Annotated in this window: 59 protein-coding genes and 1 pseudogene (2 of these 60 cut by a window edge); 12 read left to right on the top strand and 48 right to left on the bottom strand. The window is 69.1% G+C overall.

Annotated features, from left to right (window positions below):
- Positions 1-313: the 3' portion of a cupredoxin domain-containing protein gene (locus QF035_RS31490; RefSeq protein WP_307523824.1), read on the top strand. Its footprint begins 488 nt before the window's first position; 313 of the gene's 801 nt are visible here — the last part of the coding sequence; its start codon lies beyond the left edge, outside the window; the stop codon is at positions 311-313.
- 7 nt (positions 314-320) lie between these two features.
- Here QF035_RS31490 and QF035_RS31485 read toward each other — a convergent pair whose 3' ends face one another.
- Positions 321-821: a CGNR zinc finger domain-containing protein gene (locus QF035_RS31485; protein WP_307523823.1), complete on the bottom strand. Its 501-nt coding sequence runs from the start codon at positions 819-821 to the stop codon at positions 321-323.
- Positions 822-934: 113 nt separating this feature from the next.
- Between QF035_RS31485 and QF035_RS31480 the strand changes: the two genes are divergently transcribed.
- Complete coding sequence (locus QF035_RS31480; protein ID WP_307523822.1) at positions 935-1,300, top strand: VOC family protein; 366 nt, start codon at positions 935-937, stop codon at positions 1,298-1,300.
- 140 nt (positions 1,301-1,440) lie between these two features.
- On the opposite strand, the gene QF035_RS31475 is transcribed toward QF035_RS31480, so the two are convergent.
- The 9 genes from QF035_RS31475 to QF035_RS31435 all read right to left on the bottom strand — a co-directional run bounded on the left by QF035_RS31475 (position 1,441) and on the right by QF035_RS31435 (position 9,850).
- The gene (locus QF035_RS31475) at positions 1,441-2,601 is read right to left on the bottom strand and encodes a dipeptidase (protein WP_307523821.1); all 1,161 of its coding nucleotides are present in this window, start codon (positions 2,599-2,601) and stop codon (positions 1,441-1,443) included.
- 241 nt (positions 2,602-2,842) lie between these two features.
- Positions 2,843-4,126, bottom strand: a complete 1,284-nt coding sequence (locus QF035_RS31470) for an RNA polymerase sigma factor (protein WP_307523820.1) — start codon at positions 4,124-4,126, stop codon at positions 2,843-2,845.
- Positions 4,127-4,166: 40 nt separating this feature from the next.
- Entirely contained in the window at positions 4,167-4,523 is a 357-nt protein-coding gene (locus QF035_RS31465) for a YciI family protein (protein ID WP_055618818.1), read from the bottom strand.
- 172 nt (positions 4,524-4,695) lie between these two features.
- Complete coding sequence (locus QF035_RS31460) at positions 4,696-5,274, bottom strand: Uma2 family endonuclease (protein WP_307523819.1); 579 nt, start codon at positions 5,272-5,274, stop codon at positions 4,696-4,698.
- A gap of 61 nt (positions 5,275-5,335) precedes the next feature.
- On the bottom strand, positions 5,336-6,142 hold the full coding sequence (locus tag QF035_RS31455; protein WP_307523818.1) for a hypothetical protein: 807 nt from the start codon (positions 6,140-6,142) through the stop codon (positions 5,336-5,338).
- Between the two features lie 292 nt (positions 6,143-6,434).
- Entirely contained in the window at positions 6,435-6,623 is a 189-nt protein-coding gene (locus tag QF035_RS31450) for a DUF397 domain-containing protein (RefSeq protein WP_307531580.1), read from the bottom strand.
- Positions 6,620-7,435, bottom strand: coding sequence for a helix-turn-helix domain-containing protein (locus tag QF035_RS31445; protein WP_307531578.1), 816 nt, complete (start codon positions 7,433-7,435; stop codon positions 6,620-6,622). The genes QF035_RS31450 and QF035_RS31445 overlap by 4 nt, the downstream gene beginning before the upstream one ends.
- Before the next feature lie 104 nt (positions 7,436-7,539).
- Positions 7,540-8,616 carry an LCP family protein gene (locus QF035_RS31440; protein ID WP_373466759.1) on the bottom strand — a complete coding sequence of 359 codons (1,077 nt, stop codon included), beginning with the start codon at positions 8,614-8,616 and terminating at the stop codon, positions 7,540-7,542.
- Between the two features lie 175 nt (positions 8,617-8,791).
- Positions 8,792-9,850, bottom strand: coding sequence for a LacI family DNA-binding transcriptional regulator (locus QF035_RS31435; protein ID WP_307523817.1), 1,059 nt, complete (start codon positions 9,848-9,850; stop codon positions 8,792-8,794).
- Positions 9,851-10,044: 194 nt separating this feature from the next.
- Here QF035_RS31435 and QF035_RS31430 point away from each other — a divergent pair, with 194 nt between their 5' ends.
- From QF035_RS31430 to QF035_RS31415, 4 genes are all read left to right on the top strand, one after another.
- Complete coding sequence (locus tag QF035_RS31430; protein WP_373466993.1) at positions 10,045-11,373, top strand: ABC transporter substrate-binding protein; 1,329 nt, start codon at positions 10,045-10,047, stop codon at positions 11,371-11,373.
- A 292-nt stretch (positions 11,374-11,665) separates the two neighbouring features.
- Positions 11,666-12,481, top strand: coding sequence for a carbohydrate ABC transporter permease (locus QF035_RS31425; RefSeq protein ID WP_307531574.1), 816 nt, complete (start codon positions 11,666-11,668; stop codon positions 12,479-12,481).
- A 4-nt stretch (positions 12,482-12,485) separates the two neighbouring features.
- Positions 12,486-13,391, top strand: coding sequence for a carbohydrate ABC transporter permease (locus QF035_RS31420; protein WP_373466758.1), 906 nt, complete (start codon positions 12,486-12,488; stop codon positions 13,389-13,391).
- A gap of 26 nt (positions 13,392-13,417) precedes the next feature.
- Entirely contained in the window at positions 13,418-15,739 is a 2,322-nt protein-coding gene (locus QF035_RS31415; protein ID WP_307523815.1) for a beta-xylosidase/alpha-l-arabinosidase, read from the top strand.
- 192 nt (positions 15,740-15,931) lie between these two features.
- On the opposite strand, the gene QF035_RS31410 is transcribed toward QF035_RS31415, so the two are convergent.
- Genes QF035_RS31410 through tsaB form a run of 4 tightly spaced genes read right to left on the bottom strand, consistent with a single transcriptional unit; the run spans position 15,932 to position 18,450 of the window.
- Positions 15,932-16,186, bottom strand: a complete 255-nt coding sequence (locus QF035_RS31410) for a hypothetical protein (protein WP_307523814.1) — start codon at positions 16,184-16,186, stop codon at positions 15,932-15,934.
- Positions 16,183-17,292 carry a tRNA (adenosine(37)-N6)-threonylcarbamoyltransferase complex transferase subunit TsaD gene (gene tsaD, locus QF035_RS31405; RefSeq protein WP_307523813.1) on the bottom strand — a complete coding sequence of 370 codons (1,110 nt, stop codon included), beginning with the start codon at positions 17,290-17,292 and terminating at the stop codon, positions 16,183-16,185. The genes QF035_RS31410 and tsaD overlap by 4 nt, the downstream gene beginning before the upstream one ends.
- Positions 17,285-17,773, bottom strand: coding sequence for a ribosomal protein S18-alanine N-acetyltransferase (gene rimI, locus QF035_RS31400; RefSeq protein WP_307531570.1), 489 nt, complete (start codon positions 17,771-17,773; stop codon positions 17,285-17,287). Before rimI ends, tsaD begins: the two co-directional genes overlap by 8 nt.
- Before the next feature lie 20 nt (positions 17,774-17,793).
- A complete protein-coding gene (gene tsaB / locus QF035_RS31395; RefSeq protein WP_307523812.1) occupies positions 17,794-18,450 on the bottom strand; it encodes a tRNA (adenosine(37)-N6)-threonylcarbamoyltransferase complex dimerization subunit type 1 TsaB in 657 nt (218 codons plus the stop codon).
- Between the two features lie 83 nt (positions 18,451-18,533).
- On the opposite strand from tsaB, the gene QF035_RS31390 reads away from it, so the two are divergent.
- A complete protein-coding gene (locus tag QF035_RS31390) occupies positions 18,534-19,115 on the top strand; it encodes a hypothetical protein (protein WP_373466757.1) in 582 nt (193 codons plus the stop codon).
- A gap of 503 nt (positions 19,116-19,618) precedes the next feature.
- Here QF035_RS31390 and tsaE read toward each other — a convergent pair.
- The 9 genes from tsaE to QF035_RS31345 form a co-directional block, all read right to left on the bottom strand.
- The gene (gene tsaE, locus QF035_RS31385; protein ID WP_189845053.1) at positions 19,619-20,170 is read right to left on the bottom strand and encodes a tRNA (adenosine(37)-N6)-threonylcarbamoyltransferase complex ATPase subunit type 1 TsaE; all 552 of its coding nucleotides are present in this window, start codon (positions 20,168-20,170) and stop codon (positions 19,619-19,621) included.
- Positions 20,136-21,386, bottom strand: a complete 1,251-nt coding sequence (locus QF035_RS31380; protein WP_307523811.1) for an alpha/beta fold hydrolase — start codon at positions 21,384-21,386, stop codon at positions 20,136-20,138. Before QF035_RS31380 ends, tsaE begins: the two co-directional genes overlap by 35 nt.
- A 111-nt stretch (positions 21,387-21,497) precedes the next feature.
- Positions 21,498-22,649, bottom strand: coding sequence for an alanine racemase (alr, locus tag QF035_RS31375; RefSeq protein ID WP_307523810.1), 1,152 nt, complete (start codon positions 22,647-22,649; stop codon positions 21,498-21,500).
- Positions 22,650-22,684: 35 nt separating this feature from the next.
- Complete coding sequence (locus QF035_RS31370) at positions 22,685-23,596, bottom strand: L,D-transpeptidase family protein (protein WP_307523809.1); 912 nt, start codon at positions 23,594-23,596, stop codon at positions 22,685-22,687.
- A gap of 179 nt (positions 23,597-23,775) precedes the next feature.
- On the bottom strand, positions 23,776-25,212 hold the full coding sequence (locus QF035_RS31365; RefSeq protein ID WP_307523808.1) for an NAD(P)H-hydrate dehydratase: 1,437 nt from the start codon (positions 25,210-25,212) through the stop codon (positions 23,776-23,778).
- A gap of 202 nt (positions 25,213-25,414) precedes the next feature.
- Complete coding sequence (locus QF035_RS31360; protein ID WP_307523807.1) at positions 25,415-25,786, bottom strand: holo-ACP synthase; 372 nt, start codon at positions 25,784-25,786, stop codon at positions 25,415-25,417.
- Between the two features lie 9 nt (positions 25,787-25,795).
- Entirely contained in the window at positions 25,796-26,212 is a 417-nt protein-coding gene (locus QF035_RS31355; RefSeq protein WP_307523806.1) for a hypothetical protein, read from the bottom strand.
- A 3-nt stretch (positions 26,213-26,215) separates the two neighbouring features.
- Positions 26,216-27,133, bottom strand: a complete 918-nt coding sequence (locus QF035_RS31350) for a hypothetical protein (protein WP_307523805.1) — start codon at positions 27,131-27,133, stop codon at positions 26,216-26,218.
- An 80-nt stretch (positions 27,134-27,213) separates the two neighbouring features.
- On the bottom strand, positions 27,214-27,630 hold the full coding sequence (locus QF035_RS31345) for an ATP-binding protein (RefSeq protein WP_307523804.1): 417 nt from the start codon (positions 27,628-27,630) through the stop codon (positions 27,214-27,216).
- 227 nt (positions 27,631-27,857) lie between these two features.
- Between QF035_RS31345 and QF035_RS31340 the strand changes: the two genes are divergently transcribed.
- Complete coding sequence (locus QF035_RS31340) at positions 27,858-28,694, top strand: helix-turn-helix domain-containing protein (RefSeq protein WP_307523803.1); 837 nt, start codon at positions 27,858-27,860, stop codon at positions 28,692-28,694.
- Between the two features lie 7 nt (positions 28,695-28,701).
- The gene (locus tag QF035_RS31335; protein WP_307523802.1) at positions 28,702-28,917 is read left to right on the top strand and encodes a DUF397 domain-containing protein; all 216 of its coding nucleotides are present in this window, start codon (positions 28,702-28,704) and stop codon (positions 28,915-28,917) included.
- Here QF035_RS31335 and glmS read toward each other — a convergent pair.
- Together glmS and QF035_RS31325 are read right to left on the bottom strand one after the other, a co-directional pair.
- Positions 28,878-30,725 carry a glutamine--fructose-6-phosphate transaminase (isomerizing) gene (glmS, locus tag QF035_RS31330; RefSeq protein ID WP_307523801.1) on the bottom strand — a complete coding sequence of 616 codons (1,848 nt, stop codon included), beginning with the start codon at positions 30,723-30,725 and terminating at the stop codon, positions 28,878-28,880. The genes QF035_RS31335 and glmS overlap by 40 nt on opposite strands.
- Positions 30,726-30,844: 119 nt before the next feature.
- Positions 30,845-31,096: a hypothetical protein gene (locus tag QF035_RS31325; RefSeq protein ID WP_307523800.1), complete on the bottom strand. Its 252-nt coding sequence runs from the start codon at positions 31,094-31,096 to the stop codon at positions 30,845-30,847.
- A 174-nt stretch (positions 31,097-31,270) separates the two neighbouring features.
- On the opposite strand from QF035_RS31325, the gene coaA reads away from it, so the two are divergent.
- Positions 31,271-32,260: a type I pantothenate kinase gene (coaA, locus tag QF035_RS31320; RefSeq protein ID WP_269650774.1), complete on the top strand. Its 990-nt coding sequence runs from the start codon at positions 31,271-31,273 to the stop codon at positions 32,258-32,260.
- Between the two features lie 56 nt (positions 32,261-32,316).
- Positions 32,317-33,237 carry a DUF389 domain-containing protein gene (locus QF035_RS31315; protein WP_307523799.1) on the top strand — a complete coding sequence of 307 codons (921 nt, stop codon included), beginning with the start codon at positions 32,317-32,319 and terminating at the stop codon, positions 33,235-33,237.
- Between the two features lie 294 nt (positions 33,238-33,531).
- On the opposite strand, the gene glmM is transcribed toward QF035_RS31315, so the two are convergent.
- The 4 genes from glmM to QF035_RS31295 form a co-directional block, all read right to left on the bottom strand.
- On the bottom strand, positions 33,532-34,890 hold the full coding sequence (glmM, locus tag QF035_RS31310) for a phosphoglucosamine mutase (protein ID WP_307523798.1): 1,359 nt from the start codon (positions 34,888-34,890) through the stop codon (positions 33,532-33,534).
- Between the two features lie 267 nt (positions 34,891-35,157).
- Complete coding sequence (rpsI, locus tag QF035_RS31305) at positions 35,158-35,694, bottom strand: 30S ribosomal protein S9 (RefSeq protein ID WP_266760132.1); 537 nt, start codon at positions 35,692-35,694, stop codon at positions 35,158-35,160.
- Positions 35,695-35,736: 42 nt separating this feature from the next.
- Positions 35,737-36,180, bottom strand: coding sequence for a 50S ribosomal protein L13 (gene rplM / locus QF035_RS31300; RefSeq protein WP_307523797.1), 444 nt, complete (start codon positions 36,178-36,180; stop codon positions 35,737-35,739).
- 210 nt (positions 36,181-36,390) lie between these two features.
- Positions 36,391-37,596 carry a glycosyltransferase family 87 protein gene (locus QF035_RS31295; RefSeq protein WP_373466756.1) on the bottom strand — a complete coding sequence of 402 codons (1,206 nt, stop codon included), beginning with the start codon at positions 37,594-37,596 and terminating at the stop codon, positions 36,391-36,393.
- 74 nt (positions 37,597-37,670) lie between these two features.
- Here QF035_RS31295 and QF035_RS31290 point away from each other — a divergent pair, with 74 nt between their 5' ends.
- Positions 37,671-38,540, top strand: coding sequence for a hypothetical protein (locus tag QF035_RS31290; protein ID WP_373466755.1), 870 nt, complete (start codon positions 37,671-37,673; stop codon positions 38,538-38,540).
- Between the two features lie 140 nt (positions 38,541-38,680).
- On the opposite strand, the gene QF035_RS31285 is transcribed toward QF035_RS31290, so the two are convergent.
- From QF035_RS31285 to rplR, 19 genes and pseudogenes are all read right to left on the bottom strand, one after another.
- The gene (locus QF035_RS31285) at positions 38,681-39,433 is read right to left on the bottom strand and encodes a polyprenol monophosphomannose synthase (RefSeq protein WP_055614908.1); all 753 of its coding nucleotides are present in this window, start codon (positions 39,431-39,433) and stop codon (positions 38,681-38,683) included.
- A gap of 71 nt (positions 39,434-39,504) precedes the next feature.
- Entirely contained in the window at positions 39,505-41,364 is a 1,860-nt protein-coding gene (locus tag QF035_RS31280; RefSeq protein WP_307523796.1) for a glycosyltransferase family 39 protein, read from the bottom strand.
- Positions 41,361-43,424 carry an ArnT family glycosyltransferase gene (locus tag QF035_RS31275; protein ID WP_307523795.1) on the bottom strand — a complete coding sequence of 688 codons (2,064 nt, stop codon included), beginning with the start codon at positions 43,422-43,424 and terminating at the stop codon, positions 41,361-41,363. Before QF035_RS31275 ends, QF035_RS31280 begins: the two co-directional genes overlap by 4 nt.
- Positions 43,421-44,470, bottom strand: a complete 1,050-nt coding sequence (locus QF035_RS31270; protein ID WP_307523794.1) for a glycoside hydrolase family 26 protein — start codon at positions 44,468-44,470, stop codon at positions 43,421-43,423. The genes QF035_RS31275 and QF035_RS31270 overlap by 4 nt, the downstream gene beginning before the upstream one ends.
- The gene (locus QF035_RS31265) at positions 44,467-46,062 is read right to left on the bottom strand and encodes a glycosyltransferase family 2 protein (RefSeq protein WP_307523793.1); all 1,596 of its coding nucleotides are present in this window, start codon (positions 46,060-46,062) and stop codon (positions 44,467-44,469) included. Before QF035_RS31265 ends, QF035_RS31270 begins: the two co-directional genes overlap by 4 nt.
- Before the next feature lie 211 nt (positions 46,063-46,273).
- On the bottom strand, positions 46,274-47,131 hold the full coding sequence (truA, locus tag QF035_RS31260; protein ID WP_307523792.1) for a tRNA pseudouridine(38-40) synthase TruA: 858 nt from the start codon (positions 47,129-47,131) through the stop codon (positions 46,274-46,276).
- 133 nt (positions 47,132-47,264) lie between these two features.
- Positions 47,265-47,792 (bottom strand): 50S ribosomal protein L17, encoded by a 528-nt coding sequence (gene rplQ / locus QF035_RS31255; protein WP_307523791.1) that lies wholly within the window; start codon positions 47,790-47,792, stop codon positions 47,265-47,267.
- Positions 47,793-47,954: 162 nt separating this feature from the next.
- A complete protein-coding gene (locus QF035_RS31250; RefSeq protein WP_003966937.1) occupies positions 47,955-48,977 on the bottom strand; it encodes a DNA-directed RNA polymerase subunit alpha in 1,023 nt (340 codons plus the stop codon).
- A 148-nt stretch (positions 48,978-49,125) separates the two neighbouring features.
- Positions 49,126-49,530 (bottom strand): 30S ribosomal protein S11, encoded by a 405-nt coding sequence (gene rpsK / locus QF035_RS31245; RefSeq protein ID WP_003956432.1) that lies wholly within the window; start codon positions 49,528-49,530, stop codon positions 49,126-49,128.
- 69 nt (positions 49,531-49,599) lie between these two features.
- The gene (gene rpsM, locus QF035_RS31240) at positions 49,600-49,980 is read right to left on the bottom strand and encodes a 30S ribosomal protein S13 (RefSeq protein ID WP_055513621.1); all 381 of its coding nucleotides are present in this window, start codon (positions 49,978-49,980) and stop codon (positions 49,600-49,602) included.
- 195 nt (positions 49,981-50,175) lie between these two features.
- Positions 50,176-50,289 (bottom strand): 50S ribosomal protein L36, encoded by a 114-nt coding sequence (rpmJ, locus tag QF035_RS31235; RefSeq protein ID WP_003998809.1) that lies wholly within the window; start codon positions 50,287-50,289, stop codon positions 50,176-50,178.
- 59 nt (positions 50,290-50,348) lie between these two features.
- A complete protein-coding gene (gene infA, locus QF035_RS31230) occupies positions 50,349-50,570 on the bottom strand; it encodes a translation initiation factor IF-1 (RefSeq protein WP_003948620.1) in 222 nt (73 codons plus the stop codon).
- Positions 50,571-50,868: 298 nt separating this feature from the next.
- On the bottom strand, positions 50,869-51,705 hold the full coding sequence (gene map / locus QF035_RS31225; RefSeq protein WP_307523790.1) for a type I methionyl aminopeptidase: 837 nt from the start codon (positions 51,703-51,705) through the stop codon (positions 50,869-50,871).
- Positions 51,706-51,806: 101 nt separating this feature from the next.
- Complete coding sequence (locus QF035_RS31220; RefSeq protein WP_307523789.1) at positions 51,807-52,517, bottom strand: adenylate kinase; 711 nt, start codon at positions 52,515-52,517, stop codon at positions 51,807-51,809.
- Positions 52,517-53,836, bottom strand: a complete 1,320-nt coding sequence (gene secY, locus QF035_RS31215) for a preprotein translocase subunit SecY (RefSeq protein ID WP_307523788.1) — start codon at positions 53,834-53,836, stop codon at positions 52,517-52,519. Before secY ends, QF035_RS31220 begins: the two co-directional genes overlap by 1 nt.
- A 248-nt stretch (positions 53,837-54,084) precedes the next feature.
- Positions 54,085-54,541: pseudogene (gene rplO / locus QF035_RS31210) on the bottom strand (50S ribosomal protein L15).
- Positions 54,542-54,543: 2 nt separating this feature from the next.
- A complete protein-coding gene (gene rpmD / locus QF035_RS31205; RefSeq protein ID WP_006376032.1) occupies positions 54,544-54,726 on the bottom strand; it encodes a 50S ribosomal protein L30 in 183 nt (60 codons plus the stop codon).
- Positions 54,726-55,328 carry a 30S ribosomal protein S5 gene (gene rpsE, locus QF035_RS31200; protein ID WP_055513610.1) on the bottom strand — a complete coding sequence of 201 codons (603 nt, stop codon included), beginning with the start codon at positions 55,326-55,328 and terminating at the stop codon, positions 54,726-54,728. The genes rpmD and rpsE overlap by 1 nt, the downstream gene beginning before the upstream one ends.
- 43 nt (positions 55,329-55,371) lie before the next feature.
- Positions 55,372-55,461 carry the end of a 50S ribosomal protein L18 gene (gene rplR, locus QF035_RS31195; protein WP_143642846.1) on the bottom strand. Its footprint extends 291 nt past the window's final position, so the window shows 90 of its 381 coding nt (coding positions 292-381); its start codon lies beyond the right edge, outside the window — the gene reads right to left on this strand; it ends in the stop codon at positions 55,372-55,374.

Genomic DNA, 55,461 nt, shown 5'->3' with positions numbered 1-55,461 from the left:
CGGGACGGGCACCGGGTCCGGGACCGGGCACCACGAGGCACCGACGACTTCGGCAGCCTCTCCGGCGGGGCGTTCCAAGTCGCCGGCTCCCGCCAAGTCCCCGTCCGCGCCGCCGACTTCGGCTCCCGCGGCCGCGGCGGCACCTTCGACAGCAGGTCCGGCGGCGACCCCGCAGGCCATGGAACCGACCGCCTCCGCCCGCCCCCTCGACGGCCTGCTCGTCCTGGCGGGAGTGGTGGCGGGAGTGGCCGTACTGTGCCTGCTGCTGGTGGGTTCGCGCTCGGCGGCGAGGGAGGGCCGGGACTCTCCGTAGCCGGAGGCTACCTGGCTCGGTAGCGGCGCATCTTCGCCCGTGCCCCGCAGACGGACATCGAGCACCAGCGGCCGCGCCCCGCCGGGCTGCGGTCGTAGTACGCCCAGTGGCAGTCCGGCGCCTCGCAGGCCTTGAGGCGGAGCCAGGTACCGGCGGTGAGGGACTCGGCGACGGCCGCGGCGACCCGGGAGGTGAGGGCGGCCGGGTCCGCCGGCCGGAGGGTCGCCGAGCCGTCCGCCGCGGAGACCGTGACGACGAGCGGGGCCGAAGCGAGCAGCTCGTCGAGGGGGCGTACCTCCCGGTGCGCCGGATGCCCCGCGTGCGCGAGACAGACGGCCCGCAGCGACTCACGCAGCTCCCGCGCGGCCTCCACATCGGCCGCCGCCAGGCCCAGCCCCGCGCGCCCCTCCGCCGTGTCCAGGGCATCGGCACCCGACTCGATGTCCAGGGTGTTCACCAGGGACTGGAGCAGGGCCAGCCCGCCGGGTGCGGGCGCGCGGTCATTCATGGTTGCGACGTTACCTCTTATGGGGGAGCATGCAGTAACCGTTACCTGCTGAGCCGCTTTGCAGGTAACGATCGACGCATGGACATCACGCATGGACATCAGAGGAGGAAGTCATGGCTGTCGCCGAACTGGGCACCGTCGTTCTGGACTGTCCCGACCCCCGCGCGCTCGCTTCGTTCTACGCCGGGGTGCTGGGCGGCACCGTCGAGACCGAGGGGGAGGCCGACTGGGTCGACCTGCGGCTGCCCGGCGGACGGACGCTGGCGTTCCAGGCCGCCCCCGGCCACGTACCGCCGAAGTGGCCCGCGCCCGACGGCTCCCAGCAGTTCCATCTGGACCTGACGGTCGAGGACCTGGACTCGGCGGAGAAGGAGGTCCTGGCGCTGGGCGCGACCGTGCTCGAAGCGGGGGATCGGGGGCGGGGGTGGCGGGTGTACGCGGACCCGGCCGGGCACCCGTTCTGCCTCTGCGCCTGCTGAGGCGGAGACGGGGCCGCGGATTCGTGTGATGTGCGGGTGAGTGGGGGCTGGTCGCGCAGTTCTCCGCGCCCCTAAAAGACGCGGCTGCGCCCCTGTCTTTTGTCCCCACCCGCCCGCAGCCGACGAACGACCGCCGGGGGCTACCCGTCCATCTCGGCGATCTTCGCCGTCGACGGCTCCCGGCGGCTGCGGGCCGCGCGAGCCATGAAGTCCGCGCTGCGCAGGACGCGTTGGACGTTGCCCCAGGTGAGCAGGGCGAGGTCGGACTCGGACCAGCCGCGGCCGAGGAGTTCGGCGACGAGGCGCGGATACCCCGAGGCGTCGGACAGGTCCTGGGGGTGCGCGGCCCCGGAGTCGTACGTACCCGAGAGGCCGACGCACTCCGGCCCCGCGAGCGCGCGTACGTGGTCGAGGTGGTCCGCGACGTCCCGTACCGACGGGCCCGTCTGCTCGGCGGTCAGCGGTACGAGGCACAGGCCCTTGGTGATGCCGAGCTCGACGAGCACGTCGTCGGGGAGGTTCGCCGGGTGGAGGCGAAGGGCGCGGGCGGCGGAGCGGGTGAAGACGACCGGGGACTTGGAGATGGTGAGGGCGCGGCGGACGGTCGCGTCGGAGGCGCCGGACAGGTCGACGAGCACGCCGATGCGGTTCGTCTCGCGTACGACCTCCTCCCCGAACCTGGTCAGCCCGTTCTCGCCGGCCCAGGAGGCGCCGGAGAGGGTGAGGACGCGCAGGCCGAGGGCGTGCAGTGCGCGCAGGATGCCCAGCGAGTCGTCCAGCGCGGCGGCGGCCGCGGGGCCGAGCAGCACGGCGACCCGCCCGCAGTTCCTGGCGTCCGTGACCTGGGCCGCGCTGTGGGCCATCCGCAGGCCCTCCGGATGGGCCTCCACCACGGTCCTCACCAGGTCGAGCTGCTCCAGCGTGGCCCCGACCGCCCGCTCGCCGACGAGGCCCTCGGGCAGATGCAGCGACCAGAACAACGCCGCCACGTGCCCTTCCCTCAGCCTGGGCACGTCCGTGTCTATCGTGCTCTCGCCGAGCTCCAGGTCGTACCAGGGCAGGTGCCGCAGCGCCCACGGCAGACCGCTGTAGCCGTCGGCGACGGGGTGGGCGGCGAGAAGGGCGTGCGCGCGGACGAGGGGGTCCTCGGCCGCGTCCCCCTCGTCCGCCTCGGGTCCGGCATCGACTGCGGGACCCCGCTCGTCCTCAAGAACACCCGGCTCGAACTCCCCCTCGACATCGGGGCGATCCAGCTCGCCGGCCTCGGCGGTTGCTTGCAGTTCGTCCTGCAGATCTGCCATGGCGACGCTCCGGGGTCCGGTGGTGGCGACAGGTATCCCCACCGTGACACGGGGGCGGGAGAGGGTCTCGGTGGATGAGCCGTTCGAGCGACGGCACCGGGCGCCCCGTAAGGGGCGCGGGGCTGTGACATTTTGCGGCTCCGCCGCGTGGGCGCGCCCAGCCCCCACAAACCCGCAGACTCCGAACCGCCCGCCGGCGAAGCGAACCGGCGGAGCCAACAGGCGGAGCGAACCGGCGGAGCTACCCGCACTCCTCCGCCCGCCCCAGCAAAAGCCCCCGCTCCCTCTCGTTCCGCGTCAACGATGCCGCCCTCTCGAACTCCCCCCGCGCCTCCTCCACCCGCCCGAGCCGCACCAGCAGATCCCCCCGCACACTGGGCAGCAGGTAATAGCCACGCAACGCCGGTTCGCCGACGAGCGCGTCCACGATGGCGAGCCCCGCCTCGGGCCCCTCGGCCATGGACACGGCCACGGCCCGGTTCAGCTCGACCACCGGAGACGGAGTCCGGGCGGCAAGCAGCCCGTACAACGTGGCGATCCGCGCCCAGTCCGTCTCCTCGTACGTATAGGCGTGGGCGTGGCACGCGGCGATCGCGGCCTGCAGCACATACGGCCCAGGACCGCCACCCGTGGACACGGCCTCCGCACGGGCGAGGGCGGCGAACCCGCGGCGGATGAGGAGCCGGTTCCACCGGGAGCGCTGCTGGTCCTTGAGCAGTACGGGCTCGCCCGACGGACCGGTGCGCGCGACGGACCGGGACGCCTGGATCTCCAACAGCGCGGCCAGCCCGTGCACTTCGGGTTCCTTGGGCATCAACTCGGCGAGTACACGCGCGAGTCGCAGGGCGTCCTCACAGAGTGCGGGACGCAGCAGGTCGTCGCCGGCGGTGGCCGCGTACCCCTCGTTGAAGATCAGGTAGATGACTTCGAGTACGGACCCGAGCCGGGCCTCGCGCTCGGGCCCGTACGGCACCTCGAAGGCGACGGCCTTCGCGGCGAGCGTCCGCTTGGCGCGCACGATGCGCTGGGCGACGGTCGCCTCCGGGACGAGATAGGCACGGGCGATCTCGACGGTGGTCAGCCCGCCGAGCAGCCGCAGGGTGAGGGCGATCCGGGCCTCGGCGGACAGCACGGGATGACAGGCGGTGAAGACGAGTCGCAGCAGGTCGTCGTCGATGTCGTCGGGATCGGCCGGCTCGTCCACGTGCCCGTGCGGCGCGGACGCCTCCAGGTCCCGCCCCATCTCCACGAGCTTGCGCGCGTACCGCTCACGCCGCCGTACGAGATCGATCGCCCGGTGCTTGGCCGTGGCCATGAGCCAGGCCCCGGGGTTGCCGGGCACCCCTTCCCGGGGCCACTGCTCCAACGCGGCGACCAGCGCGTCCTGCGCCAGCTCCTCCGCGATCCCGACGTCCCGCACGATGCGCGCGACCCCGGCGATGATGCGGGGCGACTCGATACGGAAGACGGTTTCGATGGCGTGGGAGGGGGCGTCCGCCGATGGTTCTGATGGTTCTGGTGTCACGCTCCACCATCAGACACCCCCGGAGCCGTACGACCAAGGCTCAGCCCTCGACGATTTCCCGTACCTCGCAGGTCACCGTCCAGTGGGCCTCGTGGATCTGGAGGAACCGCTTGGTCCACTCGACCGCCTCGGCCTTGTCCTTGGCCTGCAGCATCGCGTACCCGCCGACGACCTCCTTGGCCTCGGTGAACGGCCCGTCGGTGACGGACATCTCCCCGCCCTCCCACCGCACCCGCGTCCCCTCCGCGGTCGGCTTCAGCCCGGAGGTGTCCAGCAGCACCCCGGCCTTCGTCATCTCCTCGATCAGCTCCCCCATCCGCGCCATGAGCTCGTCGCTCGGCCCCTCGGCGGGCGCGTTCTGCTCATCGATACGGATCATCGACAGGTAGCGAGGCATGGTGACTCCCTGAGTCTCTCGGTACGGGGGCGGGGCTTGTCCCACCTTCCCTCTCACCCCGTGCGTCGAACGGCGGGCGGCGGGATCGACACGCTCGCCGAATTTCTTCGGAATTTCTTCGAGAAGATCTCCGCCGACACATTTCCGCAGGCCACCGGGCCACCGGCTCACGTCAGTAGGCGAACTCCTTGAGCTCGTCGGTCTCCAGGGTGAAACCGACGGGGCCCGGGAGGTCGATCGCGACACCGAAGGCCCGGCTGGTGACCGAGCGGTACTCCCCCTTCTCCGGATCGGCGTACACGGTGACGCTGTTCGTGTCCCGATCGACGAGAAGGTAGACGGGGATTTCCGCGGCCGCGTAGCCGTGGGGCTTGTCGACGCGGTCGCGCTGGTTCGTGTCCCGATCACGGGAGGTGACCTCGACAGTCATCAGGACACCGTCCGGCTCGGCCCACTCACCCGTACCGACGAAGTGCTTACGGGGAGCCAGAACACCATCGGACTTGGCCCGCCCCTTCCGGTACTCCTCGATCTTGAGTTCCCGCTCGGCGTACAGCCAGAGTTCGGGCCGGTGCTGCCTGCACACCTGCTGAAGCCACACGATGATCTCGCTGTGGTTGCCGTCCCGCACAGGCTTGACCACGACCTTTCCGTTGATGAACTCCAGTTGCACGAGCTCGGGCGCATTGCGGGCGAGCTCCTCGAATTCCTCGACGAGCATCTGGGGCTGATCGGCGGTGCTGGGGGTCATGGCGTCGCCTCCTCCCCTCCACGTCCTGCCCCGGTCACGGGCGGACCGTGCTGCAAGGTCGTCATGCGCGTACTCCTTTCTCTGTACTCTCCGTAGGCCGCCCTGTCCGAAGGGCGGCACGCACCTGCCCAGCACGGGCGCGAACCTGATCGGCGGCGAGGCCGGGCCGCGCACCCCAGCAGCCCCCGCACAGCCCACCTCGCATCCCACTCCCCTCACCCGGCTCGCCACAGCCGGTGCAGACCACCTCGTAAAGAGCCGCCCGCGCCTCGACCCGCTCCGGCGGCAGCTTGCCCAGCAGCCGAGCCCGTACGAACCCGTACGGATGCGCCACCCGCTCCGGAAGCCCCGCGATCACCGCCTGCACGAGCTGCGCCTCGCCCGCACCCCGCGCGAACCACTCGGCGGCCTGCTCCTCCAGGGCCCCGCACTCGGCGGCGGAGAGCGTGAGCCGGGCGTCGATACGACCGAGCCGCGCGAGCACGCCGTACGCGCCAGACCGCGCCGCCCGCGAGGGCTCGGTGACCGGCACCTCCCCGCCGAGAAATGAGCCCCACCAGGCGTCATCGCGTGCCGTCCGCGAGAAGAAGGTGTGCCAGACCCACCGGGGGCAGCCGTCGACGGTGACGGGCCGTCGCACCCGCCGCACATGCCCGGCCGCGGAGAGGTTGTTGAGGGCGGTCCCGATGGCGCACTGCCCGTACGGCAGATGCTTGGCGAGGGTCTTGATGGACATGTCCGCCTCGTCGTCGAGCCGGTCGAGATACCCGGCGATCGACGCTTCACGAGCGGGCAGATGTACGAAGTCCCGTCCGGTACGGGGCTCCTGGTCGGGCGCGGACTTCTTCCCGTACCCCGGATTGGCCATGGGATGGGCGGAGGGGCGCGGGGCAGCACTAGGCTGGGCAGTAGCCACGGATCGACTTTTCCTCGATCTAGATGGTCAGACCCCCGCGCGGTGCTCTAACACCCACGGGGGTCATTTCTTTGGGCGCACGCTACACGCCCGCCACGCTCCGCCGCGACTCGATCACAAAAAGTCATCTCCCCTGGCCCGGGCGCCACTTGAGCCCGGCTCAGCCGGGCACAAGGGAGGGAGGGCGGGTTGAGCCTCCCACCCATTCCTTACAAAAAGGGTCTCGAATCCCGACCCCCGAAGCTCAAGCCCCGACGTACGCGACGAACTCCGCCCACGCGGAGGCGGGGACGGTCAACTCGGGGCCATCACCGATGGGGTTGAGCTTCGAGTCTCGTATGTGGACGGCGCGGGGGCGGAGGGCGACCTCGACGCAGGCGCCTCCCTCAGTGCCGCTGTAACTCGACTTGAACCAGGAGAGTTCGGTGTTCACCACTCGTCAGCCACCTTCCCGATGAACCGTGCCGACTCCTCCGTACTGAGAGCCTGCGTCCGGATCATGCCAAAGCGTTGAGTCAGATTACTGAGATCCTCCGAACCGGAGTGCAGCATGCTGACCGCCTGCCCTTCCTCGTACGCATAGTGCTCGCGCTCGGGCGTCTCGATCAGCACCATGGGGCCATTGAGACCGGCATGCGCACCCCGGTCGGTCGGCAGCACCTGGACGGAGACATTCCGCAACCGCCCCACTTCCAAGAGCCGTTGACACTGCTCCCGCATGGTCGCCGCCCCTCCCACAGGGCGCCGCAGCGCGATCTCCTCGAAAACAAACCCAAAGTACGCCGTCGGCTTGCGGACCAGCAGATGCTGCCGCTCCAGCCTGGCCGCCACCCGGCTCTCGATCGTCTCGTCGTCCAAGGGGGGATAGTGGGCGCCGAGCAGCGCCCGCACATAGGACTCGGCCTGCAGCAGGCCAGGGATCAGCAACGTCTCGTACCACTGCAAGGCGATCGCGTCCGCCTCACAGTCCATGAAGTCCTGCGTGCGCGGCGGAAACTTCTCCGGCTCCAGATACTGCGCCGCCGCCTTCAACTTCCCCCGGGCACCGAACAGTTCGTCCCCGATGGCCAGCAGCCGGGGTGTCGGCCTGCGGGCGCCACGCTCGAACGAGGTGATCGTGTCCGGCGAGTAGTTGGACTCCTTGCCCACGTCCTCGCGGCTGACCCCGGCCTCCTGCCGCCACATCTTGAACTGATGGCCGCAGTACCTCCACGCGATCGGCGACTGCTCACTCAAGAACCCCACCTCCACCTGCGCACACCACGCTGTGTGCATCAATGGTCACTTCGAGGTTACGGCAGGTGAAGGGGATCGGGCAGATCCATTCCTCCCCACCTGCTAAAAGCCCCTCACCGCAGCGACTCCCAAAGCTCGCTAGCCTCCGGCTCGTTCGCCACCACCCTGTTGGGGTCGGACGGGGCCGGGACCACCGGCATCATCACCGTCTCCGTCGTGGCGGAGGAGAGGGAATTCAGGCTCTGGCCGAGGCTCATCAGTTCGGTGAGGGAGTTGAGGCCGGTGTCCGTGGTGAGGCTGTCGGTGAGGGCGTCGGCGACGCGGTAGAGGCGGGTGGGGTTGGTGAGGAGGTTCGTGGTGTCGACCTGGTCGAGGAGGGCCTTCACCAGTTGCTGCTGGAGACCTATGCGGCCGAGGTCGCTCTGGTCGCCTATGCCGTGCCGGGTGCGCGCGAGGGCCAGGGCCTGCGTACCGTCGAGGTGGTGGGTGCCCGCCTCCAGTTCGAGGTGGCTGTCCTCGTCAGAGATGTCCTCGTCCGTGGTCACCGTGACCCCGTCCAGCGCGTCCACCAGATCGGCGAAGCCCGCGAAGTCGATCTCGATGTAGTGGTCCATGCGGACGTTCGTCATGGACTCCACGGTCTTGACCGCGCAGACGGGCCCGCCGACCGAGTACGCGGAGTTGAACATCGCGCCGTACGACACCGAGGTCGAACCGCCGGACTCCCGCGGGCAGGAGGGGCGCGTGACGAGCGTGTCGCGCGGGATGCTCACGACGGTCGCCTTCGTCCGGCCCTCGTCGAGGTGGATGACCATCGCGGTGTCGGAACGGGCCCCGCCGCTGCTGCCGCCGCCAAGTTCCTTGTTCCGCTTGCCGTCCCGCGAGTCGGAGCCGAGGACCAGGATGTTGAGCGCGCCGCTCGGGAGCGGGGAGGGGGAGGCCGCGCCATAGGGGCTCGGCGTCGTCATCGACTTCGCCGGGCGGTCGTCGCCCAGCGCGCTGTCGATGTCGACGCTCTTGATGTTCTGGTTCAGATGCCAGTACGCCCATGCCGCACCGGCCAGCGAGACGACCAGAGCGCAGCCGAGCGCGATTCCCGCCGCCCTGAACAGCCGTGCCCGTCTGGATCGTTGCCGCCCCGCGCCGGGTGTCCCGGCGCCCCCGCCCCCGTGCTCGTCTTCTCCGCTCACAGACAGGAACGTAAGTCCGAATTATTACAACGAGGAACCACTTCTCGCTTTTCCTAGTCAAACTCTAATATTTCGTTGAGTTTTCTCAGCCGGGCACCAGGGGGCGGACGGCACCCGGCGAAAGCATTCGAAAGTTTCGAAGCGCCGACCGGGCCCGGCTTACGGCCCGCTTCGATCACCGCGCCCCGAAGTACGCCTCCCGCCCCTCCCCCGCCGGTGCCGCCGTGCTGCTGCGCACCACCAGGCTCGTGGCCAGTTCCACCCGGGTCGCCGCCGAGGGGCGCTCGCCGCGGCCCAGGTCGAGGACGAGCCGGGCCGCCGCCTCGGCCATCTCCGTGAGCGGCTGGCGGACGGTGGTCAGCGGGGGGCCGACCCAGCGGGCCACCGGCAGGTCGTCGAAGCCGACGATGCTGAGGTCGTCCGGTACGCGCAGACCCAGCTCGCGGGCGGCCTCGTACAGGCCGAGGGCCTGGAGGTCGTTGCCCGCGAAGACGGCCGTCGGACGGTCGGGGAGCTTCAGCAGCTCAAGACCCTCCCGGTAGCCGCTCTCGTGGTGGAAGTCGCCGGTGCGGATGAGCGCGGGGTCGGCCGGCAGCCCGGCCGTGTCGAGCGCCGCGCGGTAGCCGTCGAGCCGGGCGCGGCTGCACATCATCCGCGAGGGCCCGCTGATCACGCCGATGCGCCGGTGGCCGAGGTCGGCGAGGTGACGGGTGGCCGCGAGGCCGCCCTGCCAGTTGGTGGCGCCCACGGACGGCACGTCGTCGCCCGGGTCGCCCGCCGGGTCGACCACCACGAACGGGATCGAGCGGCTGGTGAGCAGCGCCCGCTGGGACTCGTCGAGCCCGTTCAGGACGAGGACGACCCCGTGCGGGCGGCGGGCGGCGACCTGGTCGGCCCAGGTGCGCCCCGGCGTGAGGCGGCCCGCGCTCTCGGAGAGGACCACGCTCAGCCCCTCGTCCCGCGCCACGTTCTCCACGCCCCGGATGACCTCCATCGCCCACGCGCTCTCCAGTTCGTGGAAGACGAGGTCGATCAGCGGCGACCGGGACGCCTCGGCCCGGCGGCGCCGATAGCCGTGGTTGCGCAGCAGTTCCTCGACCCTGGTGCGGGTCGAGGGGGCCACATCGGCACGGCCGTTGAGCACCTTCGAAACAGTCGGAGCGGAGACTCCCGCCTCGCGGGCGATCTCGGCGAGTGTCGCCGACTGGGCTACAGCGGGATTCGGGCGAGTCATGGACCGGATCGTATCCCTGCGCAACCTCTTGACGAAGCCCTTCGGCAGCCATACGTTCCCGGAACATTCGAAGTGCCTTCCGAAACATTCGTGTCGCGAGTACAAAAAGAGGTGCTGTCATGGAGTCGATCAGCGGGCGGTCCAACGGCGGACGGCCCACGGGCGGGCAGCCCACGGGCGAGAGCCCCGGGAGCCTGGACGGCGGGACGTTCAGCAGCAGGACGTTCAGCAGGCGCTGGGTCCTCGGCGCCGGTGCCACCACCCTGCTCACCACTGGTCTGACCGCCTGCGGCTCCGGTGAAGGTTCCGGCGGGGGCGGCGGCACGATCACCGCCATGGTGTACGGGGACGACGCGGTGAAGGTCCAGACGGCGGCCGTCGACCGTTTCAACAAGTCCGCCGCGAGCAAGTCGGCCAAGGGCAAGGTGAAACTGGAGAAGGTCCCGGGCTCGGACTACTCGGCCAAGCTGCGCACGGCGATGGGCTCCCCGAGCGCCCCCGACGTCTTCTTCAACTGGGGCGGCGGCTCCATCAAGGCGTACCAGGAGGCGAAGCAGCTCGTCGATCTGACCGACACCATCGAGGGCGACCCTGTCCTGAAGGGCGGCTTCCTGCCCTCCGTGCTCGCGGCCGGCGGGCTCGGCGGCCGCAACTACGGCATACCGATGCGCGGCATGCAGCCGGTCATCCTCTTCTACAACAAGTCCGTCTTCGCCGAGCACAAGCTCCAACCGCCCACCACCTGGGCCGAGTTGCAGGACATCAACGCCAAGCTGAAGGCCGCGAAGATCACCCCGTTCGCGCTCGGCGGCGCCGACACCTGGACCGAGCTGATGTGGCTGGAGTACCTCGTCGACCGCATCGGCGGCCCCGAGGTCTTCGCGAAGATCCAGGGCGGCGACGCGACCGCCTGGGGCGACCCGGCCGTCCTCAAGGCCGCCGAGACCGTCAAGGAACTCATCGACGACGGCGCGTTCGGCTCGAAGTTCAGCTCGGTGTCGTACGTCAACGGCGGCGCCCCGGCCGTCTTCGCCAAGGGCAAGGCGGCGATGCACCTGATGGGCTCGTGGGAGTACTCGACACAGCTCGGCAAGTTCCCGTCCTTCGCGAAGAACAACCTGGGCTGGTGCGCGTTCCCCACGGTCGAGGGCGGCACGGGCGACATCCGCAACGTCGTCGGCAACCCCACCAACTACTGGTCCGTCAACTCCCGTACGCAGAACAAGGACGCCGCGATCGCCTTCCTGAAGGACTGCGCCTCGGAGGCGTACGCGAAGGCTCTGGTGGCCAACGGCGACATCCCGACGACCGCCAACGCGGCCAAGCTGCTGGAGGCCTCGCCCAACCCGGAGTTCGCGAAGTTCCAGTACGAGATGGTCGAGAAAGCCCCGGCATTCACGCTCTCCTGGGACCAGGCGCTGGGCGCGGACATCGCAACGCCGATGCTCACCGAGATCAACAAGCTGTTCGTCGGGAAGTCCTCGCCGAGCGACTTCGTGTCAGCACTCAAGGAGCTGAATTGAATCCTCCCCCAGCTGAAACAGAGGGATTCCTGGCTCACGCCGCCTACGGGTCAACGACCCGACAGGTCTTCCACGATCAACACCAGCCGGGTTGAAACCAGCCCGGTTTGTACCGCAAAGCTTGGAGGTGCATGTGCTGTCTTGGTTCTCGATCAGCACGGTGTACGCGCTTGGTTCTCGCATCGCACGAGGGTCAACTTACCCGACCGCGGGGTCGGTAGCCGCCGCCTCCACCCCGCCCACGAAGTCTTCCAAGTCCTCCGCCGTCGGCCGCCCGCATGCCGCCTGGGCCCTGCCCGGTGTCCTCTTCTTCGCGTTCTTCGCCGTGGTCCCGATGGGCCTGGCCTTCTACCTCTCCTTCACCAGCTGGGACGGCCTGGGCGACCCGCGGCCCGTCGGCCTCGACAACTGGCGGAAGCTGATCGACGACGACCGGATGGTCCAGTCCCTGTGGCTCACCGTCCTGCTGACGGCGGCGAGCTGGGTCTTCCAGACGGTGATCGCCCTGTTGCTCGGCGTCTGGGCGGCGGGCCGCCAGCGCAACCGGGCGGTCCTCTCCGCGATCTTCTTCGTCCCGTTCCTGCTCTCCTCGACGGCGATCGCGCTGCTCTTCTACGCCCTGCTCGACCCGAACTTCGGCATCATCCGCGAGAACATCCTCGGCTCCTCCAGCGGCGCGTTCCTCGCGATCGTCTTCATCGGCGGCTGGCAGTTCATCCCCTTCCACACCCTGATCTACCAGGGCGGGGCCCGTCAGATACCCGAAGTGCTCTACCAGGCCGCCGCGATCGACGGGGCGGGCCGCTACCGCCAGTTCTTCTCGATCACGCTCCCGCAGCTGCGGCACACCGTCACGACGTCCACCGTCCTGCTGGTCGTCGGCTCGCTCACGTACTTCGAGACCGTGCTGATCCTCACCAAGGGCGGCCCGGGCACCGACACGGCGATCCTGCCGTACCTGATGTACGAGGCGGGCTTCAAGAGCTACGACTTCGGCTACGCGAGCGCCATCGCGTCCTTCCTGGTGGTGGCCGCCACGGGGCTGTCCCTGATCCTCGTGCGGCTGACCGGCTTCGGCAGCATGCGCAGCACCCGCGAAGGGATGTGACGGAGTGTCACACGATACGTTGCCGCGTCCGCGTCCCGCGAAGACCGAGGAGCGTCCCACGCCACCGCCCCCGCAACGCCGCCGCAAGCACTGGACGAAGCGCGGCAACCCCGTCTCGGGCCTCGGTTCGGTCATCTGGCTGGCGATCGTCGTCGTCCCGATCTACGCGATGCTGTCGGCCTCGCTCACCAGTCAGGACAAGGCACTCACCGGCAACCCGCTGAACCCGCCCACGAGTCCGACGCTCGACAACTACAACACCGTGCTGAACAGCGGCTTCGGCCATCTGCTCAGCAACACCGCGATCGTGGCCGTCGCCGTCGTGGCCATCGTCCTCGGCCTGTCCGTCCCGATCGCGTACGTCGCCGTCCGCACCCGCAACCGCTGGTCGGGCCTCGCCTTCCGCCTGTTCCTCCTCGGCGTCGCGATCCCGGCCCAGGCGGTCGTCGTACCCCTCTACCTCCTGATAGCCAAACTCAACCTGTACGACAGCCTGTTGGCGGTCATCCTGCCGACGGCGGCCTTCGCGATGCCGGTCTCGGTCCTCGTCCTCGTCGGCACCCTGCGGGACGTCTCGGAGGACCTGTACGAGGCGATGGCCCTGGACGGAGCGTCCCCCCAGCGGATGCTGTTCCAGCTCGCCATCCCGCTGGCCAAGGGCGGCATCAGCACGGTCGTCATCTTCGCCGCGCTCCAGGCCTGGAACGGCTTCCTCTTCCCGCTGATCTTCACCCAGTCCGACGGCCCACGCGTCCTGACCCTCGGACTCTTCAACTACGTCAGCCAGTTCGGCGTGAACATCCCCGCCCTGCTCGCCTCGGTCGTCCTCTCCGGCATCCCCATCTTCGCCGTCTATCTGGTGGCCCGCCGAGCCCTGGTAGGCGGCCTGATGGGAGTCGGCGGCAAATGAACCCCCTAGACCCCGACAGGAGTTTCATGACCACCGCCCCCTGGCGTGATCCCGCCGTGCCCGCCGAGGCCCGGGTCGACGACCTGCTCGCCCGGATGACCCTGGAGGAGAAGACCGCCCAGCTGTACGGCGTGTGGGTGGGCGCCGCCACGGACGGCGACGGGGTCGCCCCGAACCAGGACGAGATGGCCTCGGACTTCGACTGGGACGAGCTGATCCCCCACGGCCTGGGCCAGCTGACCCGCTCCTTCGGCACGTCCCCCGTGGACCCGGCGCTGGGCGCGCAGGCACTGGCCCGCGCCCAGCGCCGCATCGCCGAGGCCGGCCGCTTCGGCATCCCGGCCGTCGCCCACGAGGAGTGCCTGGCGGGCTTCACCGCCTGGGGCGCCACCGCGTACCCGGTCCCCCTGGCCTGGGGCGCCACCTTCGACCCGGCCCTGGTCGAGGAGATGGCCCACCGCATCGGCAAGGACCTCGCCTCCGTCGGCGTCCACCAGGGCCTCGCTCCCGTCCTGGACGTCGTACGGGACCCGCGCTGGGGCCGCGTCGAGGAGACCATCGGCGAGGACCCCTACCTGGTCGGCACGATCGGCGCGGCCTACGTCCGCGGCCTGGAGTCCGCCGGCGTCATCGCCACGCTCAAGCACTTCGCGGGGTACGCGTCCTCCGCGGGCGCCCGCAACCTCGCCCCCGTACGCGCGGGTGTGCGCGAGTTCGCCGACATCACCCTGCCGCCGTTCGAGTTCGCGCTGCGCGAGGGCGGGGCCCGCTCGGTGATGGCCGCGTACACGGACACGGACGGCGTACCGGCGTCCTCGGACCCGTACCTCCTATCCGAACTCCTGCGGGAGCAATGGCAGTTCACGGGCACGGTCGTGTCCGACTACTACGGTGTCGGTTTCCTGGAGACCCTCCACCGCGTCGCGGGCACGAAGGCGGAGGCCGCCCACGCGGCCCTGGCGGCCGGCATCGACGTCGAACTCCCCACGCTCCGCTGCTACGGCACCCCCCTGGTCGAGGCGGTACGCGCGGGCACGATCCCGGAGTCCCTGGTGGACCGGGCGGCGGCCCGGGTCCTGCGCCAGAAGTGCGAACTGGGCCTGCTGGACGAGGACTGGGCCCCCGAGCCCACGGGCCCGATCGACCTGGACTCGAGCGCGAACCGCGTGCTGGCCCGCCGCCTCGCCGAGGAGTCCGTCGTCCTGCTCTCCAACCCGGACGGCCTGCTCCCCCTCGCCCCTGACACCCGGATCGCCGTGGTCGGCCCGCGGGCGGCCGACGCCCTGGCCATGCTGGGCTGCTACTCGTTCCCCTCGCACGTGGGCATCAACCACCCCGACCGGCCGATGGGCATCGAGATCCCCACTCTCCTGGAGTCCCTGCGCACGGAACTCCCCGACGCCAAGGTCACGTTCACCGAGGGCTGTGACACCACGGACCCGGACACCTCGGGCTTCGCGGAGGCCGTGGCACGCTCCGCCGAGGCGGACGTCTGCGTGGCGGTACTGGGCGACCGGGCGGGCCTCTTCGGCCGGGGCACCTCGGGCGAGGGCTGCGACGTCGGAGATCTCCAACTCCCGGGCGTACAGGCCCAGTTGCTGGACACTCTGACGGCCACCGGCACCCCGGTCATCCTGGTCCTCCTCACCGGCCGCCCGTACGCGCTCGGCCGCTGGAAGGACCAACTGGCCGCTTCCGTACAGGCGTTCTTCCCGGGGGAGGAGGGCGGCCCGGCAGTGGCAGGCGTGCTGTCGGGCCGCGTGAACCCGTCGGGCAGGCTCCCCGTGAGCGTCCCGCAGACACCCGGCGGGCAGCCGTGGACCTACCTCCAGCCCCCACTGGGCCTGGCCGGCACGGTCAGCAACCTCGACCCGACCCCCCTCCACCCCTTCGGCCACGGCCTCGGCTACACGGACTTCACCTGGGAGGACATCGAGGACGGGACGAAGGACGGGGAGGAGACGGAGATTGGCACGGACGACCCGTACGACGTCTCGGTCACGATCCGCAACACGGGCCCCCGAGAAGGCACGGAGGTGGTCCAGCTCTACCTCCATGACCCGGTGGCCCGCGTAACCCGCCCCGACGTCCGCCTGATCGGCTACCACCGCCTGACCCTGCCCCCCGGCCAGGCCCGCCGAATCACGTTCACCTTCCACCCGGACCTGTCGGCGTTCACGGACGGTAGGGGCCAACGCGTAGTAGAACCGGGCGCTTTGGAACTCCGCCTGTCCAAATCCAGCGCAGACACACGCCACACGACACACATCACCCTGACGGGCCCGGAACGAATTCTGGGCCCAACCCGCCGCCTACGCTGCGCGTCAAGGGAAACGGAGGCGCCCTAGGGCGCGGGGAACTGCGCAATCTTTTGCCTTTCAGGGGCGCGGGGAACTGCGCGTTTCCTGGGGGCGCGGGGAACGGCGCAGTCCCTTGTCTTTAGGGGCGCGGGGAACGGCGCAATCTTTTGTCTTTCAGGGGCGCGGGGAACTGCGCGACCAGCCACAGCCGGCCCGCACCCGACAGACACCCCCCGCCCCCTACCCCTCCACAGCCTCGAACCGCCACCGATGAACCGCCCGCGCAACCAACTCCCCAGCCGGCTCCGGAAATTCAGGCAGCTCAGCCTCATACGCGGCATCCCACCACGTAATGACGAGCACCCGATCCCCCGGAGCCCGCAGGACCTCCCGACGCAGGGGCCGCGCCGGGAGGTCCTGCCCCCTCACCCACGCAAGCAGTTCCTCCCCCCGCCCCTCGACGGCTCGCGCCTCCCACATCAACGCAACAGTCATGAGTACAGATTGCCCTTACTGACCTCATGCACATGATCATGACCATGGTCATGCGACTGCGCCCGCCCAGGCACATGCGTGTCAGTCACCGGCAACGACGAATCCGCAGACAGATCCCAATCAGAGGCGCCCCGCCCCCGGGCAACCATCTCCGCCCCCAGCGCGGCAACCATCGCCCCGTTGTCCGTACACAACTTCGGCCGCGGCACCCGCAGCCGAATCCCCGCGGCCTCGCACCGCTCCTGCGCCAGCACCCGCAGCCGCGAGTTCGCGGCAACTCCCCCACCGATCATCAGGTGGTCGACACCCTCGTCACGACAGGCCCGTACGGCCTTGCGCGTCAGCACGTCGACGACGGCCTCCTGGAAGGACGCGGCCACATCCCGCACCGGCACGTCCTCCCCGGCCGCCCGCTTCGCCTCGATCCACCGCGCCACGGCGGTCTTCAGCCCGGAGAACGAGAAGTCGTACGCGGGATCCCGCGGCCCGGTGAGCCCGCGCGGGAAGGCGATGGCACCCGGGTCCCCCTCCTTGGCGTACCGGTCGATGACCGGCCCGCCGGGGAACCCGAGGTTCAGCACCCGCGCGATCTTGTCGAAGGCCTCACCGGCCGCGTCGTCGATGGTCGCGCCCATGGGCCGTACGTCACTGGTGATGTCCGAGGAGAGCAGCAGCGAGGAGTGCCCGCCGGAGACGAGCAGCGCCATGGTCGGCTCGGGCAGTGCCCCGTGCTCGAGCTGGTCGACGCAGATGTGCGAGGCGAGGTGGTTGACCCCGTACAGCGGCTTCCCCAGCGCGTACGCGTACGCCTTCGCCGCCGACACCCCGACGAGCAGCGCCCCCGCGAGCCCGGGGCCGGCGGTGACGGCGATCCCGTCCAGGTCCTTCGCGCTGACGCCCGCCTCCTTCAGCGCCCGCTCGATGGTGGGGACCATCGCCTCCAGGTGCGCACGGGACGCGACTTCGGGCACCACACCCCCGAAGCGCGCGTGCTCGTCGACGCTGGACGCGATCGCGTCCGCGAGCAGGGTCCTGCCGCGGACGATGCCGACGCCGGTCTCGTCGCAGGAGGTCTCGATGCCGAGGACGAGCGGTTCGTCAGCCATTGATCTCGGTTCCTTGTACGGATGTCGATGGGTCGTTGAGTCGCATGACGAGCGCGTCCACGTTCCCCGGCTGGTAGTAGCCGCGCCGGAAACCGATCGCCTCGAAGCCGAAGCGCTCGTACAGCTTCTGGGCGCGGATGTTGTCGACACGGCATTCGAGCATCACCTCGGCGCACTCGAACGCGGTCGCGGCCCGCAGCAGTTCGGTCAGGATCATCGCGCCGAGGCCGGTGCCCCAGTGCTCCCGGGAGACGGCGATGGTCTGCACGTCACCGACGTCCCCGGCGGCGGCGAGCCCGCCGTATCCGACGATCCGCGCACCGCCCGTGTCCCCCGCGGTCTCGGCCACGACGTACCGCCGGGTCGCCCCCGGCCCCCGCGCATGGGCGAGGTCCGACCAGAACATGCCCCGCGACCAGGCGTCCTCGGGGAAGAGGTCCTTCTCCAGTTCCAGCACGGGCTCGATGTCCCACCAGCGCATCTCGCGCAGCACCGCGGTCGTCACTTGGGGGTGACCACCTTGTAGTTCTTGGGCACCTGGGCGTCCGGCCGTCGCAGATAGAGGGGCCGGGACGCCTCCAGTTCCTCGCCCGCGGCCAGCCGTTCCGCCGCCAGGGACGCCAGCGCGGCAGCCGAGACGTGCTCGGGCTCGCGCGCGTCCGGGAAGGTGTCGGGGTAGAGCAGCGCACCCGCGCCGACGGCGGGCAGACCGCCGATGTCCAGCTCGCCCGGCCGGTCGACAGTGGGCTCGGTGACCCGGGTGCGCGAGTCGGCGTACCGCGCCCAGTAGACCTCTTTGCGCCGGGCGTCGGTCGCCACGACGAAGGGCCCGTCGGCAATGGAACGGTCGGCCGCGTACGCAAGACCATCCAGCGTGCACAGTCCGTGTACGGGGATGCCGAGCGCGAGCCCGAAGGTGTCGGCGGTCATCAGACCGACGCGCAGCCCGGTGTACGGGCCGGGGCCCACGCCGACAACGATGCTGGTGACGGCGTCGAGCCGCAGCCCGGCCTCGGCGAACACCCGGTCGACGGCCGGCAGGAGCAACTCCCCGTGCCGGCGCGCGTCCACCTGACTGGAGGCGGCGATGACGGACGTCCCGTCGTGCAGCGCGACGGTGACGGCGGGGGTGGCGGTATCCAGAGCGAGCAAGAGCACGCGAACAGCCTACGGCGCCCGGGCTCGGAGCACGGCCGCCCCAATCCGTCGCAGACCTGCTGCTAACGTCACAGAAAGCACAAATGCCGTACGAGAGGTGGGCACCCAAGGTGGTTCGGAGCAGCTCGGGAATCGTGGCCGGGCTCACCGCGACGGCGCTCGCCGCGATCGGCTTCCTCACCTACCAGGCGTCGGCGCACGTGCCCAGCAGCCTGGGCTCCTCCCGGCCCGCCGACTCCTCGAAGGCCGCGGCCGCCAAGGCCCCCCGGGACAAGCAGCACCCGACTGCTCTGCCCGCCGCCTCGGGCACGGGCCGACGGGTCGTCTACTCGGTGGACGACGACCGCGTATGGCTCGTCGGGTCGGGTGACCGTGTCAAGCGCACGTTCAAGGTGACCCCCGGAACGGTCGATCCCGCGCCCGCCGCGTACGTCGTCACCTCCCGCTCCGGCAAGATCACCGGCTCGGACGGCGTCGCCGTCGAACACGTCGTCCGCTTCACGAACGTCTCCGGCGTAGCGATCGGCTTCAGCGCCGCCCTGAACGGCACGACCACCGCCCCCGCCCCCTCGAAAAAGCTCGGCGGCATCCGAGAATCCCGCGAAGACGGCACAGCCATGTGGGAGTTCGCCACCATCGGCACAAGGGTCACAGTGATCAAGTAGGCCAACACAAGCGCCCCTTCAGGGGCGCGGGGAACGGCGCAGTCTTTAGGGGCGCGGGGAACTGCGCAATCTTTGGCTTCTAGGGGCGCGGGGAACTGCGCGACCAGCCACAACGCACCCGCAGAATCCGAACGACGCTCCCCGCGGAGCGCTACGCGGCGCGCCGCCGTTCCTCCCGCACCGGCGCAGCCGGAGGGCGCGGCGGCGTGGAAACGACCCGCGCCAACACCCCCGCCGCAAGCAACTCCCGCATGGACACCCCAGCCACCCCCGACGAAGTCGACTCCACCGGCACCGACGGACGCGTCACATCACGTTCAGACGTCGCCATGGCGGCCTCCTAGTGGCTCCGGGAGCAGACGTGGTTAGGTAGACCTAACCAACTCCTCCGTCCATGTGAACACGCCGAAGCCGCCCGACGCAACATCTTCCCGACGCCTTGTCGGAATGTTGGGGCGAACCTACGAGGACCAGGCCGGACGTCCAGGCCGGACCGGACGGGATCAGGCGGAGAGCACGCCGAGCCCGACCGTCGCCCACCGCTCCCCGACCCCGGTCAGCGTGACGTGCCGCACCTCGTCGGTGGTGTCGCCGACGGCCCGGTGGATGAGGACGTGCAGCCGGTCGTCGGCCAGCTCCTCGACCTTGCCCTCGCCCCACTCCACGACGATCACGGAGTCGGAGAGCGAGACGTCGAGGTCGAGGTCCTCCATCTCGTCGAGCCCGCCGCCCAGGCGGTACGCGTCCACATGGACCAGCGGCGGACCGTCGCCGAGGGGCGGGTGCACGCGCGCGATCACGAAGGTCGGCGAGGTGACCGCACCCCGCACGCCGAGCCCCTCGCCGAGCCCGCGGGTCATCGTCGTCTTGCCCGCGCCGAGCTCGCCGGTGAGCATCACGAGGTCTCCCGCCCGCAACAGCTTGGCGAGTCTGCGACCCAACTCCCGCATCTGTTCGGGTGAGTTGACGGTGATCTCAGTGGTGACGCCGGCCACGGAAGGCTCCGAGGGTCCCGAGGACTCAGCCGGGTTGCGCGGTGCTGCTGGTGCTTCCATAACCACCCACGGTAGCCCCTGCCGGGACGGCTCCGGCGCGGGTGAGGAGGTCGGCGAGCCGGTCTATGACGACCTCCGGGTGCTCCAGCATCACCAGGTGCCCGGCGTCCGGCACGAGCACCAGCTCGGCGTCCGGCAGGAGGTCGGCGATCGCCTCGCTGTGCTCGCTCGGCGTGACGAGATCCTTGACCCCGGCCAGTACGAGCACGGGCATCTCGGCGAAGTGCGCGAGCGCCTCGGTCTTGTCGTGGTCGGTGAAGGCCGGGTAGAACTCCGCGACCACGTCGATGGGCGTGCCCTCGATCAGCCGCTCCGCGAACCGCGCGACCGCCGGGTCGACGTCCCTGGACGCGAACGAGTACCGCTTGATGATCCCGGCGAACAGGTCGGCCGTGGCCCGCCGCCCGCGCTCCACCAGCGCGGCCTGCTGCCCCAGCGCCTTCAGCACTCCGGGGAGCACCCGCCGCACCGCGTTGACGCCCGCGACGGGCAGCCCGAAGTTGACCTCGCCGAGCTTCCCCGACGACGTACCGACGAAGGCGACGCCGACGACCCGCTCGCGGATCAGGGAGGGGTACTGGTCAGCCAGGGCCATCACCGTCATGCCGCCCATCGAGTGGCCGACGAGGACGAGCGGGCCCTCGGGCGCGGCCGCGTCGATGACGGCCTTCAGGTCGCGGCCGAGCTGGTCGATGGTGACCGGCATGTCGTCCTCGACCTGGGCCACGCCCCGCGCGGAGCGGCCGTGGCTGCGCTGGTCCCAGTGGACGGTCCGCACGACACCGCGCAGCGCGGCCCGCTGGAAGTGCCAGGAGTCCTGGCTGAGGCAGTAGCCGTGGCTGAAGACGACGGTGACGGGGGCCGGGGCCTTGCGGCCGAAGAGCCGGCGGCGGCGCGGGGCGAGGGTGGAGTCGGGCTCCACCTCGTCGACCTCGTAGTACAGCTCCGTGCCGTCGTCCGCGACGGCCTTGCCGGGCATGCCGCGCAACGACCCGTACGGACCGGCCGAGTCGAGGGCGAGGCGGGCCTTCCTGCGCATGCCCCGGCCGACCGTGAGCCGCTCTATGGCGACTCCGGCGGCGGCGCCCGCGGCGACCACGCCTATCGCGGCGCCGGCGATCCCGGCCCTGCGCCAGGTCGCGCCCCCCGCTGCGGAGACGGCCGAGGCTGCGGCCGTGGCCGCTTCCACGGCGGCCTCCGCGCTGCTCTCGCTCACTACCGCTCCTCTTCGCCGGGGTGCTGCCCATGTCCGCTGTCGGTGTCGCTGTTACTGCCGGTCGTGCTGTTGCTGCCGGTCCCCGCGATGCCGTGCCCGGCATCTATGCGGTTACCCCGCTTGTTCGGTATTCACGTAAACGCGCGGCACCCGGGTTCCGATCCGGGTGACGATTTCGTAGGCGATCGTGCCCACCGCCTGGGCCCAGTCCTCGGCGGTGGGCTCGCCGTGGTCGCCGGGGCCGAAGAGGACCACTCGCTCGCCGACCGGCGGCTCGTCCCCGCCGAGGTCGACCGCGAACTGGTCCATGGCGACCCGTCCCGCGACCGTCCGCCACTTGCCGGCGACCAGGACGGGTCCGGTTCCGGAGGCATGGCGCGGAATGCCGTCCGCGTACCCGACGGGCACGAGGCCGAGGGTCGTGTCGCCCGCCGTGACGTAGTGGTGGCCATAGCTGACGCCGTGCCCCGCCGGTACGTGCTTCACCAGCGCAAGCGAGGCCGACAGCGTCATCACCGGGCGCAGCCCGAGGTCAGCCGGGGTGCCCAGCTCGGGGCTGGGCGAGATGCCGTACACCGCGATCCCGGTCCGTACGAGGTCGAAGTGGCTGTCGGGAAGCGTGAGCGTGGCGGGCGAGTTGGCGATGTGCCGGACCTCGGGGCGCACGCCCTGCCCCTCCGCGTACTCCAGCATCTCGCGGAAGCTGCTGAGCTGGGCCTGGATGGAGGGATGGCCGGGCTCGTCGGCGCAGGCGAAGTGCGACCACAGGCCGGTGACCCGGACGAGCCCCTCGGCCTCGGCGCGCAGGGCCTCGGCCACGAGCTCGGGCCAGTCGGCGGGCTGGCAGCCGTTCCTCCCGAGCCCGGTGTCGGCCTTGAGCTGGACGCGGGCGGTTCGCCCGGACTCACGCGCGGCCGCCGCGGCCTCCCGCAGCGCCCACAGCCCGCTGATCCCCAGGTCCAGATCGGCCTCGACGGCCGCCCGCCAGGGCCCGCCCGGGGTCCACAGCCAGCACATGATCCGGCCCTGCAGCCCTGCCTCGCGCAGGGCCAGGGCCTCCTCGGGCGTGGCGGTGCCCAGCCAGGTCGCACCGGCGTCCAGGGCCGCGCGGGCACACGGGAGCGCCCCGTGTCCGTACGCGTCGGACTTGACCACCGCCATCAGGGCGGCAGTCGGCGCCTGGGCGCGCAGAGCCCGCACATTGGCCTGCAGTGCGGCCAGGTCGATCTCGGCGCGGGCCCGCGCGGGTGCTGTTTCAGTCATCGCGCCCAGTGTCTCAGAGGGGTCGGACACAGCCCTCAGGTACCAGGCCTGCGGCCCCACACGTACACGCTGTCACCCTTGTAGAGCACGCCCCACAGTGTGCGGGCGTCGGCGATCCGCATGTTCACGCAGCCCATCGAGCCGGGCGGGTTGTAGACACTGCCGTAGATGCCGTGGAAGGCCTGGCCGCCGCTGAAGAACTGGCTGTACGGCATGGGGGTGTTGTAGAGCGTCGACCAGTGGTTCTTGTGCTTCCAGTAGACGCGGTGCCAGCCGCTCCTGGTCCGGTACCCGGCCTTCCCGCTGCGGATCGGCACCGGCCCGAACAGCACCTTGGTGCCCTTCTGCACCCAGGTCAGCTGCCGGGTGAGGTCGACACAGGCGACCCGGTAGGCCCGTACGGGACATTTCCCGGCGGCGTTCGGGTTCTTCGCGGCCGACAGGAGCTGCATCTTCGCCCAGGTCACGGGCCCGGCGAAGCCGCTGTCGGGCCGGATCCCGTACCTGACCTGAAAGGCCCGGATGGCCAGGCAGTCGTTCGCCGACTGCCTCCCGTCCACCCTGAGCCGCAGCCACCCCTCGACCTGCCGCTGGTACGGCCCGGTCTGCTTGCTGCACGCCACGACCCCGGACTGCCGCGCCACGGCGTCACTCAGCGGTACGTACTCGATCAGCTCGTCGCTCTCCGCGTCGGCGTCGGCCGGCTCCGCGGCATCCTCCTCGGCGGTCGGCGTGTAGACCTTCGGGGCCAGCGCCTGGTCGGGAGTGTCCAAGTGCCAGGGCTGGGACGGCCCGGGGGGCACCCCGGGCACCAGCTCGCTCAGCGGCGCGGGAACCCGGGGGGCGCCGGGGACGCCGGGGGCGGGCGGAGGCTCCGCGACGGCCCCCGGCACGGACAGCGCCGTGATGACGGCGACCAACACGGCAACGGTTCTCTGACGGACCATGCCCCCAGCGAAACCCCCGGGACGGCGTACGGGGTTCAGCCGCGCGGAAGGGTCGCCCGTTGTGCGCACGCGGACGGGGTACGGCGGGTGGCGGGCGGGGGGGACAGGAGTGCGGCGGGCGCCGGGCGGCGGGACAGGGGGTGCGACGGGCGGTGGCGGGAAAGTGGTGCGGGAGCGGCTCAGCCCTCCATGACGTCCCGCCAGGCCTCCCGCACCGCGTCGGCCACGTCGTACGCCCCCACGGGTGCCCCGTCCGCCGCGAACCGCCCCGCCAGCCCGTGGAGGTACGCCCCCACGCTGCCGGCGTCCCGCGCCCCGAGCCCGGCGGCGAGCAGCGACCCGGTCAGCCCCGACAGCACGTCCCCGCTCCCGGCGGTGGCGAGCCAGGACGTGCCGGTGGAGTTCACCCGCACGGCTCCGCCCCCGGGGTCGGCCACCAGGGTGGTCGACCCCTTGAGCAGCACGGTCGCCCCGTACGCCGCCGCGAGTTCCCGTACGGAGGTCAGCCGGGCCCCTTCCACCTCGTCCCGCGAGACACCGAGCAGCGCGGCGGCCTCACCGGCGTGCGGCGTGAGCAGCGTGGGCGCGGTCCGGGCCCGTACGACGTCCCGGTCCGCGAGCCGCAGCCCGTCGGCGTCCACGAGGACCGGCACGTCCGACTTCAGCACGGCCGCCACGGAATCGGCGTCGTCGCCGACCCCCGGCCCCGCGACCCAGGCCTGCACCCGGCCGGCCCGCTCGGGCGAACCGTCCGACACCAGCGTCTCCGGGAACCTCGCGATCACCGCGTCCCCGGCGGGCCCGACGTACCGTACGGCCCCGGCCCCGCCCCGCAGGGCCCCGGCGACGGCCAGCACGGCCGCGCCGGGGTACCGGGCGGACCCGGCCACGATCCCCACGACCCCGCGCCGGTACTTGTCGCTCTCGGCCCCGGGCACGGGCAGCAGGGCGGCCACGTCGGCGTGCTGGAGCGCTTCCAGTTCGGAGTCGCCGGGCAGGGAGAGCCCGATGTCGACGAGCCGTACGGACCCCGCGTACTCGCGTGCGGGGTCGACGAGGAGACCTGGCTTGTGCGTTCCGAAGGTCACGGTCAGATCGGCCCGTACGGCGGCGCCCCGTACTTCCCCGGTGTCGGCCTCGACGCCGCTGGGCAGGTCTACGGCCACGACGGCGGCGCGGGATTCGCGGGCCAGGTCCGCGAGGGGGGCGGCGTCGGGCCGCAGGCCGCCTTTCCCGCCGATGCCGACGATGCCGTCGACGACGAGGTCGGCGCGACGGATCGGTTCCTCGGCCGCGTCCGCCCCTCGCACGATCGTGCCGCCCGCCCGCCGGAGGGCGTCGAGCCCGGCGGTGTGGGTGCGCTCGGGGGCGAGCAGCACGGCTGTGACGCCCGCACCGCGCCTGCTCAGCCGAGCCCCGGCGTACAGCGCGTCGCCGCCGTTGTCGCCGCTCCCCACGAGCAGCACGACCCGGCTGCCGTAGACGCGGCCCAGCAACCCGGCACAGGCTGCGGCCAGGCCGGCTGCCGCCCGCTGCATCAACGCCCCGTCCGGCAGCCGTGCCATCAGCTCCCGCTCAGCCGCCCTGACCGTCTCCACGCTGTACGCAGTACGCATGGCCCCGAGTTTCCCGCATTCCGCCACCGCGCGCCGAGCCGGTACGCGAGCCAGTACGTCGGCTGCGGGTGGGTGGGGGCTGGTCGCGCAGTTCCCCGCGTCCCTGAAAAGGCGGCGGTACAGCCCCGGCTTTTCAGGGGCGCGGGGAACTGCGCGCTCAGCCACAACGGGCCCGCAGACGAACAACGCACCCGGCGGAGCCCTATCCCTCCGCCACCACCACCGCCGAAGCCACCCCCGCGTCATGGCTCAACGACACATGCCACGACCGAACCCCCAGCTCGGCCGCCCGCGCGGCAACCGTTCCCGTCACGCGGAGCCGGGGCTGCCCGCTGTCTTCGACGCAGACCTCGGCGTCGGTCCAGCGCAGCCCCCCCGGCGCGCCCAGCGCCTTGGCCAGCGCCTCCTTCGCGGCGAAGCGGGCGGCGAGGGAGGCGACACCCCGGCGCTCCCCACTCGGCAGCAACAACTCGCTCTCCAGAAACAGCCGTTCGGCCATCCCGGGCGTCCGCTCCAGCGACGCCGCGAACCGGTCGATCTCCGCCACATCGATTCCGACCCCGATGATGCTCATCCGGGCACCCTATTCCTGGTCAAGCTCCGCACCCGCCCGGAACAGGTCCTCCGCTCGCTCGACCGTTCCGGCCCGGTCGAGCCAGTCGTCGAGGCGAGCGTGGTCCGTACAAGTGGTGATGCGCTCGCGGACATCGTCGGAGATGGAGAGCAGCCGCACTTCCAGCACGGCCAGAGTTCCCTTGGCCAGCCCCTTCGCCAGGCCTGCGGCATACCCTGAGGCCCACTGCTCGGCGTAACCGGGCGGCCACTTCTCGATCTTGCCCCGCAGATACGCGACTTCCCCGGGTGACAGGCCCTCCCCCTTGATGATCTCCTTGAACCTTCCGTGGAGTTCCGCCATGCCCTTCTCGGGCGGGAGTCCAAAGGCCATGGCCGCCGCGAGCGACATGGCAAGGCCTGAGACCTCCTCTTGCAGGTCTGTCAACGCTCAGGCCTGTTCAGGACTGATCCCCGGAACCTCCGGGTCCTCGGCGAACAGGTCCTCGGCCGCTGTGGCTGTCCAGGAGCGGCCGACCCAGAGGGCGAGGGTGTCGAGATCAGCGCACGAGGTGATGCGCTCCCGTGTGTCCTCGGGAACGGGGATCCCGCGCTTCTCCAAGACGCTCAGGACCATCGAGGCACGCTCTTCGGCCCTGCCTTCAAGATAGGCCGTCTCACGGACCGTCCCCCGGCCGGGGAAGTAGCTGACGAACGACATGATTCTCTTCCATTTCTGTCCGGCTGAGGTCTTACCCAGGGTGACTTCCAGGAACTCGAAGAAGTACCCGGCGGTCTCGGGGTCCGTTTCCAGGAGTTCCTGGAGGGCGCTGCCGATTGCCTCAAGTATGGCGTCGCAGTCGAGGCTGCGGGCGTGTGCCAGGGCGGAGAGCACGGCCAGTGGGAGGTTCCTCTCCACGGTCCTGGCGTCGGTGATCACCGGCAGGTTGTCCGGCCCGGCGACCAGTGGATAGATGCGCAGAGCGGTCCAGCCGCGCGTGCCGCAGTCGAAGGGGCCGGCCGCCCATTTGGCCGTGGCACCGTCCTGACAGACCACGAGCAGCAATACGGGCAGCCCGTACTTCGCCTGAAGGTAGGCGACGTAATACGCCCAACTCCATTCCTTGCCCGTGACCTTGCCCGACTGCGACTCGATGGCGAGCAGGAAGTCCTCGCCGTCGGACGGGCCGATGCGCAGCACCGTGTCCACGCGGCGTTCCATGGGCCGGGTCTCCGTCACGTCCGTGGTGACGGCGTCCACGGTCGCCTTCGCAGATAAGGGAACACCCAGCACGCCGAACACGGGAGCCAGGACCTCGGGGCGCTCCTGAAAGATGCGATGCATGCCCTCGTGAGCAGATGTGACCATGTGCGCAACCTAGGTTGATCAAGGGATGGGTTGTCCGGGTGATCGGGATGCGTTCACCCTTTCGGGGGGCAAGAAAACGTTCAGGCGACGGCTGCCAGCTCGCACCACACGTACTTGCCGCGATTGCCGAATCTGGACAGCGGCTGCCAGCCCCACAGGTCCGAGCACGCCCGGACCAGCGCGAGCCCCCGCCCCTCCTCCGCCTCACCGAGCTGCTCCAGTTTCCCCGGCGGTTCGGGCGGCTCCGGATCGGCGTCCCACGCCCCGATCCGCAGCACACCCGCCGACCAGCGCACCCGCAGGGCAGCGGGTCCCTTCGTGTGGCATACCGCGTTGGCGACCAGCTCCGTCGCGAGGAGTTCGGCGACATCGACGAGGCGGATCAGGCCGTGCATGGTGAGGATCAGACGGAGCGTACGGCGGCAGATGGTGACGGCTCGGGGGTCGTTCGGGATGTAGAGGGAGTACTCCCAGGGTTCGGATCCGCTTTCAGGCATGCGTGAACTCCGTTCGGGTGGTGGGGGGTTGCGGAGAGCGGGCGGTGGCTGTGCCGCAGCCGTCATGGCAGGACGGGGCGGTGCGCTTCCGGGGATCCCGGCATTCCGCAGAGTGTGCGTCGCGTCACTGACGGTAGGTCTATTCATTCATGTCTTGCAAGCCGATCGCGTAATCTGGCCCCCGAACGAGTCGCGCTCACAGGCGCGTTGGTAGCAAGGAGCAGTCGATGGCCCTGAGGCGCGAGCCAACAGCACGTCAGATGCGCCTGGCGGTCGAGTTGCGCAGACTTCGAGAGGCGGCGGGCCTCAACGCCCGCCAAGCGGCGGCGCTGCTCGGAGTGGGCCCCGCCCAGATCACCCACATCGAGTCTGCCCTCGCAGGAGTGAGCGAGAAGCGTCTCCGCCGCCTCGCGTCCCACTACGCCTGCACGGACGGGGAGTTCATCGACGCCCTGGTCGCGATGGCGACCGACCGGACACGCGGTTGGTGGGAGGAGTACCGGGGCCTGCTGCCCACATCGTTCCTGGACCTCTCCGAGCTGAACCACCACGCTTCGTTCCGGCGCGATGTCGCGATCCTGTACGTACCCGGCCTGCTGCAGACCGAGGACTACGCCCGAGGCGTCTTTTCGGGCAGGGTGCCCGAACTCACCGATGACGAGCTCGAGTTGCGCGTCCGCCACCGAATGGCGTGCCAGGAGATCACCGTCCCGTACGAGTTGGTGATCCACGAGTCGGCCCTACGAATCAGGGTCAGTAACCGCGCCGCCTCCCGGGCTCAACTCGCCAGGCTCCTGGAGCTCTCCGAAGCGGGCAACATCACCGTGCGTGTCATCCCCTTCGACCTGGACGACTTCGCCAGAGCCGCCAGCACCATGACGTACGTGGGTGGCCCCGCAGCCAAGCTGGACACAGTGGTGCGTGACGTACCCCATGGCTCGGCCTTCATCGACTCCGAAGCACAGCTCAGTGCCTTTCGAACTCGCTTCCGTAAGGTGGAAGCTGCGTCACTCGATCCCGAGCGGTCGCGTGACTTCATCAATCGGCTGGCGAAAGAGCTGTGAGGCACCCATGGACAACTGGCGGAAGTCGTCCTACTCCGGCCCCGACGATGGCAACGAGTGCGTGGAGATCGCGAACTCCCCCGCCCTCATAGCCGTTCGCGACTCCAAGACTCCGGCCAGGGCAACCCTCACCTTCCCGACCGGAGCCTTCACCCTCTTCATCGAAGCCCTGAAAGACGCTCCCTACTCCACCGTCACCGACTTCGCCAGATTCCGCGGCTGATCCACCTCGTTGCCCCGGGCGGTCGCCAGCTCACACGCGAACACCTGCAACGGCACAGTCGCCACCAACGGCTGAAGCAGCGTCGGCGTCGCAGGGATGCGAATCAGGTGATCCGCGTAAGGAACGACCGCCTCGTCCCCCTCCTCCGCGATCACGATCGTCCGCGCCCCCCGAGCCCGGATCTCCTGGATGTTCGACACGATCTTGTCGTGCAGCACGGACCGCCCGCGAGGCGACGGCACGACCACCACCACCGGCAGATCCTCCTCGATCAGAGCGATCGGCCCGTGCTTCAACTCCCCCGCCGCAAAGCCCTCGGCGTGCATGTAGGCGAGCTCCTTGAGCTTGAGCGCACCCTCGAGAGCCACCGGATACCCCACATGCCGCCCCAGGAACAGCACGGTGTTCTTCGAGGCGAGCGACCGGGCCAGCTCCCGCACCGGCTCCATGGTCTCCAGCACCCGCTCGACCTCGCACGAGATCCGCGACAGGTCGCGTACGACGGCCTGGATCTCGTCGCCCCACTTGGTCCCGCGTACCTGCCCCAGATACAGGGCGACGAGATAGCAGGCCACGAGCTGCGTGAGGAACGCCTTGGTGGAGGCGACCGCGACCTCCGGCCCCGCGTGCGTGTAGAGAACGGCGTCCGACTCCCGCGGAATCGTCGACCCGTTCGTGTTGCAGACGGCCAGCACCCTGGCCCCCTGCTCCCGCGCGTGCCGCAGGGCCATGAGCGTGTCCATGGTCTCGCCGGACTGCGAGATGGCGATCACCAGCGTCCGCGCGTCCAGGATCGGATCCCGGTACCGGAACTCGCTCGCGAGTTCCACCTCGCACGGGATCCGCGTCCAGTGCTCGATGGCGTACTTGGCGATCAGCCCGGCGTGGAAGGCGGTCCCGCACGCCACCACCACGACCTTGTCGACCTCCCTCAGCTCACTCGGAGAGATCCGTACCTCGTCGAGGGAAAGCGACCCGCTCGCGTCGATGCGCCCGAGCAGCGTGTCGGCGACGGCCTTCGGCTGCTCGGCGATCTCCTTGAGCATGAAGTAGTCGTAGCCGCCCTTCTCGGCGGCGGAGACGTCCCAGTCGACGTGGAACGACCGCACCTCGGCGGGCCGCCCGTCGAACCCGGTGACGCTCACCCCGTCCCGCCGCAGCTCGACCACCTGGTCCTGCCCGAGCTCGATGGCGGACCGGGTGTGCGCGATGAACGCGGCGACATCGGAGGCGAGAAAGGCCTCGCCCTCCCCGACCCCGACCACGAGCGGCGAGTTGCGCCGCGCCCCGACGACGGCGTCCGGTTCGTCGGCGTGGGCCGCGACGAGCGTGAACGCCCCCTCCAGCCGCCGGCACACCAGCCGCATGGCCTCGGCGAGGTCGGCGCAGGCGGAGAACTCCTCGGCGAGCAGGTGCGCGACGACCTCGGTGTCGGTCTCGGAGGTCAGCTCGTGCCCCCGCTCCGCCAACTCGGCACGCAGCGCGGCGAAGTTCTCGATGATGCCGTTGTGGACAACGGCTACCCGCCCCGCGTTGTCGAGATGCGGGTGCGCGTTCGCGTCGGTCGGCCCGCCATGGGTGGCCCACCGCGTGTGCCCGATGCCCGTGGACCCGGTCGGCAGCGGCCGCTCGACCAGCTCCTTCTCCAGATTGGCGAGCTTCCCGGCCTTCTTCGCGGCGGCCATCCCACCGTCCGCGAGCACCGCGACGCCCGCCGAGTCGTAACCCCGGTACTCCAGCCGCTTCAGTCCGGCCACCACCACATCGAGCGCCGACTGCGACCCCACGTATCCCACGATTCCGCACATGGCGGCAGCCTAGATGCCGACGCGCGCCCCACCCCGGCACCGCGTGCCCGATATCGGAAATTCCCGCCCGGAGGGCCCGGGGCGCTCGGAGCACCCTGAGCGCCCTGCTCCCCTGTTCCCTACTCCCCGCGCTCGATCCGGTCGATCGCCTCCTGGACCATGCCCAGGTACTCGACCTCCTCGCAGCGCGGCTTGCTGCCCATCTCGTACAGGTCGATGCAGTCGTAGAGGTACTCCCCCAGGTCCTCGTCCGGCAGGTCGACGGACAGCTCGCTGCAGACCCGGCCCTCGTGCTCCACCGACGGGACGACCCCGACCGCCGGCCCCGGTCTGCGTCTGCCGAATCCACGCACACGGAAACGCACGGCCATGACGACCACCCCAACCCCCCAGAACACCGGAAGGCGGCTCGCTCCCGGATGGGCGGACGCTATCCCCGTACGAGCGGGCGGTCCATACTTCCGGACGCCTGCGGACGCGTGTAGAACGCACCGACGTGACGGACTCCACCCGCCACCCTGTTCAAACTCCCGTAACAATGAACTGTGATCTCACCGGTCTCCTCGTTGCCGCGGAGCGCCCACCGGCCCAGGCCGGAGGCGACTCCCTACCTCGACCTCACCCGCTCGGAATGGAGCGCACTGCGTGAGAAGACGCCGCTTCCGCTGACCGCCGAGGAGGTGGAGAAGCTGCGCGGCCTGGGCGATGTCATCGACCTCGACGAGGTGCGGGACATCTATCTGCCGCTCTCCCGGCTCCTCAACCTCTACGTGGGCGCGACCGACGGCCTGCGCGGCGCCCTGAACACGTTCCTCGGCGAGAAGGGCTCCCAGTCCGGTACGCCGTTCGTGATAGGCGTCGCGGGCTCGGTCGCCGTCGGCAAGTCCACCGTCGCGCGCCTCCTGCAGGCCCTGCTGTCCCGCTGGCCCGAGCACCCGCGCGTGGAACTGGTCACCACGGACGGCTTCCTGCTGCCCACCAAGGAGCTCCAGGCCCGCGGCCTGATGTCGAGGAAGGGCTTCCCGGAGTCGTACGACCGCCGGGCGCTGACCCGTTTCGTCGCGGACATCAAAGCGGGCAAGGACGAGGTGACGGCCCCCGTCTACTCGCACCTCATCTACGACATCGTCCCCGGCAGACGGCTCACCGTCCGCCGCCCGGACATCCTGATCGTCGAGGGCCTGAACGTCCTGCAGCCCGCCCTGCCCGGCAAGGACGGCCGCACCCGCGTCGGCCTCGCCGACTACTTCGACTTCAGCGTGTACGTGGACGCCCGCGCCGAGGACATCGAGAGCTGGTACCTGAACCGTTTCCGCAGGCTGCGCGAGACGGCGTTCCAGAACCCGTCCTCGTACTTCCGCAAGTACACGCAGGTCTCCGAGGAGGAGGCCCTCGACTACGCACGGACGACCTGGCGGACCATCAACAAGGTCAACCTCCTGGAGAACGTGGCCCCGACCCGCGGCCGCGCCACCCTCGTCGTCCGCAAGGGCCCGGACCACAAGGTGCAGAAACTGAGCCTGCGCAAGCTCTAGACGAGCTGCGGGGCCGCTGCCCCTGGCCGTCACCCTCCGCGGCTACTCTGCGGGGCATGCTGCATCTCCGCCTGATCACCCCGGCCGACAGGACCGACGCCGTGGTCCGCCTGATCGAGAACACGGTCGGCACCACGCACCTGTGTGTCGTTCCGGGTGCCGCCCGCAACCCCGCGGGCGACGTCGTGATGGTCGACGTGGCGCGCGAGGCCGGCGACGAACTGATCGGCGGGCTGCGCGAGTTGGAGATCGACACGCACGGCTCGATCGCCGTCGAGAACATCGACCTGTCGCTGTCGGACCGCGCCGACAAGGCGGCGGACGACGCGCCCGGCGAGGGCGCGGACGCGGTCCTGTGGGAGCACCTGGCGGACGCGACGCACGAGGAGTCGACGCTCTCGTTCACGTACGTCGCCTTCATCACGCTCGCCACGATGATCGCGGCCTGCGGTGTGGTCCTCGACAACGCGATCCTGATCGTGGGCGCGATGGCGGTCGGTCCGGAGTTCGGCCCGCTGGCCGGCTTCAGCACGGCCCTGGTCCAGCGTCACCCGCGCCTGGCCCTGCGCTCCCTGATCGCGCTGCTGGTGGGCTTCGCGGTGGCGATGGCCGTGACGGTCGGCTTCAGCTTCTTCATGGATGGCCTCGGCCTGTTCAGCGAGGCTCAGTTGGAGGGCGACCGCCCCAACACGGCCTTCGTCTACGCCCCCGACGCGTTCTCGTTCGTCGTGGCGGTCCTCGCGGGCATCGCCGGCACCCTCTCCCTGACCTCGGCCAAGTCGGGCCTCCTGGTCGGCGTGGCCATCTCCGTCACCACGGTCCCGGCCGCCGCCAACGCGGCAGTGGCCCTCAGCTACGGAGACACCGCCCAGACCATCGGCTCCACAAACCAGCTCCTCCTGAACCTCCTGGGCATCGTCCTGGCAGGAACACTGACCCTCCTGGCCCAGAAATGGCTCTGGTCAAGACACCGCTGAGGGGCACGGGGAACGGCACAATCTTTTGGCTTTCAGCGACGCGGGGAACAGCTCAGCCCTTCGGCTTCAGGGGCGCGGGGAACGGGGAACGGCCCAGTCTTTCGGCCTTCAGGGGCGCGGGGAACGGGGAACGGCCCGGTCTTTCGGCCTTCAGGGGCGCGGGGAACTGCGCAGTCTTTTAGGGGCGCGGGGAACTGCGCAGTCTTTTAGGGGCGCGGGGAACTGCGCGACCAGCCACAACGAACCCGCAGCCCGCATCCAACACAGCCCCCCACCCCCTACACGGCCCAAAGATCACCCAAGCGCAGACTTCACCGCATCAGCCAACCGCCCAGCCACAGACCGAGCCTGGTCGATATCCGCCGCCTCGACCATCACCCGAACCAACGGCTCGGTCCCGGAAGGCCGCAACAACACCCGCCCGGTGGCCCCGAGTTCCCGCTCGGCCTCGGCAACGGCCGAAGCCAACTCCGCAGACGTCCCCACCCGAGACCGGTCGACATCGGGCACGTTGATGAGAACCTGCGGCAACCGCTCCATCACGGACGCGAGTTCCCGAAGCGTACGACCGGTCTGAGCGACCCGCGCCGCGAGCAACAGCCCGGTCAACGTCCCGTCACCCGTGGTCGCGTGGTCAAGAATGATCACGTGCCCGGACTGCTCGCCGCCGAGCGCGTACCCGTGCTCCTTCATCTCTTCGAGCACATACCGGTCCCCGACCCCGGTCTGCACGAGGGACAGCCCCTCACGCTCCATGGCCAGCTTGAACCCGAGGTTCGACATGACCGTCGCGACCACGGTGTCGGACCGCAGCTCGGAACGCTCCCGCATCGCGAGCGCGAGCACGGCGAGGATCTGGTCGCCGTCGACCTCGGCGCCCGTGTGGTCCACGGCGAGGCACCGGTCGGCGTCACCGTCGTGCGCGATGCCGAGAGCGGCCCCGTGCTCGATGACGGCGGCCTTGAGCAGGCCGAGGTGGGTGGAACCGCACCCGTCGTTGATGTTGAGCCCGTCCGGGTCGGCGCCGATCGTGACGATCTCGGCGCCGGCGCGGGTGAAGGCCTCGGGCGAGACCCGGGCGGCCGCGCCGTGCGCCTCGTCCAGGACGACCTTCAGACCGTCCAGACGGTTCGGAACGGCCGTGAGGAGATGAGCGACGTACTGGTCGAAGCCCTCCTCGTACGAGCGGACGCGGCCGACGCCCGAGCCGGTGGGCCGGTCCCAGGGAGCGCCGGTGCGGTGCTCCTCGTAGACGGCCTCGATCCGGTCCTCCAGCTCGTCGGCGAGCTTGTGTCCGCCGCGGGCGAAGAACTTGATGCCGTTGTCCGGCATCGCGTTGTGGCTGGCGGAGAGCATCACACCGAGGTCCGCGCCGAGCGCACCGGTGAGATACGCCACCGCGGGGGTCGGCAGGACGCCGACGCGCAGCACGTCCACGCCCGCGCTGGCGAGGCCCGCGACCACGGCGGCCTCCAGGAACTCCCCGGACGCGCGCGGGTCCCGGCCGACCACCGCCGTCGGCCGGTGGCCTTCGAAGGTTCCCGCTTCGGCCAGTACGTGCGCCGCCGCCACGGAGAGGCCGAGCGTGAGCTCGGCCGTCAGATCCACGTTGGCGACACCGCGTACGCCGTCCGTCCCGAAGAGTCGTCCCACTGGTGTCCTCCGAACTTGCTCAGGCTTACTCAGAAACGTGCGGCTCAGGCCAGGGGTCCGGCTGCGGCCCTTGTCAGGGTCCGGCTACGACCCCTGTCAGGTATATCCCCCGGACCTGTATATCTCCCAGGTCCGTCGCAAGGCTGCCGCCTTGCAAGCCTGTCTCAAGGCAGACTTCCGGACCTGTTCCAAGGTTGTGGTAAACGAACGCCCCGGCGGCACAGAACGTGCCGCCGGGGCGTTTCGTGCAGAACAGCTGAGCGATATTTAGCGCTTGCTGTACTGCGGGGCCTTACGGGCCTTCTTGAGACCGGCCTTCTTGCGCTCGACCGCACGGTCGTCACGCTTGAGGAATCCGGCCTTCTTCAGGGCGCCGCGGTTGTTGTCCACGTCCGCCTCGTTCAGCGCGCGGGCCACGCCGAGGCGCAGGGCACCGGCCTGACCGGAGACGCCGCCACCCGAGATACGGGCGACTACGTCGTAGCGGTCGTCGAGCTCGAGCACCTTGAAGGGCTCGTTGACTTCCTGCTGGTGCACCTTGTTGGGGAAGTAGTCCTCAAGGGTGCGACCGTTGATCTTCCACTTGCCGGAGCCCGGGACGATCCGGACGCGGGCGATGGCGTTCTTGCGACGGCCCAGGCCGGCGGCCGGCTGCGGGTCGCCGAAGCGGCCGGCGAGGGACTCCGAGGTGTACTCGCCCTCGACGGGCACCTCGGACTCCGTGGTGTAGCTCTCGACGTTCTCGTTCTCGACGAGCTCGGTCTCAGTCTCTTCTACCGGCTGCTCGACAGTGGTCTCGGCCACGATTCTCCTCAGATTCTTTTTCGTCTTAGGGGGTGGCCGGAACTACTGCGCGACCTGGGTGATCTCGAACGGCACCGGCTGCTGCGCAGCGTGCGGGTGCTGGTCGCCCGAGTAGACCTTCAGCTTCGAGAGCACCTGACGGCCCAGGGTGTTCTTGGGGATCATGCCCTTGATGGCCTTCTCGACGGCCTTCTCGGGGTTCTTCGCCAGCAGCTCGTCGTAACGGACGGAGCGCAGACCACCCGGGTAACCGGAGTGGCGGTACGCCAGCTTCTGGGTCTTCTTGTTGCCGGAGAGGTGCACCTTGTCGGCGTTGATGATGATGACGAAGTCACCAGCGTCGACGTGGGGGGCGTAAATCGGCTTGTGCTTGCCCCGGAGGATGGTCGCGGCGGTGGTCGCCAGACGGCCCAGGACGACATCCTGAGCGTCAATGACATACCACTGGCGAGTGATGTCGCCGGGCTTGGGGCTGAACGTACGCACTTCGTAGCCTTCGCTTCTTCAGTGGATGGGTCCTGACACATGGCATCACTGAAGCGATCGTGCAGCTGGGGACGACAGTGCCGGGAACGCTGCCCGTATGCCGCCCACTGGTAACTGCTCCAGGGAACCTACGTAAGGGCCTCTCGCGTGAGAACGACCAAGCCGATACGCATAACGAAGTGCAAGAGTACTCGCGCCGCCCCGGAAGGGTCAAAACGAGTGACCCCGCCCCTCCCCTGCTGCTGTGGGCAGGCGTCCCGCAGGGCGGGACTGGTGGGCACCCCTGGCTCCGGGTGCCCGTGAAAACAGCCTCAGGGCAACCGCACCCGCCAGCAGGCACAGAGTAAGCGAGTCCCGAAAAGCCCGCCGGGTCACGGGCTCCAGGTAAGGCAGGGCAAGCCCCGGAACCTGCGGCACCAGTGCCACCCAGAACCACGGCCCCCGAGCCACGCTCCCCGCCTCCATCACCCCCGCAAGCAGCACCGGCACAACCACCAGCAAATAGTGGTCGTACGAGGGCCTGGACACCAGAAACGCCGACAGCATCAACATCACCCCCGTGTCCACGACCCTCCCCTCCCGCCGCCAGCACCGATACGCACACCACACCCCGACCCCGGCGGCCCCGCAGGCCAACAGCACCGCAACCCCCTCCGGCACCCCCACCCGCGGCAGCACAGCCGCGGGCGACGCCTCATAGAGCCGTACGAACGTGTCGTCCCCATGCAGCAGAAACGGCAACGTCCGCGTGAAGAACCCCGCAGGGTCCGGCATCAACAGCGCCGCGCCCCCGGACACCACCGCGGACACGAGAACCACCGCCCCGAGCCCCCGCCACCGCCGCGCGAAGACGAAGAGCAGCAAAAGAGGCACCAGCAGCGGCTTCACGGCGATCGCGGCACCGATCACGATCCCCGCCGCACCCCATCTCCCCCGGCTCGCGAGGAGCAGGGCGAACGGCAGGGCCACGACCGCGACGACGGTCCAGTTCCCGAGCCGCACGAGATGCCCGAAGGGCGCGAACCCGAGGGCGAGCCCGGTCAGGCCGAGCACGGCGAACCGGCTGCGCCACGGAACGCCGTACAGCCGCAGCGCGCACGCCCAGCCGGCGACGAGCCCCCCGGTGACGGCGAGGGGGACGAGAAGACGCAGTACAGCCCAGGGCAGAAGGGCCTGCGGGACGGCGGCCAGCACGGCTCCCGGCAAATAAAGAAAGTGCGGATCGTCATACGGGGATCCACCGGCCAGCCAGGCCTTCGCGGCCCGCACGACGATGGCGTTGTCCATGCCCCCGTCCCGTGTACGCAGGGACGTCTCGGCCGCCCCGGCACAGAGCGCGATCCCCAGGACGACCCACGCGTGCCAGGGCACGGCTCGTACCAACCACCCTGAGATGCCCCCTTTGGCCTCATTCACACTTGACACGCTAGGGGTTCCGGTGATGCCTGAGACGGACCAGCACGCCCCTTGTCCCGTCTAAGATGCGCCCCATGAGCTTTGGGCAGGGGGGACCCTCGTGGGGTTCCGGGGGATCAGGTTCTCAACCGCCGCAGTGGGGCGGTCAGTCACCGGACTGGGCGGCGCTGGCCGAGGCGTCCGAAACGCGCAACCGGCGCCGCAGATGGCTGCTGATCGGCGGAGGCGCGCTCGCCACGGTCGCGGTCGGCACCGCCGTCGCCATGGCCGTGGTCTCGGCGGACGGCAACGGACAGGCGTCGAACAAGCCTGCCTCCGAGCTGCCCACGTCCGCGGCCATCCCGTCGGACACCACGGGCACCGGCCCGTCCTTCGCCGAGACCTCGGCGCCGCCGCCGCTGGATCCGAAGGACTTCATAGGCAACGTCAAGAAGGACACCGCGCCGCTCGCCCCGGACCTGCTCTTCCCGGGTACGCAGCTGACGATGGGCGAGACCGTCTACAAGAAGGGCGCGATGGCGTCCACGAAGAACTGCGCGTCGGCCGCCCAGGGCACGCTCGGCCCGGTTCTCACCAAGAACGACTGCACCCGGTTCATGCGCGTCACGTACACGAAGGACGGGATCGCGGTGACGGTGGGCGTGGCCGTCTTCGACGCCGAGGGCCAGGCCCTCAAGGCGAAGAACGACGCCGACGACAAGAGCGTCGTCCAGTCCCTCTCCGGCGAGGGCGTCCCCACCTTCTGCCGCTCGGCGATCTGCCGCTCGACCACCAACTCGTACGGCCGCTACACGTACTTCACGGTCGCCGGTTTCACCAACGGCAAGGACGTGACCCAGAAGGACTCCAAGGTCTTCACCACCGGCGACGACCTGGCCGAGTTCACCTTCCGGCAGATCCACCGCCGCGGCGAGTCCCAGGCCTCGGCGGCCGCCAACCAGTAGACCGCACCAGTAGACCTCGTTCGACCGGCGGAACGACCGCCGGAGAACAGAACGGCGGCCCGCCCCCGGCAGGCCGCCGTCCCGTGTCTACACGCCTACTGCTGCTCGCACTTGTGCATGCCTGGTCGCGTTGCGCATGCCTACTTGTGCTTGAGCCGCAGTTTCACCGGCACCACGGCCGACTCCAGCTGCGTACGCAGGGTCATCTTCGAGACGCCCTCGGTCCGCTCCTCGAAGCGGATCGGGATCTCGACGGCGGCGTGACCGGCGCGTACGGCCTTGAACTTGAGCTCGACCTGGAAGCTGTAACCGGCGCTGTCCAGGGAGTGCAGGTCGACGTCGCGCAGGGTCTGGGCCGACCACAGGTTGAAGCCCGCCGTGATGTCGCGGATCTTCGTGCCGAGCACCGTACGCGCGTAGCGGTTGGCGAAGCGGGACAGCAGCACGCGGTGCGCGCCCCAGTCGTCGTCGAGCTGGCCGCCCTCGACGTACCGGCTGCCGATGACCAGACCGACGCCCGAGGCCACGGCGGTGCCGAGCATGCGTGGGACCGCTTCCACGGGGTGGCTGCCGTCGGCGTCCATCTGCACGACGTACTGCGCGCCCTCGTCGACGGCGGCGCTCATGCCCGCGACGTACGCACGCCCCAGGCCGTCCTTCTCGGTGCGGTGCAGCACGCTCATCCGGCGCCGCCCGTCCCAGTTGTACTTCTCCGCCAGCTCCTCCGCGATCCGTCCTGTACCATCCGGACTAGAGTCGTCCACTACCTTCAAGTGGAGCCCGTTCAGCGGCAGTTGAAGCACAGCCTCGGCCATTCTCGGCAGATTGGCAGCTTCGTTGTACGTAGGCATCACCACGGTGACAGCCACGTCCGCCCCCACGTCGTACGACATCTCTTTCCCTCCCCATTTCTCTGTTTGCCCCCCACCGGACGCGGGACTCGGCCCGCGTCCGGCAACCCAACTCAGGTATGCACCTTGCGCTTGGCGGCGTCGTCCTTTTCCTCGGACGAGTCGTCCGTCGCCGCGCGTGTCCTTTCGAGGAGCACGAGCTGGAGGTATTTGAGCTTCTTGGTCTTGACGACCTTGAAGCTCTTCTGGATCGCTGTCGACGTTGTCTTCGGCATGCCGCTGAACGGCTGTCCGTCGAGAGTCGTCGACACGAGCCAGAGCCTGTCGGCCTTCGCCAGGCACTTCGCAGCCTGCGGGCATTCGATCGCGCCGAACGAGCCCAGCTCCTGCGGAGTGCGGTACATCAGCCAGTCGCGCGGACGGCCGGCGTCGTTGCGCAGTTCGTAGTCCATGGCCCGGCGCTCGGACTGCACACCGCTGAAGACGATGCCGTCGCCCTTCTTCTGCCCGGCCTCGATGAGCTGGGCGGCGCCCCGGTAGTCCGGTTCGCCCAAGGCGTTCTGCCTGGTCTCACGGATGCCCGGCAGCGACTGGAAGGCGATCCCGGCGACCGCGGCCGCCACGAGCACCCAGCCGAAACCGCGCCGTGCCACCGCCCCCGTACCGGCCTTCGCACCGGCCACGGGCCCCGCTATCCGGACCACGGCCACGGCCGCGAGCAGCACCCAGGCGGGCGCCGTGAACAGCAGATAGCGCGGCAGGAAGAGGTGCAGCTGAGCGGCGGTGGCGTAGGTCGCCACCGGCGGCAGCACGATCCAGACAGCGAGCGGAAGCGCACGCCGGCCCGCGAAGAACAGCCCGAGCGTGCCGAGTGCCATGACCGGTACGGCCACCGCCCAGGCCCCGAACAGGTTCTTGGGGAACTCGATCAGGTCCTTCAGCACCGGGTTGTTCCAGGCGATCTGTCCGCTCTGCCCCGAGCCCGACACGGCCATGGGGATGACGAAGCACATGCCCAGGGTGCAGGCCGCGGCATAGGCCCAGCCCACGATCTTGTCGCCCGCGCGCCGTGCGATCAGGATCATCACCAGATGCGCGCCGAGCACCGCGAGCGAGGCCAGATGGCTCCAGCCGATCAGCGGCACCGACAGCGTGTAGGCGACCCACACCTTGAACGACGGCTTGTCCAGTGCCCTGGCGAGCAGCAGCGTCGACAGCAGGACCGCGGCCACCGCGAAGGCGTACGGCCGGATCTCCTGCCCGTACCGCGTGGTGAACGGGACGACGGCAAGAGCCAGTCCCGCGAGGATGCCCGCCTGCGTGGTGAACATCCGCCGTCCGAGCAGGGCGAGCAGACCTGCCGACGCCGCCATGGCCACCGCGCCGGGGATGCGCATCGCCGTCGGGGAGTCCCCGGCGACGGCGATCCAGGCGTGCATCAGCACGTAGTACGGCGTGAACACGACGTCGATCGAGCGGATCAGCAGGCTCAGGTCGTGGAACGACAGCGTGGCCGCCCACCAGGTGGCGTGCTCGTCCCGCCACAGCTGCCGGTCGCCGATCCCGCGCCAGATCATGGCGAAGGCGAGCACCGTGGGCAGCAGAAACGTCACGGCAGTGGCGAGCCGACTGCCCTTCGTATCCTCGGGCTCGTCCTCCCCGGGCTCGTCCGCGGTCGGCTCCGGGTCGACCGGCGCCGGCGCGACGGGCTCGGCGGTCTGCGCCTGCTGCTGCCCGGGCGCGGTGTAGGCACCCTGATCGGTGTACTGACCGGGGTCGGCGTACTGGCCGGGGGCCGCGTACGCGTCCTGCGCCGGGTCGGCATAGGTGCCCTGACCAGGACCGGCGTAGCCGCCCTGGCCGTCGGCATAGGTTCCCTGCCCTGCGTAGGCGCCCTGACCCGCGTACGGATCATGACCCCCCTGGGCGTCGGGATAGCCGCCACCGTACGGAGCGGAGGCATTGAGACTCATCGCTTCACCCAAATCCGGTAGGCGTTCTCTCCGCTGCTCGTGGTGAACGGGAACACGGCCGCCAGCCGGTAGTGGGAGTTGTTCTTCAACCCCTCCTTGACCGCCTCGTACGTCGCCGGGCTGACCGAGCCGTGCATCACGATCGCGTCGAACTTTCCGTCGCGGACTGCCTGCCGGAAGGCGTCGGGGCCGGTGTACTGCTTGCCGTCCTTGCCGCGGTAGTCCATGAAGTAGGAGTTCTGCCACTGGGTCCAGTTGGTCTTGTCCCGCAGGTAGTAGGCGGGGACCTCCTGTTCCTCGGCGAGGTAGGTGCCCTTCTTGTCGACGACCGTGCGCAGATACGTGGTCATCTGCGTGGAGTCCGGGAAGCTGAACGCCCGCTGGGCCTGCACCATGCCGAACACCAGCGTCAGGACGTACAGCAGGATCCCGAGCTGCGGATGCCGGAAGTGCGGACCGACCAGGCGGGCCATTCCGAGGCCGGCCATCGGCGCGGCGAAGAGCAACCCGAAGCCGACGTGCTTGTAGAGCGAGATCTCGGTCTGGAGGTGGATCTGGTACGCGGGGGCGAGCAGCGCGGTCCCCGTCAGCAGCAGGCCGAGCGCAACGCGCCGCCAGCGCCCCGAGGTCTCGCCGCCGAGCCACGGCATCTCGCCCATCCGTGCGCGGAGCACGTACGCGATCGAACCGCCAAGTGCGGCCAGGAAGACCAGCCCACCCCACTCCGCGCTGTGCGTGAGCATCGTCGCCGCGGTGTCTGTGCCCTTCGCACGGTCGGTGGTCGTGGAGCTGATGCCGCCCAGCGGACCGGAGAGGTAGTAGCCGATCCCCAGCAGGGCCACGGTTCCCGCGCCCAGCACCACCCCGCGGCCGAGCGCACGGATGCCGCGATGCCTGTGCGCGGTGATCACCGCGAGAACCACAATGGTCGGCAGATACATACCGGACGCGTACTTCACACCGAAGGCCAGTGCCGCCGGCGGCGCTGCGAGCAGCACGGCCACGGCGTTCATCCGGTCGGTGCGCACCACCGCCCAGGCGGACAGCGCGAGCAGGAACACGGCGGCGGCATCGTACGTGGCGAAGTTGCCGAGCACCATCGTCGACTGGAGCACCGAGAACAGCGCGGCGGCCCCGAGCCCTGCCCGCAGGTTGAACAGGCGCCGGGTGAGCGAGTAGAGCAGCCCGGTGGCGCCCAGCATGAACAGCAGACTGAGCAGGCGTACGCCGGTCAGGCCGAACTGGCTGTCCACAACGGCCGCGACCACCGGGTACAGCTTGGGGTGCCCGGAGAAGTAGGCCGCGAAGTCCACCGGCAGCTTGGTGCCGTGCAGCAGGTTGGCCAGTTCGTAGTGGCCCGACGCGATGTAGAGCGCCTCGTCCTGGAAGGCCGTTCCGCTGAGCCGCAGGGACAGCCCTGCCTGCACGAGCAGGACGCACAGCAGCACCCCGCGCCCCAGCAGCCTGCTGCGCCGCGTGTCCACCGCCCAGGCCGACTCCTGCACCGGCGGCAGCGTGTACCCGGGCTTCTCCGGCTCCGGCGCCACGGGCTCGGCGACCGCCTCCGGCTCCGCCGTGTACGAGGCATAGGGGTCGTACGGCGCGTACGTGTCGTACGCCTGCTGGTCCGTGTACGAGGATCGCAGGTCCTTGACGTCGAAGCGCCAGGTGCCGGTCTCGCTGACATAGCCGCCCTGATAGGCCCCGGCCTGCTCCTGGTACGGAGGGTAGGTCGGCTGTACCCGGGGCCGGGTCTGGGCCTGCTGCGCGTACTGCCGCAGGCTCTCCTGCTGCGCGTACCGCCGCTGGTCCTCGTCGGTCGGGGCGTACTGCTGCTGGTTTCCGTCGCCGTACTGCTGTTGTTGCTGGTGCTGTTGTTGCTGCCCGTTCTGCTGGTACTGCCCGTTCTGCTGCGGGTACCCGTTGTCGGCGTACTGCTGCTGACCCTGCTGTTGTTGCCCCTGCTGATGCCCCTGCGCCTGGCCCTGCTGCTGCCCGTACCCGTACTCGTCGTGCAACTCGGAGTCGTCCGCCCAGGTGGGCGTGCGTCGGTCGCTCATGGCTTCGTCACATCGAATCCGAAGCTCGAGTTCGCCGCCTGCTGCTTGAAGGTCTTCTCCGACAGCGGACCGCTGTTGATGCGCCAGTCCGTCTCCTTGTCGAAGTTGAACCAGACGAACCCGATGACGTCGTCGCGCTCCGCCGTCCCCTGGAAGAGGGACTTGATGTCGGCGGGCTTGCGCTCACCGGCCTGCGCGGCCGTCTCCGCGATGATGAACGGTTTCTTCGTGAAGCCGCGGATCTGCGTCATCGTCGGCCCGTACAGCGTCTGGTACGTGTTGGGGCCGGTGGCCGCGTAGTAGCCGATGACACCGACCCAGTCGACGTAGTCGTCGCCCGGCCAGTACGGCTTGAGCTTCACCTTCGGCATCGGGTGCGTGACGTTCGGGCTCCACACCCAGATGACCTGGGTGGCGCCCTCGTCGTCGAAGAGGTCGTGGATGTGCTTGTACGCGGCGGTGAAGTCGGCGGCACTGGTCTTCTTGGTGCCCCACGGGTACCAGAAGCCGTTCATCTCGTGCGCGAAGCTGATCGCGACGGGCAGGTTCAGCTCCTTGACGGACTTCGCGTACTCACGGATGTACGCGTCCTCCTTGCCGGAGGCAATGTCCTTCATGCTGGTCTCGAAGGGCTCCCAGGCGATGAACGCCACGGAACCGTAGTCCCAGGAGTTCTTCACGAGCTCCTGCTCGTACTGGTCGCCCCAGGCGGAGTAGAACTCGATCAGGTTGGGCTTCTTGCCGGCGCGCTTCGCGAAGTCCTCGACGGCCTTCATCTTGGCGGGAGCGCCGTCGGCGGCCACGCCCAGGTACTTCTTCCTCGGGTCCAGCAGCGGCCGCACGTCGTACGGCGGCTCCGGCTTCGCGGACTCACTGGCCTCACCGGTGCCCTCGGCACCCGGCTTCTCGCCCTGTCCGCGCTCGTACTGGTCGCGGCCCTCCTCGGAGAACGTGCTGCACCCGGCCAGCAGCGCACCGGCGATGAGCGTGGCGGCGAGCGCCCGCACGGGACGTGATGCCCGCACTCGGCGTACGGAAAAACTCATGCGGTCGCTTCCTGCACTTCCTGGGCACGCGGCTGTACGAGAACACGGCCGACGACCATCGCGTAGAAGAGGCCGGCGGACAGCATCAACGCGAAGTCCGGCGGATAGAGGGTGAGCATGCGCCAGGCGGCGACGATGATCCACAGGACGGCGGTGCCGCCGGTCCAGAAGATCATGCAGTTCCAGTAGCGGCGCATGCCGTTCTTCTTGGCGCCCGCCGAGCCCGTGGGCTTCCAGCCCATCGGACGGCCCCGCATCACGTCCCAGACCGCGAAGACGTGCGACCACCCGTACATGATCCGGACGGCCCAGGCCTCGAGACGGTACGGAGCCCGGTGCCACAGCGGCAGGACCAGCGTCACGTACGCGACGCTCGGCAGCACCCACAGGGCGGCCTCGGCGCGCAGCAGGTCGGGCCGCAGGATCATCAGGGCGAGCGGGATGACCGGCGCGATGAACGTGGCGAGCGCGGTCTGAAGGTAGTAGAGGAACCCCGACACATAGCAGAGCCGGGTCTTGAACTTGAGGTCCATCTCCCAGAACCGCTTGCTGGTGAGGAGCTCAAGGGAGCCCATGCACCAGCGGTACTGCTGATTGTGGAAGGCACCGGCCGTGTCCGGGCACACACCGGCGGACAGCGCGACGGGCACGTAGCGCAGCTTCCAGCCCAGCGCCCTGAGGTCGAAGCCGGTGTACATGTCCTCGGAGTGCTCGATCAGCGTGATGCCGTTGGTCTGCTCCAGGGCCGCGCGCCGGTAGACGGCGCACGAGCCGACACAGATGGAGCCGTCCAGGTCCTCACGGGAGGTCTGTACGGACCGGTAGAACTGCTCCTGCACCGCGCCCGCGCCGCGCTCGATCCAGTTCTGCGCGTCGACGATGCGGAAGAACTGCGGCGACTGCACGATGGCGCACTTCTCGTCGTCGTCCATGTGCGGCAGCAGCTCGTCGAGCAGGTCGGCGCGCGGCGCGAAGTCGGCGTCCAGGATCAGGATGTGGTCGCCGTGGGTCTTCTCGAAGGCGTGGTTGAGGTTGCCGGCCTTCTTGAACCAGCCGCGGTTCTCGCGCACCACGTAGTTGAACCCGAAGTCGCGGGCCATCGCCCCGACCTCTTCCTCGGCCGCGTCGTCCAGGACGTACGTGTTCACGACACCCTGGTAGCTGTCCGCGAGGCGGTTCACATGCACCCAGGTGTTGTGGAGCACCTCCAGGGGCTCACCGCACACCGGCAGGAAGATGTCCACGCTCGGGTACACGGCCGGGCGCCACTGGCGTACAAGGCGCTTGTGCCCCTTGATGTCGAAGTCCTTGCTGAGCCCGTCGAGGTACAACGAGATCAGGTAGTCCGCGATGATGAACGCCAGCAGCGGCAGCGTCAGCCAGAACCACGGACTCGACGCCGTGAACAGGAACTGGCTCATCGCCAGACACGCGAAGCTGATCAGCGAACCGACCGTCAGCACCCACAGGTACCGACGGGAGTACGAGTACTTCTCGACGTCGTCAGGCGGCGTCGGCAGGAGCCCATGACTCTGCGGCGTCCTTTTTCGTTTCCTGTTCTGCGGAACACGAGCAGTCCCCACTGCACTCATGCAAAACCCCCGGGGCCGTTGCGGCCCGTTACCCCCACCCGAACTCGGCCAACCCCTAATCGAACCTTCAGCCGAGCAGCGGAATCATAACCGAGTTTCAGAGGTTACGTCCGAACGTACGTGTTACGCAGGGGTTTCATCACGCGCCACAGCGGGCATACGTAGCCACTTGCCCCTCTATACAACCCTCCATACGGGGGCCGCGTCCCCGTCAGCAGCACCCCGCTCCCGGCAGGGTCCGCCGGTTTCGTGCCTCCTTGTTCCGCGCCGCCAGCAGCTCGTCGGCCGGATACCCGACCTCTTCGAGCGTCAGCCCGTGCGGCCGCACCACATGCACGGCGGAGTCCCGCACCCCCGCGGCGAGCACCTTGCCGGGCCAGTCGGCCCCCCGGTGCCCGTCCCCCACGAACAGCAGCGCCCCGATCAGCGACCGCACCATGTTGTGACAGAAGGCATCGGCCCGCACGGTGGCGGTGATGATCCCGTCACTCCCCCGCTCCAGGCTCAGCTCCTGCAGCGTACGAATGGTCGTGGCGCCCTCCCGCTTCTTGCAGTAGGCGGCGAAGTCGTGCTCTCCGAGGAGATGCCGCGCGGCCTCGTTCATGGCGTCGACGTCGAGCGGCCAGTCGTGCCAGAGGACATGGCTGCGCAGCAGCGGATCGACGCCACCGGGGTTGTCGGTGACGCGATAGGCGTACCGCCGCCAGACCGCCGAGAACCGCGCGTTGAAGCCGCTCGGCGCCTCCCTGACCGCCCACACCCGCACATCCTTGGGCAGCCGCCCGGCCAGCCGCTTGAGCAGCTTCTCCCGATGCTCGTCCCACAGCTCCACCGGCAGATCGACATGAGCCACCTGCCCGCGCGCATGCACGCCGGCGTCCGTCCGCCCGGCCACGGTCAGCTCGTACGTCGTGTCCTGCGACCGCGTGACGGTCCGCAGCGCGTCCTCGATCTCCCCCTGCACGGTCCGGCGCCCGCCGGCCTGCTTGGCCCACCCGGAGAACTCACTCCCGTCGTAGGAAAGGTCGAGACGGACGCGGACGTACCCGGGCTCTGCTTCGTCACTCACCTGGAGATCCTCTCAAGAACACAAAAGCGGACCCGCCCCTCGAAAGGAACGGGCCCGCTCAAGCGCGCCCCTTCAGGGGCGCGGGGAACTGCGCGACCAGCCACCACAGCGGACCGGCAGCCGAAGGACAGCCTTACGCGTCCTTGGACTCCTCGGCGGCGGCCTCGTCAGCCTTGGTCACGTCGACCTTGGCGTCCTCGACCTGGGTCTCCTCGGCCTTGGCCTCAACAGCGGCGGCCTCGGTGTCCTTCGCGGAGCGCTTCGTCGCCGCCTCGGCCTCACCGGTGGCCTGCTGGGCCACGGTCAGGGCCTCCACCAGCTCGATGACAGCCATGGGCGCGTTGTCGCCACGGCGGTTACCGATCTTGGTGATACGGGTGTAGCCACCCGGACGGTTCTCGTAGCGCGGGCCGATCTCGGTGAAGAGCGTGTGCACGACGCTCTTGTCCGTGATCACCGAGAGCACCTGACGGCGGTTGTGAAGGTCGCCCTTCTTCGCCTTGGTGACCAGACGCTCGGCGTACGGCCGGAGCCGACGGGCCTTCGCCTCAGTGGTCGTGATCTTGCCGTGCTCGAAGAGCGACTTCGCGAGGTTCGCGAGAAGCAGCTTCTCGTGCGCGGCACTGCCGCCCAGACGGGCACCCTTGGTGGGCTTCGGCATGGTGTTTCTCCTAGGTGTCTGCCCCGGCCGTATCAGGTACCGAGGTCAGTGTCCGAGCAGGCGATCGCCTGTCGGAGACCCCGCGCCCCGTAAGGGGCGCGGGGAACTGCGCGACCAGCCACAACGGTCCCGCAGCCGAAAACAGACAGTGGACCCGAGCTCTTAGTACTGCTCGGTCTCCACAAAGCCCGCATCGGCGTCGTCGTCGGCGCCAAAGGCGTCGGCGGCGGCGGTCGGGTCGAATCCGGGCGGGCTGTCCTTCAGGGCCAGACCCATCCCGGCGAGCTTAGCCTTGACCTCGTCGATCGACTTCGCACCGAAGTTACGGATGTCGAGCAGATCCGCCTCGGACCGGGCCACGAGCTCACCCACGGAGTGGATGCCCTCGCGCTTGAGGCAGTTGTACGACCGAACGGTGAGCTCGAGCTCCTCGATCGGCAGGGCGAGATCGGCAGCGAGCGCGGCATCCGTCGGGGACGGACCCATGTCGATGCCCTCGGCGTCGATGTTGAGCTCGCGGGCCAGACCGAACAGCTCGACCAGCGTCTTACCGGCGGAGGCCATGGCGTCACGCGGACGCATCGCCTGCTTGGTCTCGACGTCGACGATCAGCTTGTCGAAGTCGGTGCGCTGCTCGACACGCGTCGCCTCGACCTTGTACGTGACCTTCAGAACGGGCGAGTAGATGGAGTCGACCGGAATACGACCGATCTCCTGCCCGACCTGCTTGTTCTGAACAGCCGAAACGTAACCACGGCCACGCTCGACCGTCAGCTCCATCTCCAGCTTGCCCTTGCCGTTGAGCGTGGCGAGGACGAGGTCGGGGTTGTGGACCTCGACACCGGCCGGGGGCGCGATGTCGGCGGCGGTGACCAGACCCGGACCCTGCTTGCGCAGGTACATCACGACCGGCTCGTCGTGCTCACTGCTCACGACGAGCTGCTTGATGTTGAGGATCAGGTCGGTGACGTCTTCCTTGACGCCCGGCACGGTGGTGAACTCGTGCAGGACACCGTCGATGCGGATGCTGGTGACAGCCGCACCGGGGATCGAGGAGAGAAGAGTCCGGCGGAGCGAGTTGCCGAGGGTGTAACCGAAGCCCGGCTCCAGCGGCTCGATCACGAACCGGGAGCGGAACTCGTCGACGACCTCTTCGGTCAACGAGGGACGCTGAGCGATCAGCATGAAGTGAATCCTTCAGTCAGGGGCACCCACTATTTGATGCCCTTGCCACCGGGCGGTAGCCCGTTGTGTTACAGCTACAAGGGTACGGGCGGCACGGCCCCGAAAGGCCATACCGCCCGGACCCCAGAAAAATCAAGACAACCGTGCGTCAGACGCGACGGCGCTTGGGCGGACGGCAGCCGTTGTGCGGCGTGGGCGTCACGTCCTGGATGGAGCCGACCTCAAGACCGGTCGCCTGCAGCGAACGGATGGCCGTCTCGCGACCCGAACCCGGGCCCTTGACGAAGACGTCGACCTTGCGCATGCCGTGCTCCTGCGCGCGGCGGGCGGCCGACTCGGCGGCCATCTGCGCGGCGAAGGGGGTGGACTTGCGCGAGCCCTTGAAGCCGACGTGGCCGGCGGAGGCCCAGGAGATCACGTTGCCCGAGGGGTCCGTGATCGAGACGATCGTGTTGTTGAACGTGCTCTTGATGTGCGCGTGACCGTGAGCGACGTTCTTCTTTTCCTTGCGGCGCACCTTCTTGGCAGCGCCCTGACGACCCTTGGGGGGCATCTATAACTCCTACGGGGAGGTGGTCGGTCCTACAGCGAAGACCGCTGGTGAAGCGTTGTCCGCTGCGGACTACTTCTTGCCCGGCTTCTTCTTGCCGGCGATGGCGCGACGCGGGCCCTTGCGGGTACGAGCGTTCGTGCTGGTGCGCTGACCGTGGACGGGCAGGCCACGACGGTGGCGCAGACCCTGGTAGCAGCCGATCTCGACCTTGCGGCGGATGTCGGCCTGAACCTCACGGCGGAGGTCACCCTCGGTCTTGAAGTTGTTGTCCACGTACTCGCGGATCCTGACCAGCTCCTCCTCGGAGAGGTCACGAACGCGGGTGTCGGGGTTGACGCCGGTGTCGGCCAGCGTCTTCTGCGAGAGGGTCCGGCCGATGCCGAACACGTAGGTGAGGGCAACCTCCACGCGCTTTTCGCGCGGGATGTCAACACCGGAAACGCGTGCCATTCAATGGCTCCAGTTGTCGTTCGGAGGTCTTCCGCAGAACCGGTTCCCAGCCCGCCGTATGAGGTACGAGTTGGGTCCCCGGCCTCCGACCGGGGGTATCGGAATCGCCATGAACAGCGGATCCGGGCTCTGCGTATGAACATGTGCTACTTGCGTCGCGCGAAACTCTGCGGGTGCAGAAGGTTCGGTCGTGCGTCAGCCCTGGCGCTGCTTGTGCCGCGGGTTTTCGCAGATGACCATGACCCGGCCGTGACGGCGGATCACCCTGCACTTGTCGCAGATCTTCTTGACGCTCGGCTTGACCTTCATTGGGTGAGGTTCTCCGGGTCAGTGCCACCGCCCCGCGGAATACGGGACACAGGCAAGATCTACTTGTACCGGTAGACGATCCGGCCACGGGTCAGGTCGTACGGAGACAACTCCACCACGACCCGGTCGTCAGGGAGGATGCGGATGTAGTGCATGCGCATCTTGCCGCTGATGTGAGCCAGGACCTGGTGGCCGTTCTGGAGCTCGACCTTGAACATGGCGTTCGGAAGAGACTCGACGACAGTGCCCTCGATCTCGATGGCACCTTGCTTCTTGGCCACGCTTCGCCCTTCGAATCGACTACCTTGATCGACCCCGCACTTACTGCACGCAGACATGCAGATGCACGAGAGCCGACGAGTCAGTCTACGCCAGGGCCCTCGGAAAGACGAATCGAGATAGCCTGCCCCGCACGGAAGATCCCTAAGCAGCGGGCTGGTCGCCATCGCTGGGAACGGGGCTCGACACAGGCGCCCCGATAGGGGCGCGGGGCTGTATCAATGTGCGGCTCCGCCGCGTGGGCGCGACCAGCCCCCACAGAGCCGCAGCCGCGACGCATACACCAGCTACGGCGCGAACTCAGCCCAGAGGATCAGGAGCCGCAGTGATCCCATACTCGGCCAGCTTCGCCTTACCCCCGTCGGGAGCCGTCAGCACAAGCGGCCCCTCCTCCGTCAGAGCGACAGAGTGCTCCCAGTGGGAGGACCACGTGCCATCCGTCGTGATGACGGTCCAGTCGTCCGAGAGAACCTCGGTCTTCGGCGTACCCAGCGAAACCATGGGCTCAATGGCGAGGCAGAACCCGGGAACGAGCTTCGGCCCCTTACCCCGCCGCCGCTCCACGTAGTTCAGCAGATGCGGATCCATGTGCATCTCGGTGCCGATGCCGTGGCCGCCGTAGTCCTCGACGATCCCGTACTTGCCACCGCCGGGCTTCGGCTGCCGCCGGATGTACGTCTCGATGGCGCGGGAGACGTCGACGAGCCGGTTGCCCAGCTTCATGGCCGCGATCCCGGCCCACATCGACTCCTCGGTCACCCGGGACAGCTCGATGAGCTCCGGAGCGTGACCGGACCCGACGAAGGCGGTGAAGGCGGCGTCCCCGTGCCAGCCGTCGACGATGGCGCCGGCGTCGATCGAGATGATGTCGCCGTCCTTCAGCACGACGTCGTCGCTCGGGATGCCGTGCACGACGACCTCGTTCGCCGAGGTGCAGATCGTCGCGGGGAAGCCGCCGTATCCCAGGAAGTTGGACTTGGCGCCGTGCTCGGCCAGCACCTTGCGGGCGACCTCGTCCAGGTCCTTCGTCGTGGCCCCGGGTACCGCCGCTTCCCGTGTCGCCCTGTGGACGGCGGCGACGACCAGGCCCGCCTCACGCATCTTGGCGATCTGCTCGGGGGTCTTGATCTGCACCATGAGGGCCCGCGCTCTCCGTCTTCTCTGCCTGCTCGGTTACGTACACAACAGTACGGCCGCGGCGCCCGACAGGGGCACCGCGGCCGAACCAGCCAGGACGACTACTTGTCGCCGTCGCCCTCGCTGTCGTTCTTGTCCTCGTCGCTCTGGTCCTTGCCCTCCACCTGGCGGTTGAGGGCGTCCATCGCGCGCTTGGTGACGTCGTCCACCTTGCCGAGCGCCGAGATCGTCACGACCAGGCCCTGGGCCCGGTAGTAGTCGATGATCGGCTCGGTCTGCGTGTGGTAGACCTCCAGGCGCTTGCGGACGGTCTCCTCGGTGTCGTCGTCACGCTGGTACAGCTCGCCGCCACAGGCGTCGCAGACGTCCGTCTTCTTCGGCGGGCTGTACGTCACGTGGAAGACATGACTCGAGTCCCTGCGGCAGATGCGGCGGCCGGCGATGCGCTTGACCACCTCGTCCTCGGGGACCTCCAGGTCGAGCACCGCGTCCAGCTCCACAGCGTCGGCCTTGAGCGCCTGATCGAGCGCCTCGGCCTGCGAGACGTTCCGCGGGAAGCCGTCGAGCAGGAAGCCGTTCGCGGCGTCCGGCTGCTCCATGCGGTCCCTGGCCATGGCGATCGTGACCTCGTCCGGCACAAGGTTGCCCTCGTCCATGTACGACTTCGCCAGTTTGCCGAGTTCGGTCTTCTGGCTGATGTTCGCACGGAAGAGGTCGCCCGTGGAGATGTGCGGGATCGACAGGTTCTGGGCGAGGAACGCGGCCTGCGTTCCCTTGCCCGCACCGGGCGGCCCGACGAGGACGATACGCATCAGCGGAGGAACCCTTCGTAATTGCGCTGCTGGAGCTGGCTCTCGATCTGCTTCACCGTCTCCAGACCCACACCCACGATGATCAGGATGCTGGTACCGCCGAACGGGAAGTTCTGGTTTGCCCCGAAACCAACCAACGCCATCGTCGGTACGAGAGCGATCAGACCCAAGTACAGCGAACCTGGCCAGGTGATCCGGTTGAGTACGTATCCCAGGTACTCAGCGGTCGGCCGGCCAGCCCGGATGCCCGGGATGAAGCCACCATACTTCTTCATGTTGTCCGCGACTTCCTCGGGGTTGAACGAGATAGCCACGTAGAAGAAGGCGAAGAACACGATCAGCAAGAAGTACGTGCTGATGTAAATCGGGTGGTCACCCTTGGTGAGGTTCTGTTCGATCCAGGTCTTCCAACCGGACGTCCCACCTGCGAACTGAGCGATCAGCGCCGGGATGTAGAGCAGCGACGAGGCAAAGATCACAGGGATGATGCCGGCCTGGTTGACCTTCAGCGGGATGTACGTGGACGTGCCGCCGTAGGACCGGCGACCGATCATGCGCTTCGCGTACTGGACGGGAATGCGGCGCTGAGCCTGCTCCACGAAGACGACCAGACCGACCATGACGAGACCGACCGCGATGACGGTGCCGAACTCGATCCAGCCGCCCGCCAGGTTGCCCTGCACCTTGATGGCCCACAGCGCCGACGGGAACGTGGCGGCGATCGAGATGAACATCAGGATCGACATGCCGTTGCCGATGCCGCGGTCGGTGATGAGCTCACCGAGCCACATGACGGCGGCCGTACCGGCGGTCATGGTGATGACCATCGTGATGGTGACGAAGATCGACTGGTCGGGCACGATCTGGTTCGCGACCGGGCAGCTGGTGAACAGTGCACCACTGCGGGCGGTGGCCACCAGGCCGGTACCCTGCAGGATGGCCAGTGCCACCGTCAGATAACGGGTGTACTGCGTGATCTTCGCCGTACCGGCCTGACCCTCCTTCTTGAGGGCCTCCAGACGCGGGATCACCACGGTCAACAGCTGCAGAATGATGCTCGCCGTGATGTACGGCATGATTCCCAGCGCGAAGATCGTGATCTGCAGCAGGGCGCCACCGCTGAACATGTTGACCAGACCGAACAGGCCCTGATTGCCGCCCTGCGATGCCGCATCGATACAGGTCTGAACGTTCTGGTAGTCGACACCGGGGATCGGGATGTGCGTACCAACCCGATAGACCACGATGATGCCGAGCGTGAAGAGCAGCTTCTTGCGCAGGTCGGGCGTCTTGAACGCCCGGGCGAACGCGGTGAGCACGGTGCCTCCTGCGACCCCCGCGCAAGTGCGTCAGAGGTGACGGTCTTGAGGTTCGACGAATAAGTAACGGACAGCTGACTAACAGTTAAGAACCGCCCTGAGTTCCCAGAGGTCACACCGGGCGAAAATTAGCAGTGCAGGCCACCTTACCGGCGACACCGCTCCCCTAGGAACGACCAACCGGGGATGCCCCTTTTGTGGGGCACCCCCGGTCGGGATCGCTCAAGTCATCGAGACGCCTGGTGATTTCAGACGAGCTCGGTGACGGTACCGCCGGCGGCGGTGATCTTCTCCTTGGCGGAGCCGGAGACGGCGTCGACCGTCACCTGCAGCGCCACGGAGATCTCGCCCTGGCCGAGGACCTTGACGAGGCTGTTCTTGCGAACCGCACCGTTGGCGACGAGCCCCTCGACGGTGACTTCGCCACCCTCCGGGTACAGCGACGCCAGCTTGTCGAGGTTCACGACCTGGTACTCGGTCTTGAACGGGTTCCGGAAGCCCTTGAGCTTCGGGAGACGCATGTGGAGGGGCAATCTGGCCACCCTCGAAGCGCTCCGGAACCTGGTAACGGGCCTTGGTGCCCTTGGTACCACGTCCAGCCGTCTTACCCTTCGACGCCTCACCACGACCCACACGGGTCTTGGCGGTCTTGGCGCCCGGGGCGGGACGGAGGTTGTGGATCTTGAGCGGGTTGTTCTCCGCCATGATCAGTCGACCTCCTCAACCGTCACGAGGTGGCGGACGGTGTGAACCATTCCGCGGAACTCGGGGCGGTCCTCCTTGACGACCACGGTGTTGATCCCCTTGAGACCAAGGGACCGCAGGGTGTCACGGTGGTTCTGCTTGCTGCCGATGTACGACTTCGTCTGCGTGACCTTGAGGCGAGCCATTACGCACCCGCTCCCGCACGCGCACGGAGCAGAGCCGCGGGGGCGACGTCCTCGAGGGGCAGACCGCGGCGGGCCGCGATCTCCTCGGGACGCTGCAGACCCTTGAGGGCCGCCACGGTCGCGTGCACGATGTTGATCGCGTTGGACGAGCCGAGCGACTTCGACAGGATGTCGTGGACGCCGGCGCACTCGAGGACAGCACGCACCGGGCCACCGGCGATAACGCCGGTACCGGGGGAAGCAGGCTTGAGCAGGACGACGCCCGCGGCCTTCTCGCCCGTGATCGGGTGCGGGATGGTGCCCTGGATACGGGGGACCTTGAAGAAGTGCTTCTTGGCCTCCTCAACACCCTTGGCGATGGCGGCCGGCACCTCCTTGGCCTTGCCGTAGCCGACACCGACGGTGCCATCGCCATCGCCCACTACGACGAGCGCAGTGAAGCTGAAGCGACGACCACCCTTCACAACCTTGGCGACGCGGTTGATCGCGACAACGCGCTCAACGTACGCGGTCTTCTCGGCAGCAGCGCCGCCGTCACGGCCCTTCCGGTCCCGCCGCTCGCCGCCACCGGCACCGCTTCCGCGGCGCTGGGGTCCAGCCATTGGAATTACCTCTCTCTGTTTCCGCTAGCTACGGAACCGAGACTCAGAACTTGAGTCCGGCCTCGCGGGCGGCGTCCGCCAGGGCAGCGATGCGCCCGGCGTACTGGTTGCCACCACGGTCGAATACGACAGC

Origin of the sequence: Streptomyces umbrinus (assembly GCF_030817415.1) — a bacterium.
Classification (GTDB): Bacteria; Actinomycetota; Actinomycetes; order Streptomycetales; family Streptomycetaceae; genus Streptomyces; species Streptomyces umbrinus_A.
This window is presented reverse-complemented; position numbering and strand designations above follow the sequence as displayed.

Excerpts from the sequence above, each read along its gene's own strand:
- QF035_RS31485 (WP_307523823.1), bottom strand. The coding sequence starts at position 821 with ATGAATGACCGCGCGCCCGCACCCGGCGGGCTGGCCCTGCTCCAGTCC.
- QF035_RS31480 (WP_307523822.1), top strand. The coding sequence starts at position 935 with ATGGCTGTCGCCGAACTGGGCACCGTCGTTCTGGACTGTCCCGACCCC.
- QF035_RS31475 (WP_307523821.1), bottom strand. The coding sequence starts at position 2,601 with ATGGCAGATCTGCAGGACGAACTGCAAGCAACCGCCGAGGCCGGCGAG.
- QF035_RS31465 (WP_055618818.1), bottom strand. The coding sequence starts at position 4,523 with ATGCCTCGCTACCTGTCGATGATCCGTATCGATGAGCAGAACGCGCCC.
- QF035_RS31460 (WP_307523819.1), bottom strand. The coding sequence starts at position 5,274 with ATGACCCCCAGCACCGCCGATCAGCCCCAGATGCTCGTCGAGGAATTC.
- QF035_RS31455 (WP_307523818.1), bottom strand. The coding sequence starts at position 6,142 with ATGGCCAATCCGGGGTACGGGAAGAAGTCCGCGCCCGACCAGGAGCCC.
- QF035_RS31435 (WP_307523817.1), bottom strand. The coding sequence starts at position 9,850 with ATGACTCGCCCGAATCCCGCTGTAGCCCAGTCGGCGACACTCGCCGAG.
- QF035_RS31415 (WP_307523815.1), top strand. The coding sequence starts at position 13,418 with ATGACCACCGCCCCCTGGCGTGATCCCGCCGTGCCCGCCGAGGCCCGG.
- QF035_RS31410 (WP_307523814.1), bottom strand. The coding sequence starts at position 16,186 with ATGACTGTTGCGTTGATGTGGGAGGCGCGAGCCGTCGAGGGGCGGGGG.
- tsaD (WP_307523813.1), bottom strand. The coding sequence starts at position 17,292 with ATGGCTGACGAACCGCTCGTCCTCGGCATCGAGACCTCCTGCGACGAG.
- rimI (WP_307531570.1), bottom strand. The coding sequence starts at position 17,773 with ATGCGCTGGTGGGACATCGAGCCCGTGCTGGAACTGGAGAAGGACCTC.
- QF035_RS31390 (WP_373466757.1), top strand. The coding sequence starts at position 18,534 with ATGCCGTACGAGAGGTGGGCACCCAAGGTGGTTCGGAGCAGCTCGGGA.
- tsaE (WP_189845053.1), bottom strand. The coding sequence starts at position 20,170 with ATGGAAGCACCAGCAGCACCGCGCAACCCGGCTGAGTCCTCGGGACCC.
- alr (WP_307523810.1), bottom strand. The coding sequence starts at position 22,649 with ATGACTGAAACAGCACCCGCGCGGGCCCGCGCCGAGATCGACCTGGCC.
- QF035_RS31370 (WP_307523809.1), bottom strand. The coding sequence starts at position 23,596 with ATGGTCCGTCAGAGAACCGTTGCCGTGTTGGTCGCCGTCATCACGGCG.
- QF035_RS31365 (WP_307523808.1), bottom strand. The coding sequence starts at position 25,212 with ATGCGTACTGCGTACAGCGTGGAGACGGTCAGGGCGGCTGAGCGGGAG.
- QF035_RS31360 (WP_307523807.1), bottom strand. The coding sequence starts at position 25,786 with ATGAGCATCATCGGGGTCGGAATCGATGTGGCGGAGATCGACCGGTTC.
- QF035_RS31350 (WP_307523805.1), bottom strand. The coding sequence starts at position 27,133 with ATGGTCACATCTGCTCACGAGGGCATGCATCGCATCTTTCAGGAGCGC.
- QF035_RS31345 (WP_307523804.1), bottom strand. The coding sequence starts at position 27,630 with ATGCCTGAAAGCGGATCCGAACCCTGGGAGTACTCCCTCTACATCCCG.
- QF035_RS31340 (WP_307523803.1), top strand. The coding sequence starts at position 27,858 with ATGGCCCTGAGGCGCGAGCCAACAGCACGTCAGATGCGCCTGGCGGTC.
- QF035_RS31335 (WP_307523802.1), top strand. The coding sequence starts at position 28,702 with ATGGACAACTGGCGGAAGTCGTCCTACTCCGGCCCCGACGATGGCAAC.
- glmS (WP_307523801.1), bottom strand. The coding sequence starts at position 30,725 with ATGTGCGGAATCGTGGGATACGTGGGGTCGCAGTCGGCGCTCGATGTG.
- QF035_RS31325 (WP_307523800.1), bottom strand. The coding sequence starts at position 31,096 with ATGGCCGTGCGTTTCCGTGTGCGTGGATTCGGCAGACGCAGACCGGGG.
- QF035_RS31315 (WP_307523799.1), top strand. The coding sequence starts at position 32,317 with ATGCTGCATCTCCGCCTGATCACCCCGGCCGACAGGACCGACGCCGTG.
- QF035_RS31290 (WP_373466755.1), top strand. The coding sequence starts at position 37,671 with ATGAGCTTTGGGCAGGGGGGACCCTCGTGGGGTTCCGGGGGATCAGGT.
- QF035_RS31285 (WP_055614908.1), bottom strand. The coding sequence starts at position 39,433 with ATGTCGTACGACGTGGGGGCGGACGTGGCTGTCACCGTGGTGATGCCT.
- QF035_RS31280 (WP_307523796.1), bottom strand. The coding sequence starts at position 41,364 with ATGAGTCTCAATGCCTCCGCTCCGTACGGTGGCGGCTATCCCGACGCC.
- QF035_RS31275 (WP_307523795.1), bottom strand. The coding sequence starts at position 43,424 with ATGAGCGACCGACGCACGCCCACCTGGGCGGACGACTCCGAGTTGCAC.
- QF035_RS31270 (WP_307523794.1), bottom strand. The coding sequence starts at position 44,470 with ATGAGTTTTTCCGTACGCCGAGTGCGGGCATCACGTCCCGTGCGGGCG.
- QF035_RS31265 (WP_307523793.1), bottom strand. The coding sequence starts at position 46,062 with ATGAGTGCAGTGGGGACTGCTCGTGTTCCGCAGAACAGGAAACGAAAA.
- rplQ (WP_307523791.1), bottom strand. The coding sequence starts at position 47,792 with ATGCCGAAGCCCACCAAGGGTGCCCGTCTGGGCGGCAGTGCCGCGCAC.
- QF035_RS31250 (WP_003966937.1), bottom strand. The coding sequence starts at position 48,977 with ATGCTGATCGCTCAGCGTCCCTCGTTGACCGAAGAGGTCGTCGACGAG.
- rpsK (WP_003956432.1), bottom strand. The coding sequence starts at position 49,530 with ATGCCCCCCAAGGGTCGTCAGGGCGCTGCCAAGAAGGTGCGCCGCAAG.
- rpsM (WP_055513621.1), bottom strand. The coding sequence starts at position 49,980 with ATGGCACGCGTTTCCGGTGTTGACATCCCGCGCGAAAAGCGCGTGGAG.
- rpmJ (WP_003998809.1), bottom strand. The coding sequence starts at position 50,289 with ATGAAGGTCAAGCCGAGCGTCAAGAAGATCTGCGACAAGTGCAGGGTG.
- map (WP_307523790.1), bottom strand. The coding sequence starts at position 51,705 with ATGGTGCAGATCAAGACCCCCGAGCAGATCGCCAAGATGCGTGAGGCG.
- QF035_RS31220 (WP_307523789.1), bottom strand. The coding sequence starts at position 52,517 with ATGCGTATCGTCCTCGTCGGGCCGCCCGGTGCGGGCAAGGGAACGCAG.
- rpmD (WP_006376032.1), bottom strand. The coding sequence starts at position 54,726 with ATGGCTCGCCTCAAGGTCACGCAGACGAAGTCGTACATCGGCAGCAAG.
- rpsE (WP_055513610.1), bottom strand. The coding sequence starts at position 55,328 with ATGGCTGGACCCCAGCGCCGCGGAAGCGGTGCCGGTGGCGGCGAGCGG.